The organism is Neptunomonas concharum, from assembly GCF_008630635.1.
Classification (GTDB): Bacteria; Pseudomonadota; Gammaproteobacteria; order Pseudomonadales; family Balneatricaceae; genus Neptunomonas; species Neptunomonas concharum.
In genome coordinates this window covers 1845490-1902145 of sequence record NZ_CP043869.1, presented here as the reverse complement: position 1 = coordinate 1902145, position 56656 = coordinate 1845490, and the positions used below count along the sequence as shown (strand labels likewise).

Annotated in this window: 59 protein-coding genes and 2 pseudogenes (2 of these 61 running past the window's edge); 34 read left to right on the top strand and 27 right to left on the bottom strand. The window is 46.1% G+C overall.

The window, feature by feature from the left end; genetic code table 11:
• Nucleotides 1–2870, top strand: partial view of a D-2-hydroxyglutarate dehydrogenase YdiJ gene (gene ydiJ / locus F0U83_RS08880; protein WP_138987434.1) — the 3' portion only. It extends 190 nt beyond the left edge of the window; the window shows 2870 of its 3060 coding nt (coding positions 191–3060); the start codon falls outside the window, past its left edge; it ends in the stop codon at nt 2868–2870.
• Nucleotides 2871–2931: 61 nt separating this feature from the next.
• Here ydiJ and F0U83_RS08875 read toward each other — a convergent pair whose 3' ends face one another.
• Entirely contained in the window at nt 2932–4077 is a 1146-nt protein-coding gene (locus tag F0U83_RS08875) for a DUF5610 domain-containing protein (protein WP_138987433.1), read from the bottom strand.
• Nucleotides 4078–4217: 140 nt separating this feature from the next.
• Nucleotides 4218–6221, bottom strand: coding sequence for a TonB-dependent receptor plug domain-containing protein (locus F0U83_RS08870; RefSeq protein WP_138987432.1), 2004 nt, complete (start codon nt 6219–6221; stop codon nt 4218–4220).
• A 159-nt stretch (nt 6222–6380) separates the two neighbouring features.
• On the opposite strand from F0U83_RS08870, the gene rraA reads away from it, so the two are divergent.
• Nucleotides 6381–6869 (top strand): ribonuclease E activity regulator RraA, encoded by a 489-nt coding sequence (gene rraA / locus F0U83_RS08865; protein ID WP_138987431.1) that lies wholly within the window; start codon nt 6381–6383, stop codon nt 6867–6869.
• Nucleotides 6870–6913: 44 nt separating this feature from the next.
• Here rraA and F0U83_RS08860 read toward each other — a convergent pair whose 3' ends face one another.
• Nucleotides 6914–7114, bottom strand: a complete 201-nt coding sequence (locus tag F0U83_RS08860) for a hypothetical protein (RefSeq protein WP_138987430.1) — start codon at nt 7112–7114, stop codon at nt 6914–6916.
• Nucleotides 7115–7202: 88 nt separating this feature from the next.
• Between F0U83_RS08860 and F0U83_RS08855 the strand changes: the two genes are divergently transcribed.
• Together F0U83_RS08855 and F0U83_RS08850 are read left to right on the top strand one after the other, a co-directional pair.
• On the top strand, nt 7203–7382 hold the full coding sequence (locus F0U83_RS08855; RefSeq protein ID WP_138987429.1) for a hypothetical protein: 180 nt from the start codon (nt 7203–7205) through the stop codon (nt 7380–7382).
• Entirely contained in the window at nt 7366–7752 is a 387-nt protein-coding gene (locus F0U83_RS08850) for a hypothetical protein (protein WP_138987428.1), read from the top strand. Before F0U83_RS08855 ends, F0U83_RS08850 begins: the two co-directional genes overlap by 17 nt.
• 7 nt (nt 7753–7759) lie before the next feature.
• Here F0U83_RS08850 and F0U83_RS08845 read toward each other — a convergent pair whose 3' ends face one another.
• From F0U83_RS08845 to paaF, 7 genes are all read right to left on the bottom strand, one after another.
• Nucleotides 7760–8185: an RrF2 family transcriptional regulator gene (locus tag F0U83_RS08845; RefSeq protein WP_138987427.1), complete on the bottom strand. Its 426-nt coding sequence runs from the start codon at nt 8183–8185 to the stop codon at nt 7760–7762.
• A gap of 121 nt (nt 8186–8306) precedes the next feature.
• Entirely contained in the window at nt 8307–9611 is a 1305-nt protein-coding gene (paaK, locus tag F0U83_RS08840) for a phenylacetate--CoA ligase PaaK (protein ID WP_138987426.1), read from the bottom strand.
• An 80-nt stretch (nt 9612–9691) separates the two neighbouring features.
• Nucleotides 9692–10900, bottom strand: coding sequence for a 3-oxoadipyl-CoA thiolase (gene pcaF / locus F0U83_RS08835; RefSeq protein ID WP_138987425.1), 1209 nt, complete (start codon nt 10898–10900; stop codon nt 9692–9694).
• A 3-nt stretch (nt 10901–10903) separates the two neighbouring features.
• Entirely contained in the window at nt 10904–11362 is a 459-nt protein-coding gene (gene paaI / locus F0U83_RS08830; RefSeq protein WP_138987424.1) for a hydroxyphenylacetyl-CoA thioesterase PaaI, read from the bottom strand.
• Entirely contained in the window at nt 11362–12870 is a 1509-nt protein-coding gene (paaH, locus tag F0U83_RS08825; protein WP_138987423.1) for a 3-hydroxyacyl-CoA dehydrogenase PaaH, read from the bottom strand. The genes paaI and paaH overlap by 1 nt, the downstream gene beginning before the upstream one ends.
• 2 nt (nt 12871–12872) lie before the next feature.
• Nucleotides 12873–13664 carry a 2-(1,2-epoxy-1,2-dihydrophenyl)acetyl-CoA isomerase PaaG gene (paaG, locus tag F0U83_RS08820; RefSeq protein WP_138987422.1) on the bottom strand — a complete coding sequence of 264 codons (792 nt, stop codon included), beginning with the start codon at nt 13662–13664 and terminating at the stop codon, nt 12873–12875.
• A 4-nt stretch (nt 13665–13668) separates the two neighbouring features.
• Nucleotides 13669–14448, bottom strand: coding sequence for a 2,3-dehydroadipyl-CoA hydratase PaaF (paaF, locus tag F0U83_RS08815; RefSeq protein WP_138987421.1), 780 nt, complete (start codon nt 14446–14448; stop codon nt 13669–13671).
• A 172-nt stretch (nt 14449–14620) separates the two neighbouring features.
• Between paaF and paaN the strand changes: the two genes are divergently transcribed.
• Nucleotides 14621–16300, top strand: a complete 1680-nt coding sequence (gene paaN / locus F0U83_RS08810; RefSeq protein WP_138987420.1) for a phenylacetic acid degradation protein PaaN — start codon at nt 14621–14623, stop codon at nt 16298–16300.
• 96 nt (nt 16301–16396) lie between these two features.
• Nucleotides 16397–17005 (top strand): phenylacetic acid degradation protein PaaY, encoded by a 609-nt coding sequence (paaY, locus tag F0U83_RS08805; protein ID WP_138987419.1) that lies wholly within the window; start codon nt 16397–16399, stop codon nt 17003–17005.
• Between the two features lie 155 nt (nt 17006–17160).
• Here paaY and F0U83_RS17440 read toward each other — a convergent pair.
• Nucleotides 17161–17537 (bottom strand): annotated as a pseudogene (locus F0U83_RS17440) (phage integrase N-terminal SAM-like domain-containing protein).
• A gap of 233 nt (nt 17538–17770) precedes the next feature.
• On the opposite strand from F0U83_RS17440, the gene F0U83_RS08785 reads away from it, so the two are divergent.
• The gene (locus tag F0U83_RS08785; RefSeq protein ID WP_138987416.1) at nt 17771–18148 is read left to right on the top strand and encodes a hypothetical protein; all 378 of its coding nucleotides are present in this window, start codon (nt 17771–17773) and stop codon (nt 18146–18148) included.
• 154 nt (nt 18149–18302) lie between these two features.
• Here F0U83_RS08785 and F0U83_RS08780 read toward each other — a convergent pair whose 3' ends face one another.
• Complete coding sequence (locus F0U83_RS08780) at nt 18303–18533, bottom strand: DUF2188 domain-containing protein (RefSeq protein WP_138987415.1); 231 nt, start codon at nt 18531–18533, stop codon at nt 18303–18305.
• Nucleotides 18534–19113: 580 nt separating this feature from the next.
• Entirely contained in the window at nt 19114–20121 is a 1008-nt protein-coding gene (locus tag F0U83_RS08775) for an IS110 family RNA-guided transposase (protein WP_138987414.1), read from the bottom strand.
• A 164-nt stretch (nt 20122–20285) separates the two neighbouring features.
• Here F0U83_RS08775 and F0U83_RS08770 point away from each other — a divergent pair, with 164 nt between their 5' ends.
• The 4 genes from F0U83_RS08770 (at nt 20286) to F0U83_RS08755 (ending at nt 22677) form a co-directional block, all read left to right on the top strand.
• The gene (locus tag F0U83_RS08770) at nt 20286–21089 is read left to right on the top strand and encodes a hypothetical protein (protein ID WP_138987413.1); all 804 of its coding nucleotides are present in this window, start codon (nt 20286–20288) and stop codon (nt 21087–21089) included.
• A gap of 80 nt (nt 21090–21169) precedes the next feature.
• Nucleotides 21170–21928: a hypothetical protein gene (locus F0U83_RS08765; RefSeq protein WP_138987412.1), complete on the top strand. Its 759-nt coding sequence runs from the start codon at nt 21170–21172 to the stop codon at nt 21926–21928.
• Complete coding sequence (locus F0U83_RS08760; RefSeq protein WP_138987411.1) at nt 21925–22230, top strand: DUF945 family protein; 306 nt, start codon at nt 21925–21927, stop codon at nt 22228–22230. The genes F0U83_RS08765 and F0U83_RS08760 overlap by 4 nt, the downstream gene beginning before the upstream one ends.
• Nucleotides 22231–22314: 84 nt before the next feature.
• Nucleotides 22315–22677 (top strand): MmcQ/YjbR family DNA-binding protein, encoded by a 363-nt coding sequence (locus F0U83_RS08755; protein ID WP_138987410.1) that lies wholly within the window; start codon nt 22315–22317, stop codon nt 22675–22677.
• A 144-nt stretch (nt 22678–22821) separates the two neighbouring features.
• Here F0U83_RS08755 and F0U83_RS08745 read toward each other — a convergent pair whose 3' ends face one another.
• From F0U83_RS08745 to F0U83_RS08720, 6 genes are all read right to left on the bottom strand, one after another.
• Nucleotides 22822–23181 carry a cation transporter gene (locus F0U83_RS08745; RefSeq protein ID WP_138987409.1) on the bottom strand — a complete coding sequence of 120 codons (360 nt, stop codon included), beginning with the start codon at nt 23179–23181 and terminating at the stop codon, nt 22822–22824.
• On the bottom strand, nt 23178–23855 hold the full coding sequence (locus F0U83_RS08740; protein WP_138987408.1) for a methyltransferase family protein: 678 nt from the start codon (nt 23853–23855) through the stop codon (nt 23178–23180). The genes F0U83_RS08745 and F0U83_RS08740 overlap by 4 nt, the downstream gene beginning before the upstream one ends.
• Nucleotides 23852–24127, bottom strand: a complete 276-nt coding sequence (locus F0U83_RS08735; protein WP_138987407.1) for a DUF2933 domain-containing protein — start codon at nt 24125–24127, stop codon at nt 23852–23854. Before F0U83_RS08735 ends, F0U83_RS08740 begins: the two co-directional genes overlap by 4 nt.
• An 11-nt stretch (nt 24128–24138) precedes the next feature.
• A complete protein-coding gene (locus tag F0U83_RS08730) occupies nt 24139–24492 on the bottom strand; it encodes a cupredoxin domain-containing protein (protein WP_138987406.1) in 354 nt (117 codons plus the stop codon).
• 12 nt (nt 24493–24504) lie between these two features.
• On the bottom strand, nt 24505–26790 hold the full coding sequence (locus F0U83_RS08725) for a heavy metal translocating P-type ATPase (RefSeq protein ID WP_138987405.1): 2286 nt from the start codon (nt 26788–26790) through the stop codon (nt 24505–24507).
• A 117-nt stretch (nt 26791–26907) separates the two neighbouring features.
• Nucleotides 26908–27330 carry a hypothetical protein gene (locus tag F0U83_RS08720; RefSeq protein WP_127696247.1) on the bottom strand — a complete coding sequence of 141 codons (423 nt, stop codon included), beginning with the start codon at nt 27328–27330 and terminating at the stop codon, nt 26908–26910.
• A gap of 161 nt (nt 27331–27491) precedes the next feature.
• Between F0U83_RS08720 and F0U83_RS08715 the strand changes: the two genes are divergently transcribed.
• The 6 genes from F0U83_RS08715 (at nt 27492) to F0U83_RS08690 (ending at nt 33615) form a co-directional block, all read left to right on the top strand.
• Complete coding sequence (locus tag F0U83_RS08715; protein WP_127696245.1) at nt 27492–28181, top strand: heavy metal response regulator transcription factor; 690 nt, start codon at nt 27492–27494, stop codon at nt 28179–28181.
• Nucleotides 28178–29587 carry a heavy metal sensor histidine kinase gene (locus F0U83_RS08710; RefSeq protein ID WP_138987404.1) on the top strand — a complete coding sequence of 470 codons (1410 nt, stop codon included), beginning with the start codon at nt 28178–28180 and terminating at the stop codon, nt 29585–29587. The genes F0U83_RS08715 and F0U83_RS08710 overlap by 4 nt, the downstream gene beginning before the upstream one ends.
• Before the next feature lie 369 nt (nt 29588–29956).
• Nucleotides 29957–31774, top strand: coding sequence for a copper resistance system multicopper oxidase (locus F0U83_RS08705; protein ID WP_138987403.1), 1818 nt, complete (start codon nt 29957–29959; stop codon nt 31772–31774).
• Nucleotides 31771–32625 (top strand): copper resistance protein B, encoded by an 855-nt coding sequence (locus tag F0U83_RS08700; RefSeq protein ID WP_138987402.1) that lies wholly within the window; start codon nt 31771–31773, stop codon nt 32623–32625. The genes F0U83_RS08705 and F0U83_RS08700 overlap by 4 nt, the downstream gene beginning before the upstream one ends.
• A 41-nt stretch (nt 32626–32666) precedes the next feature.
• Nucleotides 32667–32963, top strand: coding sequence for a hypothetical protein (locus F0U83_RS08695; RefSeq protein ID WP_127696237.1), 297 nt, complete (start codon nt 32667–32669; stop codon nt 32961–32963).
• Between the two features lie 91 nt (nt 32964–33054).
• Nucleotides 33055–33615 carry a c-type cytochrome gene (locus F0U83_RS08690; protein WP_138987401.1) on the top strand — a complete coding sequence of 187 codons (561 nt, stop codon included), beginning with the start codon at nt 33055–33057 and terminating at the stop codon, nt 33613–33615.
• A gap of 166 nt (nt 33616–33781) precedes the next feature.
• Here the strand turns inward: F0U83_RS08690 and F0U83_RS17250 are convergent.
• From F0U83_RS17250 to F0U83_RS08675, 3 genes and pseudogenes are all read right to left on the bottom strand, one after another.
• Nucleotides 33782–34176: pseudogene (locus F0U83_RS17250) on the bottom strand (IS110 family transposase); the annotation flags it as partial.
• A 116-nt stretch (nt 34177–34292) separates the two neighbouring features.
• The gene (locus tag F0U83_RS08680) at nt 34293–34604 is read right to left on the bottom strand and encodes a type II toxin-antitoxin system RelE/ParE family toxin (protein WP_138987400.1); all 312 of its coding nucleotides are present in this window, start codon (nt 34602–34604) and stop codon (nt 34293–34295) included.
• The gene (locus tag F0U83_RS08675; protein ID WP_138987399.1) at nt 34601–34843 is read right to left on the bottom strand and encodes a type II toxin-antitoxin system ParD family antitoxin; all 243 of its coding nucleotides are present in this window, start codon (nt 34841–34843) and stop codon (nt 34601–34603) included. The genes F0U83_RS08680 and F0U83_RS08675 overlap by 4 nt, the downstream gene beginning before the upstream one ends.
• A gap of 349 nt (nt 34844–35192) precedes the next feature.
• Here F0U83_RS08675 and F0U83_RS08670 point away from each other — a divergent pair, with 349 nt between their 5' ends.
• The 8 genes from F0U83_RS08670 (at nt 35193) to F0U83_RS08635 (ending at nt 41744) form a co-directional block, all read left to right on the top strand.
• Nucleotides 35193–35786: a TetR/AcrR family transcriptional regulator gene (locus F0U83_RS08670; protein WP_138987398.1), complete on the top strand. Its 594-nt coding sequence runs from the start codon at nt 35193–35195 to the stop codon at nt 35784–35786.
• Nucleotides 35786–36076, top strand: coding sequence for a YciI family protein (locus F0U83_RS08665; RefSeq protein WP_138987397.1), 291 nt, complete (start codon nt 35786–35788; stop codon nt 36074–36076). The genes F0U83_RS08670 and F0U83_RS08665 overlap by 1 nt, the downstream gene beginning before the upstream one ends.
• A 10-nt stretch (nt 36077–36086) precedes the next feature.
• On the top strand, nt 36087–36701 hold the full coding sequence (locus F0U83_RS08660; RefSeq protein ID WP_138987396.1) for a DNA-3-methyladenine glycosylase I: 615 nt from the start codon (nt 36087–36089) through the stop codon (nt 36699–36701).
• 15 nt (nt 36702–36716) lie between these two features.
• Complete coding sequence (locus tag F0U83_RS08655; RefSeq protein WP_276469556.1) at nt 36717–37028, top strand: helix-turn-helix domain-containing protein; 312 nt, start codon at nt 36717–36719, stop codon at nt 37026–37028.
• 65 nt (nt 37029–37093) lie between these two features.
• Nucleotides 37094–37561, top strand: coding sequence for a LysR substrate-binding domain-containing protein (locus F0U83_RS08650; protein WP_138987394.1), 468 nt, complete (start codon nt 37094–37096; stop codon nt 37559–37561).
• 399 nt (nt 37562–37960) lie between these two features.
• Nucleotides 37961–38539 (top strand): NAD(P)H-dependent oxidoreductase, encoded by a 579-nt coding sequence (locus tag F0U83_RS08645; protein WP_138987393.1) that lies wholly within the window; start codon nt 37961–37963, stop codon nt 38537–38539.
• 116 nt (nt 38540–38655) lie between these two features.
• Nucleotides 38656–39480 (top strand): DUF6544 family protein, encoded by an 825-nt coding sequence (locus F0U83_RS08640; RefSeq protein WP_138987466.1) that lies wholly within the window; start codon nt 38656–38658, stop codon nt 39478–39480.
• Between the two features lie 77 nt (nt 39481–39557).
• Nucleotides 39558–41744 carry an OsmC domain/YcaO domain-containing protein gene (locus F0U83_RS08635; RefSeq protein ID WP_138987392.1) on the top strand — a complete coding sequence of 729 codons (2187 nt, stop codon included), beginning with the start codon at nt 39558–39560 and terminating at the stop codon, nt 41742–41744.
• A gap of 56 nt (nt 41745–41800) precedes the next feature.
• Here F0U83_RS08635 and F0U83_RS08630 read toward each other — a convergent pair whose 3' ends face one another.
• Both F0U83_RS08630 and F0U83_RS08625 read right to left on the bottom strand, forming a co-directional pair.
• Nucleotides 41801–42343 (bottom strand): hypothetical protein, encoded by a 543-nt coding sequence (locus F0U83_RS08630; protein WP_138987391.1) that lies wholly within the window; start codon nt 42341–42343, stop codon nt 41801–41803.
• Nucleotides 42344–42391: 48 nt separating this feature from the next.
• A complete protein-coding gene (locus F0U83_RS08625) occupies nt 42392–42871 on the bottom strand; it encodes a 2-thiouracil desulfurase family protein (protein WP_138987390.1) in 480 nt (159 codons plus the stop codon).
• Between the two features lie 297 nt (nt 42872–43168).
• Between F0U83_RS08625 and F0U83_RS08620 the strand changes: the two genes are divergently transcribed.
• Genes F0U83_RS08620 through F0U83_RS08600 form a run of 5 tightly spaced genes read left to right on the top strand, consistent with a single transcriptional unit; the run spans nt 43169 to nt 47655 of the window.
• A complete protein-coding gene (locus F0U83_RS08620) occupies nt 43169–44308 on the top strand; it encodes a CaiB/BaiF CoA transferase family protein (protein WP_138987389.1) in 1140 nt (379 codons plus the stop codon).
• Nucleotides 44309–44367: 59 nt separating this feature from the next.
• Complete coding sequence (locus F0U83_RS08615; protein ID WP_138987388.1) at nt 44368–45990, top strand: AMP-binding protein; 1623 nt, start codon at nt 44368–44370, stop codon at nt 45988–45990.
• Nucleotides 45991–45995: 5 nt separating this feature from the next.
• Nucleotides 45996–46433, top strand: coding sequence for a PaaI family thioesterase (locus F0U83_RS08610; RefSeq protein WP_138987387.1), 438 nt, complete (start codon nt 45996–45998; stop codon nt 46431–46433).
• Nucleotides 46433–46858: a PaaI family thioesterase gene (locus F0U83_RS08605; RefSeq protein ID WP_138987386.1), complete on the top strand. Its 426-nt coding sequence runs from the start codon at nt 46433–46435 to the stop codon at nt 46856–46858. Before F0U83_RS08610 ends, F0U83_RS08605 begins: the two co-directional genes overlap by 1 nt.
• Nucleotides 46855–47655, top strand: coding sequence for an alpha/beta fold hydrolase (locus F0U83_RS08600; RefSeq protein WP_138987385.1), 801 nt, complete (start codon nt 46855–46857; stop codon nt 47653–47655). The genes F0U83_RS08605 and F0U83_RS08600 overlap by 4 nt, the downstream gene beginning before the upstream one ends.
• On the opposite strand, the gene F0U83_RS08595 is transcribed toward F0U83_RS08600, so the two are convergent.
• The gene (locus F0U83_RS08595) at nt 47633–48247 is read right to left on the bottom strand and encodes a response regulator transcription factor (protein WP_138987384.1); all 615 of its coding nucleotides are present in this window, start codon (nt 48245–48247) and stop codon (nt 47633–47635) included. The genes F0U83_RS08600 and F0U83_RS08595 overlap by 23 nt on opposite strands.
• Complete coding sequence (locus tag F0U83_RS08590; protein WP_138987383.1) at nt 48247–49767, bottom strand: PAS domain-containing sensor histidine kinase; 1521 nt, start codon at nt 49765–49767, stop codon at nt 48247–48249. Before F0U83_RS08590 ends, F0U83_RS08595 begins: the two co-directional genes overlap by 1 nt.
• A gap of 183 nt (nt 49768–49950) precedes the next feature.
• On the opposite strand from F0U83_RS08590, the gene F0U83_RS08585 reads away from it, so the two are divergent.
• Both F0U83_RS08585 and F0U83_RS08580 read left to right on the top strand, forming a co-directional pair.
• A complete protein-coding gene (locus F0U83_RS08585; protein ID WP_138987382.1) occupies nt 49951–51585 on the top strand; it encodes an acyl-CoA synthetase in 1635 nt (544 codons plus the stop codon).
• Between the two features lie 174 nt (nt 51586–51759).
• Nucleotides 51760–53748 (top strand): bifunctional diguanylate cyclase/phosphodiesterase, encoded by a 1989-nt coding sequence (locus tag F0U83_RS08580; protein WP_138987381.1) that lies wholly within the window; start codon nt 51760–51762, stop codon nt 53746–53748.
• Here the strand turns inward: F0U83_RS08580 and F0U83_RS08575 are convergent.
• Nucleotides 53717–54154 (bottom strand): MaoC family dehydratase, encoded by a 438-nt coding sequence (locus F0U83_RS08575; protein ID WP_138987380.1) that lies wholly within the window; start codon nt 54152–54154, stop codon nt 53717–53719. The two genes, F0U83_RS08580 and F0U83_RS08575, sit on opposite strands and share 32 nt — an antisense overlap.
• Nucleotides 54155–54335: 181 nt before the next feature.
• On the opposite strand from F0U83_RS08575, the gene F0U83_RS08570 reads away from it, so the two are divergent.
• Nucleotides 54336–56129: an acyl-CoA dehydrogenase C-terminal domain-containing protein gene (locus F0U83_RS08570; RefSeq protein WP_138987379.1), complete on the top strand. Its 1794-nt coding sequence runs from the start codon at nt 54336–54338 to the stop codon at nt 56127–56129.
• Nucleotides 56130–56252: 123 nt separating this feature from the next.
• A protein-coding gene (gene fabV / locus F0U83_RS08565; protein WP_138987378.1) for an enoyl-ACP reductase FabV crosses the window boundary here: on the top strand, nt 56253–56656 show its start. The gene runs 793 nt beyond the window's last position; 404 of the gene's 1197 nt are visible here — the first part of the coding sequence; it begins with the start codon at nt 56253–56255; its stop codon lies beyond the right edge, outside the window.

Genomic DNA, 56656 nt, shown 5'->3' with positions numbered 1-56656 from the left:
TGGTTCTGATAGCTTCTTTATCTAGTGAGTCTGCCTTTAGTCAGGTTGTGCTCACGCCTCGTGGGGGTGGTACCGGAACGAATGGACAATCGCTTACGGATGGTTTAGTAGTTGATGTTTCAAAACATATGAACCATGTATTGGAGATCAATGCAGAGGAGCGCTGGGTACGGGTTCAAGGTGGTGTTGTTAAAGATCAATTGAATGCCGCCCTTAAGCCATATGGTTTGTTTTTTGCGCCTGAACTATCTACCAGTAACCGCGCCACCGTCGGCGGCATGATTAATACGGATGCCAGTGGTCAGGGCAGTTGTCTTTATGGAAAAACCCGTGATCATGTGTTGGAGCTAAAAAGTGTCTTGTTGGATGGGACTGTCTGGGAGTCCAAACCCATCAGTGATGACGAACTTGAAAGTTTAAAACAGCGCACCGATCGTGTTGGTGAGATCCATCGGGTTGTCGATGAAATTTTCACCGAAAAGCAATCACTGATTGAAGATAAATTCCCAAAACTGAATCGCTGTCTAACCGGTTACGACTTGGCACATATTCGTGATGAACAGGGACGTTTTAATCTGAACTCGGTTTTGTGCGGTGGTGAAGGCTCGTTGGCGCTTATCGCAGAGGCGAAACTTAACGTTTTACCCATTCCTAAGTTTGCGGCACTGGTTAATGTTAAATACGCAAGTTTTGAAGCATCACTCAGAGATGCAAAAGCACTCATGGATTGGGGCCCAACCTCTATTGAAACGATAGACTCAAAAGTCTTGAATTTAGCGATGGGGGATATCGTTTGGGATACCGTTCGCGAATATTTCCCAGTGAAGGACACAGACCCTGATATCAAAGGGATCAATCTTGTTGAATACACCGCTGATGATGAAGCGGAGTTACAAGCCAAAGTTGATAAACTGATCCAGCATCTTGAGCAGGTATGCGGGCAGGACAATAAAAGCTTTGGTTATTCTGTTGTATATGGCGCAGCTGAGATCAATAAAGTCTGGGCTATGCGCAAAAAGGCAGTAGGGCTACTGGGTAATGCTAAGGGTGAGGAGCGCCCGATTCCCTTTGTTGAAGATACCGCAGTACCGCCAGAAAACTTAGCCGACTTTATTATGGAGTTTAGAGCGGTATTGGATGCAAAGGGGCTGGCTTACGGTATGTTCGGTCACGTAGATGCAGGCGTGCTACATGTACGTCCTGCTATTGATATGAAGGATGAACATCAAGAGAAGATGATCCGTGAGGTGACTGACCAAGTGGTTGCTTTGACCCAGAAGTATCACGGTTTGCTCTGGGGAGAGCATGGTAAGGGGGTCCGTTCTGAATATGCGCCTGCTTTTTTTGGTGAGCTTTATCCTGAGCTGCAACGTATTAAAGGCATTTTCGACCCGAATAACCAACTAAACCCTGGGAAAATAGCGACCCCTCTGATCGACGAGGCTGAACTGCTTAAAATAGATGAAGTGCCTACCCGTGGGCAGCAGGATCGTCAGATCCCTGCCAATACTCGTGCTCAGTATGATTCAGCTATGTTCTGTAATGGTAATGGTGCTTGTTATAACTATGATCCCAACGATGCGATGTGCCCATCCTGGAAGGGTACGCGAGAGCGTATACATTCCCCTAAAGGACGTGCCTCTCTGATTCGTGAATGGCTGCGTTTAATGTCGGTACAGGGAGTTAATCTTGAAGAGGTGAGTCGTTCGGTAAAACAGCAGGGGTTCCTAACCTCGCTACCGGCTCGTATTCGTAATACATTCAGTAAAAAGAAGGGTGAGTACGACTACTCTCATGAAGTGCATGAGGCGATGATGGGTTGTCTGGCGTGTAAATCCTGTGTGGGGCAGTGCCCTATCAAAGTCAATGTGCCTGACTTTAGATCGCGGTTCTTGGAAGTTTACTACAGTCGCTATCTGCGCCCTGCAAAAGATTATATGGTGGGTGGTTTGGAGTATATGATCCCCTATCTGGCCCGCTTTCCGGCCCCTTATAACTGGATGATGCAAAATCGGTTGCTCAAACGCATGTTTCGCCAATATGCCGGTATGGTGGATAGTCCATCCATATGTAAACATACCCTAGTTCAAGGGATGAAAGAGCGCAATATACCCTTTGCGTCAGTTGATGTGATACACCAGTTATCCCCGGAGCAAAAAGAGCGAAGTGTCGTCATCGTTCAGGATGCGTTTACCTCTTTCTTTGAAACGCAACTGGTACTCGATTTAGCTGAGCTGCTGCAAGCATTGGGTTTTCATGTGCTTGTTGCGCCGTACCTGCCCAATGGTAAGCCGCTACATGTTCATGGCTTCATGAAGGCATTTGAGAAAGCCGCCACCAAGAATGCCGCTATGCTCAAAGCATTGAGTACATCGGGTGTTGCGTTGGTCGGTGTGGATCCTTCCATGACACTGACCTACCGTCAGGAGTATGAAAAAGTGGGGGTGCCTGTCAATGAAGTACTATTGGTGCAGGAGTGGTTAGCTAAAAATCTGGACCTAATCAATCTTAACCCTGAAGCACTGCCGGCACACACGTATAAATTAATGGCGCACTGTACGGAGAAAACATCAGCAGCACCATCACTTAAACAGTGGCAGGAGATTTTTAAAGCATTAGGACAACGGCTAGAGATAATAGCAACAGGGTGTTGTGGCATGTCCGGGACTTATGGTCATGAATCAGAGAATCTAGCTACCTCTAAAAAGATCTATGAACTCAGTTGGAGGCCTGTTGTAAACAATCCTGAAAACAAAGGTCAATTAGTGGCAACGGGCTACTCCTGCCGTAGCCAGGTAAAGCGTTTGGATGAAAAACAGCTACCACACCCAGCTCAGGCGCTGCTTGATTTAATTCGAGCAAACCGCTAATTAACATCCATAAAAAAGGGCTCCTTAAGGAGCCCAACGAAAGGGAGGACTGTGAGATGAATTACAAGTCCTCTTGTACAAACGCAGTTGCTTGGCTAGATAGCAAATTATTCATGCTATCCAAGTTGGCATTTAGCTTCTCTTTTTCAGGCTCATCGCTATTACGATAACGTATGTCCTGAGTCACTAATGTTGCAAGTAGCTCGCGGCTGAAACTGGCAGCATCTTTCATAAAGCCAAGCTTCGGGTTACCAGCGGCTTCTTGCATATTATGCATCATATGGCCCAAACGCTTACCCGGTGCAATAGCAGGGGAGTCCATCTCTTCTACACCTCGGTATTTCGCTACGGATGTGTACTGCTCTGATTGCGTCAACTGCAAATTCATAGAGGATAATTCGGTCTTATCCATACGGTATTCGCTGGCAAGATCAAACGCTTTTTGCACGTCGCCATCAAAAAACTCGTTAGCGATTTCGTTCACATCTTTGATCAGATTTTGTAAGGCATCGATCTCATCGTTATCTAAATTGCCCTCTACGCTGAAACGATAACTACTGCTTTCGCTACGGCTGATATTGAACTCGGCAGCATTTATGCCATTACTGTCCTTTTCGATGCCAAATGAGCCTTCATATTGGCTACTGCGAGCAAAATTGATGGTAACCTCATCGCCATCCTGCGTTTTTACTTTTAACGACAGCGTTTCGGCTTCCTGGTAGCGTTCGGCGGCCATAAGTCTCGATACACGAGCGTTAGTGGATTCTGCCACTTGAGATGGATTGATAGCATTAAGGGCATCCATCGTTTTCTCTTCGGTTAAATCGACATTCTTAGCGATACTGCCAGAGAGTGCGCCTAAGCCATCCAAAATCTCGCGGGCTTCTTCAAACCCTTTTTGTACACCGGCCACCGCAGCGTTATACATCTTTTGAATATCTTCTTCAGAGCGGCCGTTACGCCGTGCTGCTTCTAAACCCTGAGCAACAAAGTCGCCAATACGGTTTGCAACTTTTTCAGGTGTAAAATCATCTTCTTTCAGTGACTTAAGGTCATCCGTGCTCATGCCTGGGATATTGCTTGCCAGCCGATTTAAAACGGTATCATTGCTGGCAGCTTCTGGGCTTTTTCCTTTAGCCGTTGCATCCTGAAAGCTAGATTGTAAGGTTTGGGTGTAACTGGTATTGGAATACAGAGTGCCAATCATGTTGGGCCTCCGGTTATTAACGTCAGTCGTAGTACTTTTATCGACTAAGCCTAGTCCAACTTGAGGAGGAATTTCGCTACGTGAAAAAGTTTCACGTTAAAAGAAAAGCTGAGTCGAGGTGACTCAGCTTTAGATCAGTATTAGAACTTCCAAATAGCCTGCGCCGTAACAGAACGGGGAACTTCACTTGAGGAGACTCCACCGGCATAGTTAGTAGGCGAAGGCACGTATTCTGCGTGTTGGGTATCAAATAGGTTTTTACCCATCAAGCTTAGCTCCAGATTGGGGTAAGGCATCCAACCTAGGCGCAGATCGAATCGCGTGTAAGCATCGACACTAGATTCTTTGAGTTCGTCTACGTAGTAAAGCGTTGCATCTAACTCTAGATTGTCTCTCAAGTCCCAAGCTGAATTTAAGTACAACTGTTGTTTTGGCAGGTTGTTAAACGCGATAGCCGACTCTTGAGTTGACGTAATATCATCAGATTGAACTTTCATCCAGCTGTAAGACAGCTTTAAGCGCCAGTCATCAGAGACATTCCATCTTGCATCTATTTCGGTACCATAGCTTTGCGCTTCTATGCTGTTTCCTAACGTGTAGGCTATGTATTTGCTGGGTATAAACCCACCCATGCCATCAGGAAGGAATATTGGCTCCACACGACCCACTTCATTTAGGCTGGCAAGGTCTTTATAGCGGTTGTAGAAGAGTGTTCCGTTAAAGGAGAAGTCACTTCTTGGGCGTAGTCTGATACCTAGCTCTGTGCTGGTAAGGCTTTCAGCAAGTAGCTGTTGGTTAGACACTAAACTTACAACCGGCGTACTTACCTGAAGATGGCTTTCGTAACGTGACGGTGTACGAACGGCACGGGAAACGGCAGCCCAAAGCTCAGCTTCAGGTGATACTTTCCAAAGCGCTCTTAATGTCGGCTGCGCTTCCCAGCCGATAAAATCATGATTGTCGAAACGAACACCAGCAAGCAGCTTGAATTGATCGTTAACCCAATACTCTTCCTGGAAAGAGATGCCGGTAGATTTATAACTAGCAGATTGTGGGTTAAACCCAAATGATGCTGGTACTGGAATAGGGACTGGGGGAGTAGATGTTGCATCACTTACATAACGATGGTTTAGGCCCCAAGTGAAGCTGCCTTGCTCACTGTGCTGAATGGTATGCTGCACGCTCGCATCTAATGTATTAACGCGCTGGTTTATACGTAGATCATTTCTGATCATATGATCAACATAAAATTGTGCGCTAAAAGACTGGTTATCTAACTGTCTCTGCCAACGTGTATTAAGGTGCGCACCTGATAATTCTTGCGTGTCATCATTCTCCACAAGATTTGAAATCAAGACTAAGTTGTGATCGGATTGTCCTTGATAGGCACCACCATCAACCGATAACGTATCAGTGTCATTTAGGTAGCTGTCTGTTTTAAAACCGATGCGAGCTTGGTGCCACTCATCATGGGCATCTTCACCATTAGACTTCTTCTGGGCTTCATGATCCCTGAACTTACCCCAAAGGCGCAAAGAGGTATCGTCGGATAAAATAGACGTTTTACTAAAACTGGCAATGCTTTCAGTATTACCCGCAGTAACAGAAAGACGATTTCCGTCCGTATCAAATGAGGAACGTGTGATTATATTGATAACGCCGTTCATTGCGTTTGCGCCCCATACCGCAGCGCTTGGGCCGCGAATGATCTCAATGCGCTCAATATCTCTTAAATCTATATCATGGGCGTCCCAGTACATACCAGAAAATAGCGGTGTGTAGAGTGAGCGGCCATCCATCATGACCAAAAACTTATTAGAAAAGATATCATGAAAGCCTCGGGCACTGACTGCCGTGGTGCTCCCCGTTATGCTGGCTACATTCATGCCAGGTACTGAGCGGAGTAGCTCTGGTATCGTTGTGGCACCGCTGCGACGAATATCTTCTTGAGTTACCAGATAAACAGCGGCAGGGCTTTCAGAGACTTTTTGAGGTGTTTTGGATGCGATAGAAACTTTAACACTGGCTAGCTCATCCAGGCTCATCACTTTGAGCTCATCAAGCGTCAACCCAAAAGCACTCGTGGGGGTTAACGGGAGAGAGAGCGCCATTAGAGACAGAATACTACGAACTCGAAATGTCACGTTTTGAATTTCCTTTATTTTGAGAGGGTAACGTCGTACTAGGAGAAGTTAACGAACAACGTTTATATATCCACCCATTGTGCTAGTGCAATTAACTAAAACAATAATAGAATAGGTTTCAGAAATTGCAGCTATTTTTTTATTTTTTAGGAGAAAAAAGTGGAAGATTTACTCCCTGAATTGTGTGATCAATTCCCTGAACTTGTCCAAGTTGTAGAGCCGATGTTCGGAAACTTTGGTGGGCGAGAGACGTTTGGTGGTGAAATTGTCACCCTCAAAGCCTTCGAAGACAATTCACTCGTGCGTGAGCAAGTGGCGTTACCCGGTGAAGGTAAGGTGCTAGTGGTCGACGGCGGTGGTTCTATGCGTCGTGCCATGTTGGGGGATATGCTTGCTGAGAAAGCAGAAAAAAATGGTTGGGAAGGGATTATCATTTATGGCTGTATTCGTGATGTAAACGCGATAGGGGGATTGGACCTTGGTGTTCAGGCACTAGGTACTCACCCAATGAAAACCGATAAACGTGGTTTAGGCGACCTAAATGTTGAGGTTACCTTTGGTGGCGTCACGTTCCGTCCAGGTGAATACGTTTATGCTGATAATAACGGTGTATTAGTTTCACCTAAAAAACTAGAAGTGACGGAATAAATCGTTAAGTGTTAAGGGCCTATGGAGATGTCCAAAAGCCCTTTCTATCCCATCATCATGCTGATATAGCTTTTAGCAAACAAACCAAACAGTGTTAAACCACTAATTAATCCTAGAAAAATCAGCTTTCCGGTTCTGTCTGCTTTTGCTTTAAGCGAAACATGCCAGACACTCCAAAGTTTGAAAGCGATCATTAACAAGAGCGCGGAAAAGACCCAGATCTCGGTAGTACTCCAAATAACCATTAATTAATCCTTAAGATGTATTTGAAATATATTATTAAATTAAATAACATGTAATGCAAATACATTTTAATAGTCCAGGTAAATAAAGATGAACGCAAAAAAACGAGCCCTAGATGAGCTTCACAAAAATTGGATGGATGTGACAGCCACAGCAGTGAATAGAGTCCATAGAGCCGATGGTTACAAAAGTGCGATTGCTGATTCACATCGTGAGGAGAGCTGGATATCTGTTCAACATTCAGGCACAAAAAATGAAAAGAAGTCATGAATTAACACCGCTTAGTAAGGAGCATCATCAGGCGTTGGTCATCAGTCATAAACTCCTAAAGCTTGGCTTAGAAAAAAATAGAGAGTTGGAGGCATATTGGTTGAGTGTGAGGGATGGCTTGGCAAAAGAGCTGGACTTGCACTTTAAAGAGGAGGAACAGTGGTTCGGAAGTGTATTGAAAGGTGTGATCGCGGAGCGCTTTTTTGAAGACCATGATGTACTCCGAAAGCTGCTGCTATCTGAAAACAGGGATGACATTATACTTTTTGCCAGTAGGTTAAAGGCCCATGTGCGCTTTGAAGAGCGGGAGCTTTTTAACTGGTTAGAAATGCATCACATGGCGCTACTCCAAAAACGTTGTCATCCCTAATAGATGGTTATGTTTTGGCGATTAGCTGGGAGGACAATTGCGGGTTATCTAGCATTTGAGCAAGGGAATACTGGCGTAAGCTATCAAAGAAAGCCATTTGTGCCTCGTGAAAAACAGATTGAAGAGAGCAGCATGCCATTAATCGACAATTCTGGGATAAACAATCGACGAGTGGGGTTGCCCCTTCGGATAGTGCCACTACTTCGCCAACATTAATCTCCAGAGGCGGTTTTGCGAGTTGGATACCACCGTTTTTGCCCCTAAATGTTTTCAGATAGCCCGATTTAGATAAGGCATGAACCACCTTTCTTAAATGCTCAATAGAGATATCGTAAAACTGCGCTATTTCAGAGAGTGTTGTGAGTCGGTCATTGTTACTGGCGACAAAAAATAGGACTCGTAGGGTGTAATCTGTAAATCGACTAAGTTGCATAGAAAGTACTTTTAAAAATGTTTTTTAAATATACGTATAAGTGCCGTGATCTGCAATGAAAGCCGAGGTCTGAACAATAAAAAAGGCCGCAACATGCGGCCCTTGGGGTAAAACTTAATATTTAGCGAGGACGCTGATCAAAAACACGCTTCGCCTTACCTTCGGAGCGTGGGATTGATCCTGGGTCTTGTACAGAAACACGCGTGCTAATGCCGACAACCCCTTTAATATGATGCTGAAGCTCTTTTGCTGTAGCAGGACGATCAGCATCACGACCTTCTGTTGTTAATTCGACTTTAACCTCTACGTTATCTAGGTTTCCATCCTTAGTTACATAGATTTCGTAATGAGGCGCTAGCTGAGCAACCTTCAAAATTTGTTCTTCGATCTGTGTCGGGAACACGTTGACACCACGAATGATCATCATATCGTCGGAGCGGCCCGTAATCTTGTCGATACGGCGCATAGGTCGTGCGGTGCCAGGTAACAAACGGGTTAGATCGCGCGTGCGGTAACGAATAATTGGCAGTGCCTCTTTCGTCAGTGAAGTGAACACCAGTTCGCCATACTCGCCATCCGGTAGTACTTCACCGGTATTTGGATCAATGATCTCTGGGTAGAAATGATCTTCCCAAATGGTTGGGCCATCTTTGGTTTCTAAACACTCCTGAGCGACACCTGGCCCCATAACTTCAGATAGGCCATAAATGTCGAGAGCATCAATACCTAGGCGGCCTTCGATGTTCTTGCGCATTTCGTCCGTCCACGGTTCTGCACCAAAAATACCTAAACGCAGAGCAAGCTTCTGTGGGTCAACATTTTGGCGTTCCATTTCATCGATCAGGTTCAGCATGTAAGAAGGTGTCACCATGATGATATCAGGGTCGAAGTCCTGCAAAAGCTGAACCTGCTTCTCAGTCTGGCCGCCAGACATCGGGATAACGGTACAGCCCAAGCGCTCAGCACCGTAATGTGCCCCCATACCACCGGTAAACAAACCATAGCCATAAGAGATATGAACTTTATCGCCAGAGTGGCCGCCAGCGGCACGAATAGAGCGGGCTACGACATTGGCCCACGTGTCGATATCGTTTTGCGTGTAGCCTACAACCGTTGGTTTACCGGTTGTTCCGCTGGATGCGTGGATACGAACTACATCGCGGTTAGGCACAGCAAAAGTACCGAAAGGGTAGTTCAGGCGTAGATAATCTTTCGTTGTGAACGGGAAGTGTTTTAGGTCTTCCAGCTTTTTAAGATCAAAGGGATGAACACCTTTTTCTTGGCACATAGCGCGATAAGCAGGCACGTTATTATAGCAATGGGCAATACTCCAGCGCATACGTTTTAGCTGTAATGCGCGTAGCTCATCAATGCTTGCTGTTTCGATATCGTCTAATCCGCCGCTTAATGTTCTTTCATTGTACATTTTTATTATCCTATTCATTCATCTGCCAAATGGGAGGGTAGAGCGATGCTCAATACCACCCCCCTCGTGCTTATATTGGGCTACACTCGCTCAATGATCAGAGCGATACCTTGGCCAACACCAATACACATGGTGCAGAGCGCGTAGCGTCCGCCAGTACGGTGTAACTGATACATCGCCGTTGTTACCAAGCGCGCACCACTGGCCCCCAGTGGATGACCTAGAGAAATAGCACCGCCGTTCGGATTCACCTGCGGTGCATCATCGGGTAAACCTAAGTCACGCATAACCGCCAAACCTTGAGAGGCGAACGCTTCATTGAGTTCAATAACATCCATCTGATCTAAGGTAAGGCCTGCTTTTTCAAGCACTTTTCGTGCAGCAGGGGCAGGGCCAAAGCCCATAATGCGAGGTTCAAGGCCCGCCGTTGCCATCGCCACAATACGAGCCTTAGGTGTCAAACCATTAGCTTTAGCGGCTTCTGCAGAAGCGATCAACAAGGCGCAAGCGCCATCGTTAACGCCAGATGCATTGCCCGCAGTGACGGAACCGCCAGCACGAAACGGTGCTTTCAGTTTTGCTAGGTCTTCTAATGTTGTGGATGCACGTGGGTGTTCATCGGTATCAACAACGATGGGGTCGCCTTTGCGTTGTGGGATAACGACAGGGACGATCTCTTCTTTAAAGAGACCTTTTTCCATGGCTGCAGCGGTTTTCTGCTGGCTGCGGAAAGCGAAAAGATCTTGATCTTCCCGTGAGATATTAAAATCTTCGGCAACGTTTTCAGCGGTTTCTGGCATAGAGTCTACGCCATACTGCTCTTTCATCTTCTTGTTGATGAAACGCCAGCCGATGGTTGTGTCATAAAGGCCATTAGGGTTACGGCTGAAGGCAGATTCTGCTTTGCCCATGACAAAAGGCGCACGGGACATTGACTCACAACCGCCAGCTATCATCAGGTCGGTCTCTCCCGATTTAATCGCGCGCGCTGCCATGCCAATGGCGTCCATACCTGAACCACACAGGCGGTTAATGGTGGTGCCCGGCACCGAGACAGGTAAACCAGCTAATAGAGCAGACATGCGTGCGACGTTACGGTTATCTTCGCCTGCCTGGTTAGCATTGCCGTAAATGATGTCTTCAACAGATGCCCAATCCACGTCGGGATTACGCTCCATCAATGCTTTGAGGGGAACCGCTCCCAGATCATCAGCGCGTACAGGAGATAAACTACCGCCATAACGACCAAACGGGGTACGGACAGCATCGCAAATAAAAGCATCTTTCATAAACTATTCTCCTGATTTTGCAGATTCGCCGTTCTCATCGACTAGAACACCATTGATTTGGTGTGACTTGCCGCGGAAGAAAGCGAGAGCTTCATTATTCTGGTTATAAACCGTGATGTCGTAGACACCAGTACGGCCTTTACGGTGACGCTCCTCGGCGATAGCGCGTAAGCGATCACCCTCGAAAGCGGGTGCTGCAAAGTCAATCGTACAGCCGCTAGCCACGGTAACTTTGTTATACGTGTTACACGAGTGAGCAAAGGCTGTATCGGCTAACGTAAAGATCATGCCACCATGACAGATATCATGACCGTTAAGCATATCTTTGCGTACGGTCATTTCTAAGTGAGCATAACCTGGACGAACTTCGACAATCGACATATCCAGCATTTGCGCGGCTTTGTCATTGGCGTGCATTGCTTGGCTACAAGCATTGGCCATCTGCTCTGAAGATAGACTCATTACATACCTCCAGCGACTTTTCGGCGTATCAGAGGCGAGGTGCGGTAACGATCTTCGCCATACATAGCCGCTAAGTTGTCTAAGACGTTTTGAATCACCGTTAAACTGACTTTGTTTGCCCATTCGATAGGGCCAAACGGATAGTTCACACCGCCTTTCATTGCGATATCAACATCGGCTTCAGAACAGACTTGCTGATTGACCGCATCGAAGCCTTCGTTAGCGAGCATAGCGACGGTTCGCATTACAATCATGCCCGGTACGTCATCAATTACCGTGACGGCTTTACCAATAGCTTGGAACAAACCGATGGCTTTAAGTAATGACTCGTTGTCGGCCTGATCTGCCGCAGAGATAGCAATGCGTGTTGACGTTGTATAATCCAATGCCAGATCAAAATGGATCAAATTGCTGTTACGAGCCTCAGCAGAGCGCACCGTTGTCATCTGACCATTCGTTAATTTGAGGGTGGTATCGCCAATCAAGATGGCACCGTGTCCCTCTTTCGCACGGCTAACCGAAATCCCTGCTTGTTCAATCAGAGCGACCAGAGGCTCGGCAACACCTAAATCACCCTCAATGGTGACATGATGAGGCGCAGGTGCCGTGTCAGCCGTTGCTGGGGTTGGTTTTTCAGCATCAGCGCTGTAGTTGTAAAATCCGCGGCCAGACTTACGTCCCAAATGGCCAGCATTCACAAGATCCTGCTGGATTAAGGATGGCAAGAAACGCTGGTCGTTAAAGTAAGCAGCAAACACTGAAGAGGTAACCGCGAAGTTAACGTCATGGCCGATCAGGTCCATTAACTCAAACGGCCCCATACGGAAGTTACCGGCTTCACGGATAACGGCATCAATTGTCGCTTCATCCGCGCCGCCTTCTTGCAAAACACGTAAGCCTTCAGCATAGAAAGGCCGCGCAACACGATTAACGATAAAGCCCGGTGTGGATTTAGCGCGTACCGGTTTTTTACCCCAACGGGCAGATAGCTCATAAATGGCATCGGCAACGTTGGGATCGGTATCCAAACCACTAATCACTTCAACCAGCTTCATGATCGGTGCTGGATTAAAGAAGTGCATACCCACTAGATTGTTAGCACGTTTTAGCTGACTACCAATGGCTGTTACAGAGATGGAAGAGGTGTTCGTTGCAAGAATGGTATCGTCTGCACAAATCTCTTCAAGCTGGCTAAAAACAGACTGTTTGACATCAAGCCGTTCGACGATGACCTCAATCACCACACGAGCAGGGGCGAACGCTTCTAACCCATTAACCAGTGTAATACGGCTAAGCAGAGCATCGACATCGGCCTGTGCCATTTTGCCGCGTTCAACGAGCTTGTTCAGACCTTTTTTGATACCGTCAAAGCCTTTTTGAGCGGCACCTTCAAAGGCATCGTAAAGTAAAACCGGATGGCCTGCTTTGGCTGCAACTTGTGCAATGCCTGCACCCATCGTGCCGGCACCAATAACACCAATGACCGCATCAGGTGAAATAGGGGTCATGTTTATTGTCCTTTGAATGCTGGTTGACGTTTTTCCATAAAGGCAGCGACACCTTCACGGTAGTCTTCGGTGCGGCCTGCGAGTGTTTGCAGGTCACGCTCCAGATCAAGTTGCTCATCAAATGTGTTGGTTGCCGATGCCTGAATCGCACGTTTAATCAATGCCAAGCCCTTAGTGGGTTGGGTTGCAAAATGTTTAGCCATGGACAGCGCTTCATCCATGAGGGACTCGTTTTCAACGCTTTTCCAGATCATGCCCCATTGTTCAGCCTGCTCAGCAGATACCTTGTCGCCAAGCATAGACAGCGCCATCGCGCGTGCCGGGCCAACTAAGCGTGGTAAAGACCAGGTTCCGCCACAGTCAGGCACAAGCCCGATTTTGCAGAATGCCTGAATAAAAGAAGCTGATTTCGCTGCTAAAACAATGTCACAAGCAAAGGCGATGTTTGCGCCAGCACCGGCTGCTACACCGTTAACCGCGCAGATAACCGGCATCTCTAACGAACGGATAGTACGTAGCAACGGACTGTAATTCTTCTCGATCGACTCACCTAAGTTAGGAGCCTCTGCACCGGGTGCGACATTACGATCGCTCAAATCCTGACCTGCACAAAAACCACGGCCATTACCCGTTAGTAATAGACAACGAACGCTGCTGTCCTTTTTAACCTCTTTTAACGCACTGCGAACTTCAGCGTGCATCTGGGTATTGAAACTGTTCAGGCTATCAGGACGATTAAGCGTCAGTACGGCAACGCCTTCAGTAATAGAAAACTCGATTGTTTCGTAAGACATTTTATTATTTTCCTGTGAAGTTCGGTTTACGTTTTTCCATAAAAGCAGCAATCCCTTCGTTACGGTCTTCCGTAGCCGCCAGTAGGGTAAAGGCTTTACGTTCGAGATTCAGGCCGCTATCCAGTGTTGTTTCGTAGGCTTTTAATAACGCCTCTTTTGCTAGACGTACCGCAATAGGGGGCTTGGTTGCAATCTTTTTAGCGAGCTGAGTGGCGCGCTCTAGCGAGCGTTCAGGGATAGTCACTTCGCTTACCAACCCAAACGAGCGTGCTTGCTGAGCGCTGATGAACTCACCCGACAGCACTAGCTGCATCGCCATGGATTTACCAATGGTACGGATCAGTCGTTGGGTGCCGCCTGCGCCCGGGATAATCCCAAGATTGATTTCAGGCTGACCGAACTGTGCATTATCACCGGCAATAACGATGTCACAATGCATCATCAACTCACATCCTCCCCCCAACGCAAAGCCATTGACGGCAGCAACAATCGGTTTAGGGAAGAGAGCGATGCGACGCCAGAAAGTAGGGCGAGGGTCATTCATCACGCCAACGACATCCAGTGATGCCATCTCTTTAATATCAGCACCCGCTGCGAACACGGTATCACTGCCAGTAAGCACCACGGCTTTTACCTGATCATCCGCTGCAGCTGTATCCAACGCATCGGCTAACTCGCGAAGCAGTTGTGTACGCAGCGCGTTGTAAGCATCGGGGCGATTAAGACGAATAGTCAGAACGCCAGATTCAACGCCACTGACAAGAATATCTTCATAATTTTGCATTAAACCCTGCCTTTATCAGGTTATCAGTCAAGCTACTAATGACTAGGTTACCCCAAAACACAAAAGGGATACAATATTAATGATTCAAATCAATCTTTATGTATCATAAACTTTGGTGTATGGTTGTTACATATAGCATGCCACTCCTACAGATTAACGACAGAGAATCATCATGAGCGAAGCATTGAATACCCTGTTTGCCAAACATCAGGACACCCTGAACGCCGCTACCCACGCTATCAAAACTCGTGACTACTGGAGCCCATACCCAGAAAACCCCAGCCCACGAGCCTATGGTGAAACCGCCAATGCCGATGGCGAAGCCGCGTTTAAAGGCTACCTGAACCAATCCTTCGCACTGGAGATGCCCGGAATCATCGGCGAAGCGGGCAGTGAAGTCTCTCCTTACGGTATTGACCTGAATATCAAATACCCGCTGGTAGACTTGGATGTACTATTACCGGCCATGAACGATGCTCGCAAAGCTTGGCGTGACGTGGGCCCGCAAGGACGTGCCGCGATCTGCTTAGAGATACTAGAACGCATCAACCAACGTAGCTTTGAAATTGGCTATGCGGTGATGCACACCTCCGGCCAAGGCTTCATGATGGCTTTCCAAGCGGGTGGCCCCCATGCACAAGACCGTGGCCTAGAAGCCGTTGCCTACGGCTACGAAGCGATGATGCACACCCCCGCGAATACCGTCTGGACCAAGCCGCAGGGTAAACATGACCCACTGGTACTCAACAAAACCTACACCGCTGTCGGCCGCGGTATCGGCTTAGTGATTGGTTGTTCCACCTTCCCAACATGGAACACCTACCCAGGACTGTTCGCTGACCTGATTACGGGCAACCCGGTGATTGTCAAACCCCATCCGGCCGCCATACTTCCTGCCGCGATCAGCGTCAAAATCGCACAGGACGTACTCACCGAAAACGGCTTACCAGCGCACATCGTCTCCATGGTGATTGATGCAGACCCCGCCAAGCCTTGCACCGCCGACCTTGCAAAACGTGACGAGATCAAACTGATCGACTTCACCGGCAACACACCGTTTGGTAACTGGCTAGAAGCGAACTGCACCCAAGCACAGGTCTACACCGAAAAAGCCGGAGTAAACACCATCATCATCGACTCCAGTGATGACTACAAAGGGATGCTCCGCAACCTATCGTTCACCCTCAGCCTCTACTCTGGGCAGATGTGTACCACCCCTCAGGATATCTTCGTACCTAAAGGCGGTATCGATACAGACCAAGGCCACAAAACCTTTGATGACGTTGCCAACGACATCGCCACCGCCGTCAGCAAATTCTTATCTGATCCAGAACGTGCTGCTATGGTCTTGGGTGCTATCCAAGCCCCGGTCACCGCTGACCGTATCGAAAACAGCAAAACACTGGGTAACGTTCTGCGGGAATCCGAAGCACTTACACACCCGCACTTCCCGAACGCACGCGTACGTTCACCGCTGTTGATGAGCATCGATGCTGACCAAGCAGACACCTACATGCAAGAACTGTTTGGCCCCATCAGTTTTGTGGTAAAAACCGACAGCACCGCACACTCCATCCAATTGGCCAGTGAAGCGATCAAAACCCACGGCGCTATCACTCTAGGATGCTACAGCAACAACGACAGCGTACTGGACAGCATTGAAGAAACCGCCTTGGATGCCGGCGTTGCCCTAAGCTGCAACCTGACCGGTGGCGTGTTCGTCAACCAAAGCGCGGCTTACAGTGACTTCCATGCCACGGGCAGCAACCCAGCGGCGAATGCGTGTTTATCCGACTTGGCGTACGTAGCGAACCGCTTCCGAGTGGTGCAGAGCCGTCGTCATCCAAAATAAGCAAAAGTTAATATAAATACTGGAATTCCTGTATCGAGTTCCGTTATAAAAGGGAGGCGGAAGCCTCCCTTTTGCTTAAGAACCAGGAGAATAATAATGAAAGTGTATCAAATTGATGGTGTCACCCCGGTCATTGATCCAACGGCTTATGTGCATCCAACAGCGGTGCTGATTGGTGATGTCATCATCGGCCCTCGTTGCTATGTTGGGCCTGCTGCCTGTTTACGAGGGGATTTTGGCCGCCTGATTCTAAAAGAGGGTGCAAACATCCAAGACACCTGCGTGATGCACGGCTTCCCCAACAGTGACACCGTTGTCGAAGAGGATGGTCATATCGGCCATGGTGCTGTACTGCACGGCTGCACAGTCAAGAAAAACGCACTGGTAGGTATGAATGCAGTGGTCATGGATGGCGCTGTAGTCGGCGAATCAGCCATCGTAGCGGCCATGGCATTCGTCAAAGCAAAGTTTGAAGTACCTGATCGTACATTAGTTGCAGGCTCGCCAGCGCGTATTATCCGCGAGCTAAGCGACAAAGAGATCGAATGGAAATCCCAAGGTACAGCGCAATACCAAGACCTTGCCGTACGTAGCCTCAGCACCATGAAAGAAGTGGATGCGCTGACATCCGTTGAACCCGACCGTAAGCGCCTCGTGATTGACGAAAACGTTAAGCCGCTTTACCAAATGAAAGAAGAAAACTAATCGAGAATAGCAGAGAGCGGGCTGCGCACACCGCCAGCCCCGCGCTCTACTGAGCGAACAGTAATCGCGCGGTAATTAAAATCCAAATCTTTAACTCTTAACCTAACATACTCCATTAGCCTAAGCCCCGAGCCGTAGAGTAGAGCGGCCATCAATCAATGAGTATCTTTGAGCTGAGCTAATACGGACTTAACTTCATGACGAGAGAGGACAACCGGAATCTTTTTAGGTTTTGTTGAACGAATGGCATCAACTTGGTACTCGAAAGGTTGTTTGAGAACCTCCCGGTACAAAAAAACCAATGCATTTAAAGCTTGATTCTGAGTACTTGAGGCGACTTTTTTATCAACCGCCAACGAAGTTAAGAAATCCTCAACTTCTTTAGCCCACAGGTACTAGGATGTTGTTTATTAATAAAGAAGATATATCTGCGAATCCAGTGGATATAAGCCTGTTCAGTACGGATACTATAATGCCTGACCATGATTGCCCGACGGACAGACTCTAATAAATCTGACTTATACTTTCGCATACAATGCAACTCCGTTTGCTGTTTTTATATCCAGTATTTTTCCGTTTATTAAACATTATCCTGCACTTATTTGCAAATTGGCCATGTATTGTGTCCACCTATTGGTAAAAATCGGTTTGCATAAAAATGAAAATTGATATAAATCATTAAGTTATTATTTAGGGAGAAGTCTTTGAAGTGCTAATAGGTGGCCCCAATAGATGGAATCCGTATACTAAACTGTTAGGCATCATATGGAAATAATCACCGAGCAAGATGCTTTCTTCCTTGTCGCTCTAAGCGCATCAGAAGAGTCGTCCCTGATAGAACTTAGATGGGAGTTCGAGAAGTGGGATCATAACTCTATTGAAGTAACCACCATCATAGAAAGCCTTATTAAGGACGGTACCATTTTACTAAGTGAGCGCGAAGGTGAGAGCTTTAATGACTACTCCGTTAACGACTCCCTGGCTATAGCGGTAACTTGGAGTAAATCTGAGTCTTGGAATACCATCCTATTTCTAACCGAGGCTGGTGATCAGCGGTGGAAATCCGAGGATTGGGGCATTACCACTATGCGAGCAAAACATTTAATGTTTTCAAACAAAGGGAGCGTTACCCATGTTCAGTAGCTGCGTAGAGAGCATGCCTAACAAAGCGCTCAACTACACTCCGGCCGCAAACGGCCTCCGTCGGACAGCCAAAAGCGTGCTTCGCACTGGCTGCCGGTTAGCTCAGCGTTAGGCATCAAGGGAGCTTGATATTAGCTCCCCCTTGTTTGCGAATTTATCCTTTGGTGCTCTTCGGATCATTTCCGTAACTGTGTTTAGCTCGGATTTTACCGTTATCACCACGATGAATTGAAATTTCAGATTGAGCTTTTTGCGCTAACTCTCTAGTTCTTTCAAAAACTTCTTTTTGAGTTGAACCCGTTACGCTGGCACGGCTCGCATCTTCGCGTTTTCCTTTCCATGTTCCATCGCTATCTTGGTATACGTTGTAGTCGTCTTTAGACATAAATTACCTCATAATGAATAAGTACTAAGTTGGATCACCATGTGCTCTAAGCACATCTATTACATGGGTATCTATACAGTATTATTCAAGGGTAGAGTCAAAAAAATGCCTAACACATATGAGCCTCTCCGGAGTCAATAGATAAAACCGCTCTTCTGGCCGCGTTAGCGGCCAGTCTGTTATCCATCAGCAAGATAGACTGCTTCATCTGTCATCATGGTTGCCAAGCGATAGCCTGCAACAAACACATATCGGGGCTCTCTTATCTCATGCTCAATGAGCGCCTGCTGATTTCAGCTTCCGTACTGATAGCAGGGGCACCAGACATTCATCGGTTAACCCGTTACTGGCACTATTCAAGGCGTCGGGCTTAAAGCCAGTTAGTTTCAGGCTCAGCACAGGTGCAAACCATCTTGCTGATGGTAGTGCGCGGCGGCAAGGTGTCTAATCAAAGCGCTCAGGCTACGACAGTGTGCTAGAAGATAGGTGATTCAGCTTATGTGCAAAGGGTAACCCAATCTTCATTTGAGCATCAGCCAGGGTGTTCCAGTTAGACGTTCAGCTCACCTTGCCCCGCGACTTAACTGGCTAGGAAACGTTTTTCATCAAACACCTTTTGATTTTTCAGCATGTAGTACACGCAGCGACCAATTTTATGCGCCAGGGCGGAGAGCGCTTTGGCTTTGCTCATGCGTTTTTGTAGTTTTAACAGGTAGTTTTTTGCTTTGTCGTTACCACGTAGGTACAGCACCGCAATTTCGCCAAAGGCCCATTTTAGGTGGGCATTTCCAATTTTATTGCCTTGGGTGCCGTAGCTCTTGCCTGCTGATTCCGCTTTACACTTGATAAGCCGACTGTACGACGCAAAGTCCTGTACCGTGCTAAAACGGCCAATGTCACCGACTTCGTAAAGGATCGTTAGCGCTAAAAAACGGCCAATGCCGGGAAAGCTGGTCAGGATGTGGTAATCTCGGCCGTTGTGATGCTTGGCATGTTTTTCAATAAAGCACTCGATTGAGCTGAGTTCATGGCGGTAAAACGCGATGATGTCTAAGTCCAGATCAATACTGCGTTGCACGAACTCATCATCAAAGCAGTTTCGCATCGCTTCCCGAGCGCAAGGGTATTTTAGATCTAGATTATTCGGTGGAAAATTGTATTGGCTGGTGGTGTTTTTTGCATGCGCTTTTAAATTGGCACCATGACGAACGATACGTGTACGACGACGGAGTAAGTCACGAGCAGCACGCATCTCGGGTGGATACACATAGGCCAATGGGAAATTGCCGCCACGGATAAGGTGAGCGATTTTATAGGAGTCAATGCGGTCATTTTTGGCTTTACCGCCATGGATAGCCTTCATGTAAAGCGCGTGACCCAGAATAAAGTCGATGTTATGTTTAGTACAGAAATCGCTAACCCAGTACCAGCAATGCATGCATTCAACACCGACAACAATATTGCCGATATAGGGCGTTAATAAGTCCAGCAAGGGTTCATCGGTATCATCCAGAATGCAGACGTACAAGGATCGTGCATGTAAATCTATTCCACAATAGTACGGATGTTGTGTAGTATAAAATCTCATTGGGTCTTCTCCTTTTTGGTTTCGTCGCCTTTCAACTTAGTCAATCTGTCTAAGCTGAGGGAGAAGGCTCAATGAGTATCAAGTTGCTGCTCACCGATAAATTACTCGCTGCGCTCGTAATTTATCGGTGAGCAAAGCGTTAGAACCCCAAGGAAGTTATGAGCATGAAAAAAGTACCGTGGGGACCAATAAGGTCTGCGCTCACTGAAAATTTTTCCTTCGGTGATATCAAGCAAATAGTCGGTTATGCAAATATCGATATGTCTCAATTAGCGCATTTGGAGCAAAAATCTCAAGGTGGAGCGTCCAAATCACAATTATTGAGCGCGATTGACGCGCAAATTGAAACAATGAATGCTGATGCAGCCGGAGACGTTGCATCGATTTTCTGTGAAGAAATGCTTCGCAGAAAATCTGATTTAATCTCTGAATTAGAACGGGTCTTGTCAAGAGTAGGCTGGAAGTTCGAAGGTTCGGTAATATTGCCGATTGAAATATTTGATGTTTCAGAGTTACAAGACATACCTGAAAATGCTCACGCAGATATTTTAAAAGCTGCAAGCAGGTTGAGGGATGGCGATCTGAGTGGTTCGCTCTCTGCTTCGTGTGGGGCATTGGATTCTGTCACGGGCTCTATATATCTAGAGTATGGGCTTGGCGATCCAAACAAAGCATCATTTCAAGAAAGATTAAGAAAATCAATTGGTGCAATCGGGGCGAAAGAAAAGCTAATTAAAGAGCTTCAAGAAATTGGTTGGAGTGAGCCAGATTTTAAGCCCTTATCTTCAAATTTAGAGGGTTCGTTAAATCAGGCAGCATTCGTCATGCAAAAGCTCAGGTCAAATATGGGTGATGTACATGGTACGAAACCCGTCTTATCGGCTTTGGTTTATGACTCCATAAAGTGGTCCCTATTGCTGTTAAGAGTTTTGGTAACTCGCAATGGCATTCTAACAAAATGCTGCTAGGGACAATCCTACGCTGTGCTTTGGTTTGCTCCAGAGCACGGCGTTAGGTGGCCGAGTGCCCCAAGTCTAAGGTGAAAATCGTGCTAGATTTTAAGCGTAAATTCTTCGTGGCAAGCGGCTGTATACTATTTATCGTGTTTGCTCGTCTGGACATGGGGCGCTCGGGAACCGTGCTCATTGCAATAGCAATCGCTGCGTTAATTTTTCTGGAATTATTCTTTATACGGAAAACATTATTCGACGTATATGCGGATGCCCTAACTGAACACAAGGTAGTTATGTTCTTCTTGAAACACCGGGTGATAAATGCAGTGCTGAGTGCTATCGTAGCCTCTTGGTTGGCACTCTATCTACTTATTCATGTGAACTTGGCCGCACCTGCGAATCTAGGGTTCTTCGTCCTCCTTGGAATTCTCTTGATGGTGCTTTTGCCATCTGCCGACAAGCTAGCGAAGAGTGTTGTGAAAGAGAAACCTTCAATTGCATTTTCCCGTATCGGCCTAGTTTTTATTGCAGTCCTGATGACTGTTCTACTCGATGGTGCTTCCAACGCATTTTTGCCGATTGATTCTCGGATTAAAGAAGCATTTGATGAAGATATCCCTTTATACGTCATCGATGATGTAAAGCATTCCTTCTTGTATTTACAGCACTTTCTAAGAACGCTGGCGTTCCTTAATTACAACGTCCAGTCTATCGGTCTTTCAGATCAGGTCGGTTCTTGGTTCCAAGTAGTTAAATTTTTGTTATTGCTTTCCCCAACTCCTTACGTCGCATTTTCGCTTTTATACCTGTCGTTGTCGTCGATTGGGAAGCGTAGAGTGGTGGCAGAGCCATGAAAAAAAAAACGATATTGATTGTTTTGGTTATTGCTTCTGTGCTGGTAATTTTAGGGATTTCAAAGTGCGGCTCATTGCAGGCAGGAGCCAAGGCCCTTGAAACTATAGCGGAACTGAAGGAGGCGAATTTAGTGATGAAAAATAAGGTTGCAGATCTTGAAAGGGGCCTCACAAGTACAAAGGCTGCACTAGAGATATCGGAAGCACAAACTAAGGAGCTTTCCACCGAGAATGCACTGCTCAAAAAGCTAAACGAGGAGCGCCTTCGTAAAGTTTGGTCTATGTATGAGCCCGGCACCTAACAAGTTATTGTAGTCGCCCGCAAGCGGGCTGGGACCTCCGCTGCGCCCCTAAATTAGGCGTTATGTGCCTGTAAGAGTAAGCAGATGAAATACGAAGAATTCAACTCGTTTTGCAAATCTCTTCCCGCGACTACTCATGTAGTTCAGTGGGGTAATTCAGATGTTTGGAAAGTAGGTGGAAAAGTATTTGCCATTGGTGGTTGGGAAAAAACGGGAAAGGCGGCTTTTACATTTAAAACATCCGAACAAAATTATTATTTTTTAGAAGTAAAACCCGGATACCGACCAGCGCCCTACCTTGCATCAAGAGGCATGAAATGGATTCAATTATATGATGCCGGCATTGCCGAAGAAGATGAGCTCAAATATTATCTCTCAGAATCATATAGGATTGTGTCGTTGGGGCTAACAAAGAAAAAACAAAAAGAGCTTGGGTTAAATCAGTAACGGCGGTCGGGCACATAACAAAGCGCTTAAGCATAGGGCAATAGCGATTGTATTAAGCCCCTTACCCCGCGCTCCTGTTGCTTTGGCAGCAGGGGCTATATACGGGCATGACGAAGGAGCTGTTTACGTTTTTTATTCTGAACGCTATTTTTTACCCGGCGGGAGCTTATGGCAACTCCAGGGTTCATGGACTGAATTATCTTTTACGTTCTGATCAACATACCGGTAGTAGCCTTCTTTAAAGTGTGTCCACCAATCATGCGCGACATCAGCGCCATGTTGTCTGATTACCTCTTCAATTCCGTCTAAGTTGCAACGTGATGCATCATAAGCAATGTTCAATATCGCTGCTTTATCATCAAATGAAACATTGTCGATACCATAAATCGCATCGATTTCTGTCAGTATTAAATCCCTATTCTCCACTGTTATGTTTTCTAACCGTAAATGCCTGACAACTAAGTTGACCTCGCTAACGCCGAGTCTATGTTGTGAATTATTCATGATTTTTCTCCTTGATTATCTGTTTCACTTATAGATGGGTTTGGTATGTGGAGTAGTGGAAACCAACCTGGCGTAACGCGCATATACTGTAGGTACTCATCACCAAATTCTGATAATGCTACTTGCTCCTCACGTTTAGCTAAACGGACATATACAACGACTAGAATGGGGAACATCACCAGTGTTATGACTGTGGGCCACTGTAGTAAAAAACCAAACATGATTAAGATAAAAGCAACATATTGTGGGTGGCGGCAGCGTGCATAAAGCCCTGTAAACGCCAGCACTTTATTTTTTTGTGCCTGATGCAATACGTTCCATGCGGAAGAGAGCGTAAAGAAACCAACAACGATGAAAATATTACTCGCTATATGTAAAGGGTCCCAATGTGGATTCCCGTCAAATCCTAATAGGTTATGCAGCAGGTGGCCATTGTCATGTGCAAAAAAATTAACAGCCGGATAGTTGTCAGTTAACCAGCCGGAAAGCAGGTAAATCGTTAATGGGAACCCATACATCTCTGTAAACAGGGCGACGACGAAGGCAGAGAACGCCCCAAGGCTTCGCCAATCTGTTTTAGTTTTGGGCTTAATAAAGCTAAAAGCAAAAAAGATAAATATGGCTGAATTTACAATCACCAGCCACCAAAGGCCATATGAAGCTTCTTCGGTCACCGTGATTCTCCTTCATTGTTACTATTAAGTGACTGACGTTTGCCTTCTTCAATGCCTTGCTGAAAACTGTCTTTGCTCTCTTCATTTTCTTCATGCTTGCTGTGTCCATGTTTACCATGCATAAACAGGTGCATTAATGGACACGCTAGAAAAATCAAGAAAGGTAAAAAGGCAAAAATATGCTGTTGATGTTCAATGACTAAAAAGTAAGTGGCTGCACCAATTAAGCCTAATGCTGCTAATCCTGAAGGTGTTTTCCAAAAACTAAACATACAATCACTCCTTATTCAGACTTAATAACACCACGATACATTTGCATCGAGCAGTGGAATGGGTACTCTCCAGTCGTTAAAGGTGGCAAAGTAATTACAGTCTCTTTGTTGAGTGGAATTTCCTCGCTGATCTCTAACCCAGGAATCAGCACAGTAGCTGCGCAGGGTGAGTTGTCAGTTCTGATGAATGCCAGAAGAGTACTTTGATTTGCTTTCACCTTTATATGAGCGGGGGTGTAAACGCCGTTTTCGATTCTGATAACCATCTTATTGTTGGTGACTTCGACCTCTTGCGGCTTATAAAGCCAGAACCACCAAACGATAAGAGCTATCAGCAGAATGCCACTAATATTAATCCACAACATCGCATCGACTCCTTAATGTTCTTTGGCTTTAAAAAGACGTAGGCGGTTAGCATTCATGACAACAGTCAGAGATGAAAAGGCCATGGCAGCCCCAGCAATCACTGGGCTTAAGAGCAACCCGAAGAAGGGGTAAAGTACGCCTGCCGCGAAAGGTACACCCGCTACGTTATAGATAAAGGCGCCAAAGAGATTTTGTTTGATGTTACGTAATGTTGCTTTGCTGACAGCTATCGCATCAGCTAGGCCGTGTAATGAACCGCGCATTAACGTAATATCCGCACTTTCTATGGCGACATCGGTGCCGGTTCCTATCGCAAATCCGACGTTGGCCAGTGCCAGTGCAGGGGCATCATTAATCCCGTCCCCAGTCATGCCGACTACTTCACCTTGTTGTTGTAATTCAGCTACTTTTTGTGCTTTCTCTTCGGGTAAAACTTCAGCGAAAAACTCCGTTATCCCTACTTTTTCGGCAACCGCTTTAGCTGTCAGTCTGTTATCGCCCGTGAGCATAACAACACGAATACCATTAGATTGGAGGCGGTTAATGGCGGTAATTGAATCCTGTTTGATTGGATCTGATACCGCAATAACAGCGGCAAGTTGTTCATCAACAGCAAAGTAAATAGGGGTTTTAGCTTCACTGGCCAGCTGCTGAGCCGTCTCGATATAACCACTGATATCAACTTTACGGTCACGCATTAATTTTTCATTACCCAGTAGCAATCGTTGGTTCTGAATAGTCGCTGTCGCACCATGACCGGCAATTGCATTGAAATTTTCTGCTCGATTGAGTGTTAAACCTTTGGCTGTTGCTGATTCAACAATTGCCATCGCTAATGGGTGCTCTGAGCTTGACTCCATACTAGCGGCTAACTGCAGGATACTGTCTTCATGTGATCCATTAGTCACAATAATATCGGTCACCTTTGGAGCGCCTTCAGTAATCGTGCCGGTTTTATCAAGAATCATGGCGGTAATTTTAGAGGCTGTTTGTAATGCGGCTCCATTTCTAATCAAGACACCCGCTTCTGCAGCTTTACCTACGCCGACCATGACTGACATCGGTGTGGCTAAACCTAACGCGCAGGGGCAGGCGATAATCAGTACGGTTGTTGCGGAAACAATGGCAAAGGCTAAGGCCGGTTCTGGTCCGAAGTTCAACCACGCCAGTGCACTGAGCACTGCAATAATCATAACAACAGGCACAAAGTAGGCGGATATAATATCGGCTAGGCGGCCAATGGGAGGTTTAGAGTTCTGAGCGACTTTAACCATCTTGATGATTTGCGCTAACGCAGTATCTTTGCCGACGCGAGTGGCTTTAAAGACGATAGAGCCTGTTTTATTTAAAGTGCCGGTGACCACTTCATCACCTGCGTTTTTGACAACCGGCATTGGTTCACCAGTCAGCATCGACTCATCAATGGCTGTTTGGCCCTCTTGAATGACGCCATCTACCGGGATCTTTTCACCGGGTCTGACACGGACAATATCATGAAGTAGTACCTGTTCGATCGGGATATCTACCTCAATACCGTCTCTCAGTACTCGGGCTGTTTTCGGCTGTAAGCCGATGAGTCGTTTGATCGCTTCAGATGTTCGGCCTCGTGCTTTTACTTCAAGGGCTAACCCGAGGTTGATCAACCCGATAATCATTGCAGTCGCTTCGAAGTATACGTGCCTTGCCATGTCAGGTATCAGCTCAGGAACCGCGATGACCGCCATCGAGTAAACCCAGGCGGTACCTGTACCCAAAGCAATTAACGTGTCCATGTTCGCTGAGTGGTTTTTAAATGATTGCCACGCGCCAACAAAAAAATGTTTTCCGGCAAAATACATGACGCTAAAGGTTAACGCTCCCACGAATAGCCAAGCGAGTCGCTCGGTTGGTGTGGTCACAGTCATTTCACCGCCAACAATGCTGTAAATCATCAATGGTAGGCCTAAAGCAATGCCTATCCACATTTTCCTCATGAGTGTTTTGTAATAGGCTAGGTCGACTTGTTCTTTTTCATCAAGCAATGCTTCTTCTGAGCTGCTTTGTACCACCTTGGCGCTATATCCTGCCTGCTTAACCGCCTGAATTAATGCTGAAGGTTCGGCCTGACCTGATACTGAAACTGTACGAGCTGCAAAATTCATTTCTGCTTGCTGAACACCTTTTACTGATGTCAGCGCACCCTCAATTTTGCCGACACAACTGGCACAACCTGCGCCATCAATGATTAAGTCAATAGAACCCGACGGTTGCTTTAATGACGTTTTTTCCTGAGTGCTATCAGTATCCGAATAGCCCATGATTTTCTCCTGAATGGTAGTTGAAACGTGTAAATAAAATCATTGCGGTAAACTCGGAATAACATTGGAATTCAGCACGCCACTCATGATTGTTATTGACCATGAGTGGCCGTAAAGTTAATAGGTAGGGTGATCCTTGCCTTCCATCCAGTAGCCCTGAGGACCGTCACCGGAGTTCATCATATAGTGCTTGTTTTTAGGGCTACTTGTTGGCGAATTAGTGGCTAGTTGTGTTTGGTGCACTGTTGCTTGGTTGCTTGCATGTTTGGCCCCCTCCATTAAATGCCCCTGTTCACCTTGACCTCCATGCATCATGTAATGCGTGTTTGTAGCAGATGCTTTATCTGTATGAGGAGTGATCACTTTGTGTTCTTGACTCTGGTCTGCACTGTGTTTGCTACCTTCCATCTGGTGTCCTTGTGGGCCGTCCCCACCATGCATCATGTAATGTGTCTTGGCATCCTGATCGGCAGCGGCAGGTAAGGCAGCGCTGATAATTAATACACTGCTTAAGCTGATAATAATTTTTTTAACTTTCATGGTGGTTGTACTCCAGACTCATGTGAGAAAGTGTTTTTACTCTTTGGAAGTTATAATAAACACTGCTCCTTTCATGAGGCTGACATGAAGATTACATTTTTGTAATTTCGATTGAATACTGCCTATATGCTTTATACTCACCCAAAACATCTAGGAGTCTTATGAAAATACTGGTTGTGGAAGATGAAGATAAAACAGGAATGTTTCTTCAGCAGGGGCTAAATGAAGCCGGGTTTAATACGGATCTTGCGTGTAACGGGATAGATGGTCTTCATTTGGCGCTTACACAAGTTGACGCTTATGATTTGATTATCCTTGATGTCATGTTGCCCGGACTTGATGGTTGGAAAGTTTTAGAAACATTACGCCTGAGTGGCAGGGATATGCCTGTATTATTTTTAACCGCACGCGATCAGGTAGAGGACCGGGTAAAGGGCTTTGAACTCGGTGCTGATGATTATTTAGTAAAGCCTTTTGCTTTTTCAGAGCTCCTGGCACGTATACGTTCTTTATTAAAACGCACTCGCATCACGCCAGAAGCGACCGTGTTGACTGTTGCCGATTTAGAACTTGATCTGTTACGCCGACGGGTTAGCAGAGCGGGTATACGAATAGAGCTCACGGCTAAAGAGTTTTCGTTATTGGAATTACTCATGAGACGAGAGGGTGAGGTGTTGTCACGGTCTTTGATTGCATCTCAGGTATGGGATATGAATTTTGACAGTGATACTAATGTGATAGAAGTCGCTATTAGGCGTCTTCGTAGAAAAGTAGATGAGCCTTATGGTCTTAAACTCATACATACGCTTCGGGGAATGGGTTACGTGTTAGAGGTTTCTGACAAAATATGAAACGTAAATTATCTTTAATTTGGCGGCTGACGGGCTTATATGCATTGGTATCAGGTTTTGTTTTACTAGGGCTTAGTGTCGTGATTGTCTTCTCTATAAAGCAGCACTTCTTTGAGCAGGATAAAGAAACACTGCAAGGGAAAATACAGCTAGTCAGTAGTATTGTTTCTGAGGGTGTTGGTGCGGGTACATTGCCTGTGTTCGCAGACAAGCTAAAATCAGGGTTAATTGGGCATAAAGAGCTGTTGGTTTTAGTGATGAATGAGCAGGGTGTGCCACTGTATAGCTCTGGAGGAGTAACATTTCCTCTTAATCTCATAAAAGGAAAATCAAGTGTGTCTTCTCCTCACGCTATAACCTGGAGTGCTGAGGGGCAATCTTATCGAGGGCTTGTTGTCACTAAAAGTACAATAGCTCAGCCGAAACAGCCGATTAGTATATTGGTAGCGTTGAATATTAATCATCATGAGCTTTTTATGTCACGCTTTCAGGGTGCCCTGTTACTCTATGTTGTTATCGCTGCATTAATCAGTGGTCTTCTCGGTTGGTTAGCGGCAAAGAAAGGTTTGCTGCCTCTATACCAAATGAGAAATCGTGCATTAGCGGTTACAGCGAACCAGTTAGATAAGCGCATGCCTGTTGAAAATGTTCCGGCAGAAATCTCAGAGTTGGCTAATGCTCTCAATCAAATGTTAGAGCGATTAGAAGATGCGTTCAGGCGTATATCTGAGTTTTCCTCAGATATAGCTCATGAGCTTAGAACACCCATCAGCAATCTGATGACGCAAACACATGTGGCTCTGAGTTTTCCCAGAGATGTCCGAACATATCAATCTATTCTCGCTTCTAATGCAGAAGAGTATGAGCGGCTTTCACGTATGATTTCAGACATGCTTTTTCTTGCCAAAGCGGATCATGGATTAGAGTTACCCTCTAAGGAAACTATTGAGCTTGATAAAGAAGTAGCTGATTTGTTTGAATTTTATGATGCGTTGGCAGAAGACCATAACATATTGCTGAGACTAAAAGGGAAAGGTGAAATACAAGGTGATCGTTTAATGATTCGTCGGGTTATCAATAACTTACTATCTAATGCTATACGTTATACGCCCACTCATAGTACCGTCGAAGTTCAAATTGAAGCGAGTGATAAGTCAACTCTTCTTACAGTAAATAATGTAGGTACGCCAATATCAGCAGAGTATATTCCTCATCTTTTTGAACGTTTTTACAGGGTTGATAAAAATCGAGTGAAAGGAAATTCTGAAGGGGTAGGTTTAGGTTTAGCAATAACACGTGCAATCGTAGTAGCTCATAATGGCGAAATATCAGTATCTTCAACGGTAGAGCGCACGAGCTTTAAAGTGACATTTTTTAAAAATGATTCGTTGATTACTAAAACGTAACGGGCTCCAGTCTCTATTGGTATTAATTTCCCCTGGGAAAGATGCGATTAAGTTAATACCTGCCCGCCTTTCAACTAATAAAGGTTGAGTTGCTCCTTTCTTCCGTGTGCTGTTTTTAATTCCTTTTTTGACTTCACCTCTTTGATAAATGGGGTAATCATGCTGCGATCTTAAGTCCTTCATGACTGAGGACTTAATCACTTTTTCCTACAACCTGAAGATTACAATTTTGTCATCTTCAGGTCATGCCGCTGTCAGGGAGGTCGCGCTAGAGTGTGACACATGACAAGTGAAAATAGCTATTTTTTAACACGTTAGCAGTCACTTAATAACAGCATGGTAAGCAGTAACAGCGGAGCACCAGAAAGTATGAAACAAGACGAATCTGCGTTAATTTCTCGCCCTCGTTTGTCACGACGGCTTTTTGTAAAAGGCCTGGCAGCGGGTGGTGTCTTATCCGCAATGCCAAGGCTACTTTCTGCCAACACAAATGATACCCGCTTAGGATCAGCGCCGGTGTTGAGTGGCAAGGTCATCACGTTGGTTATCGCTGAAACACCGGTCAATTTTACGGGTGTTACGCGAATGGCAACCACTATTAATGGATCTATTCCTGCACCGACACTGCGTTTACGCGAAGGCGATGAGGTGACTATTCGTGTGATTAATCGTCTATCTGTTTCTACTTCGATTCATTGGCATGGAATTATCCTTCCTTATCAGATGGATGGCGTACCAGGCATTAGCTTTCGCGGTATAGCGCCAGGAGAGACTTTTGAGTATCGCTTTACGTTAAAACAAAGTGGGACTTACTGGTATCACTCGCATACTGGCTTCCAGGAGATGACCGGGATGTATGGCGCACTCATAGTAGAGCCGCTCGAAGGTGAGTCGATTCAGGCAGATCAAGATCATGTAATACAGCTCTCAGACTGGACAGATGAAAGTCCTATGTCTGCCTTTTCCAAATTGAAGGTGCAAAGTGATGTGTATAACTTCAATCAGCCAGTAGTCGGTGATTTTTTACGAGATGCATCAACGATAGGGCTTAAAGGAGCGTTTGAAAAGCGCAAGATGTGGAATCAGATGCGGATGAATCCTACTGATTTAGCGGATCTTTCAGCAACAACCTTTACGTATCTGATGAACGGTATGACGCCTGCGGGCAACTGGAGCGGGTTGTTTAATAAAGGTGAGCGTGTGCGCCTGCGCTTTATCAATGGCTCCAGTAATAGCTTTTATGATGTGCGAATACCCGGCTTGAGCCTGAGTGTTGTGCAGGCCGATGGGCAAAATGTGAAACCGGTTAGCGTGGATGAGTTCCGCTTTGGTCCCGGTGAAACGTACGATGTTATTGTCGAGCCTGAAGGGGATGCGTACACCATTTTCGCACAAAGCATGGATCGATCCGGTTACGCGAGTGGCACCTTATCAGTCCGTCCGGGGCTTGTTGCTCCTGTGCCGGAGCTTGATTCCGTTGAATGGCTGACAATGACTGACATGATGGGCGCAATGGATCACGGCACCATGAAAGGTATGGACCAGAGCAACATGAAAGGGATGGACCATAGCGCCATGAAAGGTATGGATCACAGCACCATGAAAGGTATGGATCACAGCACCATGAAAGGTATGCAGACGAACCCTCTGGAGGTGCCTTCGCAAACCGCTCGGCATGCGAGTACAGAATATGGCCCGTCTGTCGATATGCGTGTGGATACGCCACGTACTAATCTGGATGACCCGGGTATCGGGCTGCGTAACAATGGTCGGCGTGTATTAACACAGGCTGATTTACGTTCAATTCATGGTGTACTAGATGATGACCGAGTACCTACCCGGGAGATAGAGCTGCATCTGACGGGCAATATGGAACGTTATAGCTGGTCAATTGATGGGCTTGAGTTTGGTAAGAGCACACCGGTTTCGATGCGCCAGGGCGAACGGATACGCATCATTTTACAAAATGACACGATGATGACTCACCCCATGCACTTGCATGGTATGTGGAGTGATTTGGAATCTGCGGAGGGCGAATTGTTAGTGCGTCGTCACACACTCTCTGTGCAGCCCGCTCAGCGGGTTAGTTTCTTAACAACGCCGCATGATGTAGGCCGCTGGGCTTGGCATTGTCATCTTCTTTTTCATATGGATGCGGGCATGTTCCGTGAAGTGGTGGTTTCATGAAACAATTAATTAATGTTGATGTGATAAAGCCGCTGGCAGTTGTCGCTGTGTTCGCAATGAGTACGAGCTCTTTGCTGGCTCGTGCTGAAATGGATCACTCTAAAATGGCCCAGACTAAAACGGATCAACCTGAAATTCGTGATCCCCATGCCTACTCAGATGGCTATACCTTAGAAAAAGGGCCCTATGCGTTAGGAGGGCCGCGTCAGATAAAGCTTGCGGACGAGCATAAATTTTGGGCGATTCAGGGCGATCGTGTCGAATACGATTCTGATAATGATACTGGCGTATTTGATGTTCGAGGCTGGTATGGCTCCACATATGACCGCCTGTATGTCAAATTTGAAGGTGATGTCGCTAGCGGGCGTTTGGAAGAAAGTCAGGCAGATATTCTGTGGAGTCATGCATACAGTGCTTATTTCGATACGCAGTTGGGCATACGACTTGATCAATATGATGAGGGTGTGGACCGACAATGGCTTGCTATTGGGTTGCAGGGGCTGGCTCCGTACTGGTTTGAGTTAGATATGACTGCTTATATTGGAGAAAGTGGACGAACGGCCCTTTCACTTGAAGCTGAGTACGAGATATTGCTTAGCCAACAATGGGTACTGCAACCGCGTGCTGAGGTGAGCCTGTATGGCCAGGATGATATTGAGAACGGATTGGGCGATGGCTTTTCGGATGTCGCGTTTGGATTAAGGGTACGCTACGAGATGACGCGGCAGTTCGCCCCCTATGTCGGGGTCGAGTGGACAAGTAAGCTGGGCCAAACGGCAGATATTGCCCGGGCTGCCAACGAGTCTGTTCGTGATACACGTTATGTCGCAGGGATTAAATTTTGGTTCTAATGCCATTCAAATACAAAAATAACATATTTCAGGAGTTAAAAATGAAGAGTAAACAACTTAGCGCTTTAGTTGCTGTACCTGCACTCATGTTGTCGTTTTCGGCACTGGCACATGGCGAAAAAGAGCATATGAAGACAGCAGAGAGCCCGGATTGTGCGGCTATGAGCACGATGGATCATAGTAAAATGGATATGAACGACCCTATCGTGATGGCGATGATGCAGCAATGCATGAGCACCATGCAGCATGGTACGGCAGAAACAGAGGGGCATGACTCAGCAGAAGCAGACAGTGCATCTCATGGGGATGGTCATCAGATGAAAGCTCCCTCGCAGTAATAAGTAGCAATCAAAGAAAAATAGAAACAAATAATCTGCATGCCCCTTGCCGAGAGATCGGTAAGGGATGTGCTCGGGGGGGGATTATCTGATGACAGCTTTTAAAAAAGGCGCTTGTTTAAAGCGATTGATAGCAATAACGGGTGCTATTGGGATAGGAGGCGTGGCGTTTCTGTACTCGGGCTTATATTCGATGGGGGCTGACGATCCTCACTATGATATTACCACGTGGGCCTTAGAGACATTACGCGAGAATTCGATCTCACGCTCCTCGAAAAACATTGAAGTGCCGTCGGATCTTGATTCGGTTGATCGTTTACTCAAAGGTGGTGCTGACTACAATGATATGTGTGCTGGTTGCCATCTTAAGCCGGGTAAAACTGAAAGCGATTTTACATTAGGTTTGTATCCATCTCCGCCAAACTTGGCAGATATCTCTCGAGCGGGTGAAGATGCACAAGCCGCTGATCAGCGAAATTTCTGGATTATCAAACACGGAATTAAAGCATCGGGAATGCCCGCTTGGGCGCCGGGGCATGATGATGTACGTATCTGGAATATGGTGGCATTTCTTAAGCGTCTGCCTGACCTGACAGAGGCGCAATATCAGATCCTTACTGCACGTGGCAAAAGTGATGAAGGGCATCATTAATCCGGAGGTTATTAATAAAGCGACTGGCTATATTCGCTAAAGAAGGCTAAGGAAAGTGCGAACAAGCCCCTGATTCGGTTTTGCAGCTTCCTAACTAACGGAGATAAGTACTTATTCGCAGGTTCCCCTAGTACAGGTACTCGCATTTATTTCATCTTTCATCATGAAGCAGATCACGCGTAGCTCGCATGCTTTTGGGATACACATAAGCCAAAGGAAAGTTACCGCCCCTGATCAATGCCGCTATTTTGTGGGAATCTATCCGGTCATTCTTGGTTTTACCGCCGTGAATTGCTTTCATGTATAAGGCGTGACCGAGAATAAAAGTAATGCCTTGCTCTTCACAGAAGTCAGCTACCTAGTACCAGCAATGCATGCATTCAACACCCACGATCAGGTCATCCAGATAGGGTTGGATCAGGCGATGAGAGCATCAGGACTGGTAGGAATTTCCTTGTGCAACAAGGTTTCACTCTGCTGATTGAGGATACAGACATACAAGCTACGAGCATGCAAATCGACTCCACAATAATGACGATGAGTGCTATTGTAAAAGTTCATTGGGTCTTCTCCTTTTTGGTTTGGTTGCCTTTCAGCTTAGTCAATCTGGCTAGGCTGGGGAGAAGGCTCAATGAGTATCAAACGCGTCAATTAGGATGCTCGCAATCTCGCACCTATTACGCGGTCGTTACAGCGCCAAAAATTGGATTCACATCCATGCTTTTGTGGAGGATACGGATAATCTCAATATTTTGACTGCCGGTCTGACGATAAAATATTAGGTGGCTTCCTTGTGGGAATTTTCTGTATCCATCGCGAATCTCGTCACAGGCTTTACCAATGTCAGGGTTTTCGGCTAATAGCCAAAATGAGTCATCAAACTGTTTTAGGTAAATATTTCGCTGTTCACGACCCCAGCGTCTAAAGGTAAACAAGGCTATATCTCTTAAATCAGACTTCGCCTTGTTAGTTAATTGAAATGGTGTCATTTTCTCTCTTCGCTATCTAACTCATTGATAAACGAGTCAAGGTCATAATCCGTAATTCCACTTTCTTCACCCTCAACAAGCAATTGGCGTAAGGTGTTCATTTTAGTTTCTTGGATTTCAAGTAAACGTAAAGCGGAACGAATGACTTCACTTGCAGAGCTATAGCGACCGCTTTGGATTTGATTAGTAACAAAACCGTCAAAATGGTCACCCAAGGTAATACTAGTGTTCTTAGCCATAATATAGCTCCCAATACCAAAATATACCTAATTGTGGTACTATTTAGGCCTAGATACAAGGCGCATAACATATGAGCCTTCAATAATATCAGGGGCACTAGACTTCATCGGCTGTCCTATTCAAAGTTAGACGTTCACCTCACCTCGTTGCGTGACTAACTCGCTAAAAACTTGCTCTTATCGAACACCTTCTCCTGCTTAAGCATAAAATACACAGCATGCCCCAACTTATGGGCCAGTGCGACAACGCTTTGGCTTTAGTAACCTCTTGACCCATTAGGTCAGTTGTCCTAAGGTGTAAATAGGACGGTCGTCCTATTTGTATGGTTTGTTTTCGGGAGGCGCTTCAGTGGTCAATAAATTAACGAGAGATCGCATTGTCGATAAAGCGGATCAGTTGTTCTATGAGCAGGGGTTTGAGCACACATCTTTTGCGCAGATTGCAGAAGCATTAGGTATTTCCCGAGGGAATTTCTATTACCACTTCAAGACCAAGGATGAAATTCTAGATGCCGTTATCAGCCATCGCCTTGTTCGCACAAACTCAATGCTGGAAAGTTGGGAAGTAGAGGGTGCCACGCCGATCGATCGTATCCGTAGTTTCATCAATATTTTGGTAATGAATCGCACTAAAATTAAGCGTTATGGCTGTCCGGTAGGAACGCTCTGTACGGAGCTTGCCAAGTTAGAACACCCCGCAAGAAGCCACGCAAACGAGTTGTTTACCTTATTTAGAATATGGCTGCGTCGCCAATTCGAGCAACTTGGCCGCTCTGATGACGCCGATGAGTTAGCAATGCATCTACTCGCTTTTAGCCAAGGCGTGGCGACACTTTCTAGTGCATTTCAGGATGAGAAGTTCATCCACACGGAGGTTCGTCGTTTGGACGACTGGTTATCTTCTTTTGCAACGTCAACCAACAATCTATCGGAGGCGCTTTAATGTTTGTCGTACTTTTGCGGTTTTCAGAAAATAGGAGTAAGGCCAGTGATTTTATGGAAGGTCACAATCAATGGATCAAAAAGGGGTTTGAGGATAAGGTTTTCTTGGTTGTTGGTAGCCTCCAACCCGGTCTTGGAGGGTCTGTTCTTGCGCATGGCGAGTCAAGAGAAGCTCTTGAAAACCGAGTGAATCAAGACCCATTTGTGGCCGAAAATGTTGTGACGGCAGAAATACTTGAAATTGAACCCAAAAAAGCAGATGAACGTCTGGGCTTTTTATTGACCAAATGAGGGGTGAGCGATGAGTGCTACTGTTCTAGGCCCTGATGGGGAGTTACGTTGCGGCTGGTGTTCGGCTGCTCCGGAATTTTTCGATTACCACGATAATGAATGGGGCTATCCCGTTGATAACGATATCCGGCTGTTTGAAAAACTATGCCTTGAAAGCTTTCAATCTGGCTTGAGCTGGCGAACGATTCTCGCTAAACGCGAGAATTTTCGTGCTGCCTTTTCAAACTTCGATTTTAATGTGGTGGCAAAGTATAACGACGCTGATATTGATCGATTACTGAAGGATGAAGGGATTGTCAGGCATCGCGGAAAGATAGAAGCGGTGATCAACAACGCAAACAAGGCGATAGAGCTTGTGGAGCGTGAAGGATCACTGGCCGCTTACTTTTGGCGCTTCGAACCGGATGAGAAAAGTTTGCCTGAGCCACAGACGGCATCAACGTCAGAGGAATCCACTGCACTGTCGAAGGCGCTGAAAAAGCAGGGTTGGAAGTTCGTTGGCCCGACAACCGTCTATGCCTTTATGCAGGCAATGGGGCTTATAAATGATCATGCTGAGGGATGTGTGTTCAGGAAAAAGATCGAACATGCACGCAGTCATTTCAGGCGTCCTGGGCGCGTATAATGCCCTACAAGCGTTATAAGAGGGCGCAAAACACTTTGCTTCTGCGCCTTTAAATTTTACGAACAGTTAAAGTTTGTCATGGCGGTGGTTGAAAACGAATCTTTCAGTCTTGTAGCGAAGCAGTGCTTTGTTTCTCAATCTACACTTTCTAATTCTATACAAGCTTTAGAAAATGAATTTGGTCGTGCCTTATTTAATAGAACCACACGATGTGTACAACTTTATTTTTTTGGGATAGAAATGTTACCTTTCATTACTTCAATATTAATTGCTGAAAAAAACTTGTTTGATTATATAGAAAAATTAATTCTAGCTGTGAAATTTTAATGAACGAAAACAATCTAAGTGACTTGTAGAAACAATTAAATGATAAGTTACTTTATATTATTTTTGTGCCTGATGTACCGGATGTAAAAAATAAAAATAGCAATGAAGGCGTATTCCTTTATGAAGAGACGCTTCATGTAATTATGAAAAACACCTTGCCTAACGAAGAAAAAATTACCTTAGATGGTCTTCGGGATAAAATTATATTGATGGTACCAGATTCCTGTGGGCTGTCAGTCATTACTCGTGGCTTGTTTGGAACAACAGAGAAAAGCTTCCTCGAATATGGAGGCAAAGCTAATAGTTATCATGTTCTGGCAGATTGGGCATACAGTGGTTTAGGAGTTGCTTTATTGCCTAAAAGCAAAATACCAGAATATATAAAAGACTCTGTAATATTATCCAAGAATGGAAATTATGTGAAAGTAAAATATGAGGCACGATGGAGTGATAGCTCATCTATTACTCAAAGCTTTCTTGATTTTTCACAACAATATTTAAATAACTTAAGCAATGGGTTGGCTAAAAACTAGTTTGAAATGCTGGCTTTAGTATAAAATATTTACCCTAGAGGAGAGAGTTTGTTTTTATAAATAAATCATAAATTTTTATCAAACTATAGATTTATTTCCGATTTCTATTTTTCCAACTTTTTGTACCTATGTTTGTTCAGATATTCGCTCCTAAACCCTTTCCGAAAAAGCATTCTATTTAAGCTTGTCGGCTGGGCAAAGGTAAGCTTCACGCTGTATTCTTTGCTTCCAAAATACATCGCTTTTACTCGTAAACTAAGACTCGTTGTCACATACATACGATAAGATCTATGTTATAAGAAGTCGACCAAGCACTAATAATGAACAAGGAAGGGCTGTAAGGGTGGGCGTTTTTATGAAGAAATGTTTAATCCGACAGGCTCGTTGGGTATTTACACCATGAGCAAGCGTATTCTAGTAATCCTTGGCCACCCATCAAAGGAAAGCTTTTGTGGCGCCCTTGCCAATTCGTATGTAGAGGGAGCTAAAGCAGCTGGGCATGAAGTTAAACTAATCTCCATTGGCAATCAGTCTTTTGATCCTATACTTCACAACGGTTACGCTTCGATCCAAGAACTCGAACCTGATTTGGTGTCCGGGCAGGCCGCAATTACTTGGGCACAACACATCGTTTTCGTATATCCGATCTGGTGGGGCGCAATGCCTGCTTTACTCAAGGGCTATATTGACCGTATTTTTCTACCGGGTTTTGCCTTTAAGTATCGCGAAGGCTCTTTATTCTGGGATCGTCTGCTTTCGGGACGCTCCGCTCACCTTCTCGTCACAATGGACACTCCGCCTTGGTACTTTCGCTGGGTATATCGTATGCCTGGTCACAATCAGATGAAGCGTACTATCCTCGAATTTAGTGGCATAAAACCCGTTACGGTTTCGAGCTTTGGTCCCATTAAAGATAGCAGCCTGCAAAAAAGGGAAAAGTGGCTTGCCCAAGCTAATGCATATGGGCGAAATACTTAGAAAGAGCGAAAATTACAGATCCATTTTTAAACATAATTTTATTTTATGAACAAAAAGCACATAACCGCGAATTCGATTACGGCAAGAGCAAAAACAAAGGCAGAACCGGCGTGAATATGCTCTTGGCAATACTGGGGTTTCTAATTCTTTCCCTTGTAGCTCTTAGGTTGTGGGATGAGCGTGCGGAACGGTTAGAGTGGGCGCGATTGGCTGCGCTACAACCTGCAACCCCGGCTTTTTATGCGCTTGAAATGGTGGCCGATTTGCCTGAACCCGCGCAGCGTTTCTTCAATTTTGCTATCAAAGTGGGCACGCCGCTGTTAACCGTGGCGGAAATAGAGATGGAGGGCGAGTTTAGCCTAGGCACGCGGGATAAGCCAAATTACCGCCCTATGAAGGCCAAGCAAATTCTTGCTGCACCGGTGGGCTTTATCTGGAAGTTAAGGCTGCCAGGTCTTATGTCGGTTTCTGGCTCAGATTCTGGCATGTGGACACGCTTCTACATTCTTGGGCTGATACCCGTAGCTCGCACAGGGCGAAATACAAATCATGCGCGAGCGGCCTATGGGCGCTATATTTCTGAGGCTATATTTTGGACACCGGCTGTGCTGCTTCCAAGAGAGGACGTTGTTTGGGAGCCGTTGGGGCAGAATACCGCCCGCGTGACCATTACGCATAATCAGCTAACGGAGGCAGTTGATATACAAGTAGACAGCGAAGGCCGGTTAGTTAGCGTATCTTTTATGCGATGGAGTGATGCGAATCCCGAGAAGGTATATCGATTACAACCTTTTGGGGGTTATTTCTCCGATTTTCGAGAAGTGCAGGGCTTTCGTTTACCTTTCAAAATTGAGGCAGGTAATATGTTTGGCACGGATGAGTATTTTGCTTTTTTTAAGTCACGCGTCGTTACTGTGCGCTTCCCTGTGGCTGGGGTGTAGCTCCCGATTGTTTTCGTTTTCACTCGGCTAATCATGTTAAAATGCCGTTCACATTCTCCGGCCTATAGACTCTCTCCATGGAAATCAAAGTTAATTTTTTAGAAAACCTCAGGCTTGAAGCCAAGTTTGACGATTTTACGGTGACTGCCGATCAACCGATTCGCTACAAAGGCGATGGTTCTGCGCCTAGCCCGTTTGATTATTTTTTGGCTTCATCAGCTTTATGTGCGGCTTATTTTGTGCGGGTTTACTGCTTGGCACGAGATATCCCAACGGATGATATCCGACTCTCGCAGAATAATATTGTTGATCCAGAGAATCGCTATCATCAGATCTTTCAGATTCAGGTAGAGCTTCCGGAGAGTATTTCAGAGCGTGATCGCGAGGGTATTTTACGCTCTATTGATCGTTGTACCGTTAAAAAGGTCGTGCAGCAGGGCCCTGAGTTCAAAATAGAAACGGTCGAAAATCTGGATGAAGATGCGCAGGCGATGCTGATGGCGCCGCCTGTGAGCGAATCGAATACTTATATCTTAGGTAAAGATCTTCCACTGGAAGAGACCATTGCTAATATGACTGCCATTCTAGCGAAGCTCGGTATGAAAATTGAGATCGCTTCTTGGCGTAATATAGTGCCCAATGTGTGGTCGCTGCATATCCGTGATGCGGCGTCGCCGATGTGCTTTACTAACGGTAAAGGGGCGACTAAAGAGAGTGCCTTATGCTCGGCGCTGGGTGAGTTTATTGAGCGCTTGAACTGTAACTTTTTCTACAATGATCAGTATTTTGGTGAAGAGATTGCTAACAGCGAGTTTGTTCATTATCCCAACGAAAAGTGGTTTCAGCCCGGTCCGGAAGATGAGCTCCCAGAAGGGATTTTAGATGAATATTGTCTGTCGATTTATAATCCCGATGGTGAGCTTTTCGGCTCCAATTTGATTGATACTAACTCCGGTAGAGCTGATCGGGGGATTTGTTCACTGCCGTTTGTACGCCAGTCAGATGATGAGGTGGTGTATTTCCCATCTAATCTCATTGAAAACTTATTTTTAAGTAATGGCATGAGTGCAGGCAATACCCTTTGCGAAGCGCAAGTACAGTGCTTATCAGAAATTTTCGAGCGCGCTGTTAAAAAGCAAATTCTCGAAGAGGAGATTGCACTACCAGACGTACCTTTAGCCGTTCTAGAGAAATACCCCAGTATTCTTGATGGTATTAAAAGCTTAGAAGCGAACGGTTTTCCCGTACTGGTGAAAGATGCTTCATTGGGTGGTCAATTTCCAGTGATGTGCGTTACATTGATGAATCCGAGAACAGGCGGTGTGTTTGCTTCGTTTGGTGCGCATCCTAGTTTTGAGGTGGCATTGGAGCGCAGCCTTACCGAGTTACTGCAAGGGCGTAGCTTTGAAGGCCTAAATGACCTGCCGCAGCCGACCTTTAACAGCCTTGCGGTAACTGAGCCAAACAACTTTGTAGAGCACTTTATTGATTCTACGGGCGTAGTATCTTGGCGCTTCTTTAGTGATAAGCATGATTATGCATTCTGTGAATGGGACTTCACTGGCACCAACGAAGAGGAAGCCGCTTATTTAATGGGTATTCTTGAAGCGTTGGATAAAGAAGTTTATATGGCGGTGTATACCGATCTTGGTGCAACTGCCTGTCGAATTCTGGTGCCGGGGTATTCAGAAGTGTACCCTGTTGATGATCTTATCTGGGATAACACTAATAAAGCGCTGGATTACCGAGAGGATATTCTCAATATTCACTCATTGGATGATGAGGCGCTGGCAGACTTGGCCGAACGCCTTGAAGAAAGCCAGTTGGATAACTATACGGATATCAAGACACTAATTGGTATCGAGTTTGATGAGAACACCGTATGGGGACAGCTAACGATTCTAGAACTTAAGCTCCTTATCTATCTGGCTTTGCAGCAGTACGACGAGGCGCTGGAGTTGGTTGAAAACTTCCTACAATATAATGATAACACTGTTGAACGTGGTTTATTCTACAGCGCTGTCAATGCAGTCTTAGAGATCACTTTGGATGATGAGTTAGCATTGGAAGATTACCTCCCGAATTTGCAGCGCATGTTTGGTGTTGAAACCATGAAGCATGTGGTGGGCTCAGTGTCTGGGCAGGTTCGCTTTTATGGTCTTTCACAAACCAGTATGAAGCTGGAAGGTTTGGATCGTCATTTGCGCTTGATTGATAGCTATAAAAAGTTACATAAAGCAAGAGAGCTTGCCGCGCAATCGTAATATCTGGTCATAAAAAAGCCCAGCATAACGAGCTGGGCTTCGATCGGTTGCGGTCTTTATTGGCCGCTTAGTTTGTCAAGCGGGAGCGCTTTAGCAAACTCCGTTAACGTTTCAGTGTCTACACCATCGCCTTGTAGTGTTAACAGACGACCGCCATCAAAGGAGATGGCCAGTTCGTTTTCGGATGTGAAAATACCTTTGTGTTTGCCCAGGCGCACACGTTTAACGCCTTGCATCATTCCCATTTGCGCCATCACGTTACCAATAGCACCTGTACCAGTATTGAGAGAAACTTGGATATGTGATCCCTCTTTAGTGTAAGAGGTTTCTGTTAAGGTCATGCCCATGGCTTTGTTGGTAGTTACTTCACCACGATTCCAGCCGTTGATCTCTTTTGTGAACAGGTCTGCATCCATACTTTGCAAGGTTTGTTCAATACCTTCCAAGCACCAGCGCGCCTCTTCAACAGCGGCTTTAAGGTCATCACCTTTAGCAAGTTCAGCGGCTGCTTCACAGGCCGCTTGGGTGTCTTTATCGACAGAAGCAAACAGGTTAGGGGATAGCAACGTAACAGATAAGGCAAGAGGTAGCATTTTCATACGATCACTCCTTTAACATATGAGAGGCTTGATTACTGAGCTTGATGATTATGCAACATCAGCTTCTTGCATGGTCATAAATTCAACCAATTGGTCCAGTTCTCGCTCATTGAAAACGGGGATGCCATGGCGCTGAAGCTCTGCTGCAGTCACACCACTTCCGGGTACGAGAGTACCGTCGAAGTTACCATTATAGGTTTCGCGGTTTCCGCAAGAAGGGCTGCGGCTTTTTAACAAGGCACAGCATGCACCGACTTCTTTCGCTTTTTCTACGGCAAGCTCAGCGCCTTGTAGGAATTGGGGCGTTACATCTTCACCAATCAGGTTAACAACCATAACAGGGTGGCGGGTTGTGATCTCTGCAGGATGGCGAGGGGTAGGGAGTCCACCGGCAACTTCGGGGCAAAAGGGAACAATGTGTCCCTCTTCTTTCCATTGTTGGATGAGCGGGTGCTCCAACAGACTATCCTGTCCGTCATATCTAACTTTTTGGCCTAAAAAGCAGGCACTCATGAGTATTTTTTTCATTCTTATAGGCTCTGAGATGTCTGGTCGGGCATTGTACAGACCGAGACTCAGAGTTCAATGTCATATCTGTAATAAATTGAGCTTTATCAAAAAAAGCAGATAAAAAAAATCATCTGAATAATTTTTATATGATCTAAAAATTATAATTCGTTGATTTTTAAGTACTTTGTGGGTGCTATTATAGCTGTATAAGGGAATATATTAATTGTTCTTTACGTTTACGTAAAATGAAGATATAAAATTAGGGGTATATACTAATAACCCCTACAGTTAGGTATGGGGGTAGGAGATAGGTAGATGCAACCACTGAGCGGCCTTAAGATCCTCGATTTTTCAACGCTATTACCAGGGCCGTATGCCACGATGTTGATGGCTGATATGGGAGCGGATGTGCTTCGCGTAGAATCGCCATCTCGCCCCGATTTGGTTAGGGAGATGCCGCCCAAAGTTGCTGGTCAGTCGGCAGCGTTTCAATATCTCAATCGAGGCAAGCGCTCGATCGGTTTAAATTTGAAACACGCTTCAGCCCTAGAGATTATCAATGAACTGGTAAAAACATTCGATATTGTTGTTGAGCAATTCAGGCCCGGAGTGATGGCCCGTTTAGGCTTGGGGTATGAGCAGCTCAGGGCAATCAATCCTCGATTAGTTTATTGCTCTATTACGGGGTATGGGCAAAGTGGCCCCTATCGGGATCGTGCAGGCCACGATATTAACTATTTGGCGTTGAGTGGCATCAGTGGTTCCTCTGGTCGGCAAAATGAGCTGGCATTAAATAGCGTGCAAATTGCGGATGTCGCAGCAGGGTCTCAGCCGGCGGTCATGGCTATTTTAGCTGCGGTTATTCAGCGCCAATCAACGGGTGAGGGGCAGTACATCGATATAGCGATGTCGGATCAATGTTTGGCGCTGCAGCCTTTGATGATGCCCGGTGTGCTCAATGGTGAGCCCTCTATATCACCTGAAGGCCATTTTCTAAATGGCTCGGGGCTTTATGATTATTATGAAACCGCCGATGGGCGTTACATGGCGGTGGGTAGTTTGGAGCCCCAATTCCGTCAGCAATTGGTTGATGTGATCGGGCATCCAGAGTGGTTCGATAAGAGCGATGCGGAGATTAAGCCTGCTATAAAGGCCGTTTTTATGAGCCAACCGCAAGACTACTGGATTGATAAGTTTTCACAGGTAGATGCCTGTGTGGAGCCTGTTTTAACCATGGCTGAAGCGGCAGAGATGCCCCATGCTAGGCAGAGACGTATGGTTGTTGATATTGAGGGTGGCAAACAGGTTCGCCCTGCACCTTTACTTAAGGGTATGAGCGCAGCCTCACTGTCCAAGGCCCCTTTGTGTGGAGAGGATACACAAAACGTACTTAAAACGCTTGGGTATAGCCAGAAAGAGGTTGATGCTTTTGCACAAGAGGGGGTTTTCTCCTAACCCGCCATTAAAGAAGAGCAATATACGTTAAACGATAATAATAAGAAGAGATGATGTTAATGCGCGAAGCGGACTATCAAACGTTCTATGATCGTTTCACTCCTAGCCAAGTTGAGCAGCAACTCGTAGGTAACCTGAATGATGGGTTCAATGTCTGCGAGGAGATTTGTGATCGTTGGGCGGATTCTGGCCGGATCGGCTTAGTGTACGAGGGTATAGAGCGGCCTGCTCAAGAGATGACCTTTGCTGAGTTAAAAGAGGCTTCCGCACGATTTGCAAATTATCTAACGTCAAAAGGTATTGGTAGGGGCGATCGTGTTGCCGCCCTTTTGCCTAGAACACCCGAGTTGATGGTTGTGATTTTAGGTACCTTCAAGGCGGGAGCCGTTTATCAGCCATTATTTACCGCCTATGGCTCAGGAGCTATAGAGTACCGGTTAGTGACGGCAAGCACGCGGTTAGTTGTCACAGATCATGTATATCGGAGCAAACTCAGCGGTGTGAAGCGTTGCCCTCCGGTTCTGGCGGTGAGTGGTGCGTTGGCTGGGGATGATGATTTCTCATCAGTACTAGCGGCCCAATCGCCCAGCTTTGATCCTGTTCGTCTTACAGCGGATGAGCCCTTTATACAGATGTTTACCTCGGGCACAGTAGGAAAGGCGAAAGGGGTTGCTGTTCCGACCCGCGCAATTCTCTCGTTCTATGTTTATATGCGCTATGCCATTGATTTACGAGTAGATGATAACTATTGGAATGTGGCCGATCCCGGTTGGGCCTATGGGCTTTACTATGCGGTGGTAGGCCCCATGTTATTAGGTAATAAAACACACTTTAATGAACATAGCTTTACCCCAGAATCGACTTATCAGATGATTCGAAAATATAACATTACCAACCTTGCCGCTGCCCCGACGGCGTACCGTTTGTTGATGGCCCATGACCAAGCACTAGATGACTCTGAATCACTTGGATTGCGAGTGGCGAACAGTGCAGGGGAGCCATTAAGCCCTGAAGTCATTCATTGGGCAAAACGGCGTTTAGGGTGTCCGGTCATTGATCAGTATGGGCAAACTGAAACCGCTATGACCTGTTGTAATCATCATGCGTTAGCGCATGACAGTGTGGGGTCAATGGGGTTGCCCTTGCCCGGGCATCGTGTAGTTGCCTTAAACCGAGACTTTGAAGAGGTCTCGGAAGGTGGGATAGGGCAGTTGGCCGTTGATATGGATGCTTCTCCGTTATTTTTCTTTCAAGGGTATACCTGGGGTGAGAAGAATCCTTTTAAAGGGAAGTATTACTTAACCGGTGATGTGGCTGTTAGTCATGGTGATGGCAGCTTCTCTTTTGTGGGTCGTAATGACGATATTATCTCCACAGCAGGCTATCGTGTGGGTCCTGCAGACGTCGAGAGCGCGTTGTTAGAGCACCCTGCGGTGGCTGAGTCTGGAGTGGTTGGTAAGCCGGACTCTTCCCGCGGGGCTATCATTAAAGCCTACGTTGTTATCAAGCCTGAATATGACCCCACGATTGAGTTGGCGGAAGCACTGAAGCAGCTCGTACGAGAGCGCTTGTCTGCACATGCATTCCCTCGGGAAATCGCCTTTGTCGATGAATTGCCCAAAACACAGAGTGGCAAAATTCAACGATTTATTCTTCGTAACCAAGCACGTGAAGAGGTTTGACCTGCATGCAAAAGTCTATCACAGAGGCGCGGCGTGTTTTTGATGTTGCCCCTTTTATTGCCGATTTAGGATGTAAGCTGGAGCAACTGGAATCAGGGATCTGCCATGCATCGATAGAATTAACCGAGAAACATCAGCAGCAAGATGGTTTTGTGCATGCGGGTGTTCAAGCGACATTAGCGGACCATTGTGCAGGTACGGCGGCCGTCACTCTTATCGGCGATCATCAAATGGTGTTAACTGCTGAGTTTAAGATCAACTTGTTACGGGCTGCAAAAGGTAAGCGGCTAGTATGTAAAAGCTCTGTTCTTAAACCCGGCAGGGTTCTGACTGTGGCTGAATCCGAGGTCTTTGCGGAAGATGAAAATAAGAAACAGCGGCTAGTGGCCAAAGCGACAGTTACGCTTGCGGTCATGAATAAGCCTCAAATAGAGGATCAATAATGTCACAAGTAATGAGTTTTGAAGCGATGCGCGATTTCCTTGCAGAGCAGTTTCCGCAAGGTGAGAAGTATGGCGTGTTAGAGGCTTTAGGAGATGGATGGGCGGAGATGCGTCTTCCCGTTGATGAGCAACATCTGCGCCCTGGTGGAACTGTTTCAGGGCCTGCGATGATGGCGCTGGCGGATGTCGCTATGTATGCTGCACTTTTGAGCCGCATAGGCCCTGTGGCGTTAGCTGTCACGATTAATTTAAATATTAACTTTCTTCGCAAGCCCAGTGCTAGTGCTGACATTATCGCAAGAGCTGAAACCCTTAAAGTGGGTAAGCGTTTGGGGGTGGGCGAAGTATATATCCTATCGAGAGGAGAGGAGGACCCTGTCGCTCATGTTACTTTGACTTATTCAATTCCTGAGGCAAAAGCATGAGCGTACAGTGGACAGATAGCTTGGTTGATTTGGGCCATAATATGCAGATATCTATCCGTATGGGGCGCCACAACAGCCAAGTGGAAGGCAAGCCCACATTGGTTCTGTTACACGAAGCGCTGGGCACCATCCGTATGTGGAAAGATGTTCCAGAGGAGCTGGCTGAAAAGACGGGCTGTGATGTTTTGGTATATGAGCGCCAAGGCTACGGTTTATCGACGCCCATTGAGCTGCCTCGGGATGATGATTACCTGATCGAGGAGGGTGAGGTATGGTTACCGCGACTGCTTAATCGCCTAGGTCTTAATCAAGTGATTTTACTGGGGCATAGTGATGGTGGCTCTATTGCACTGATTGGCGCTGCAACGATTCCCGATCAAGTGTGCGGCATCATCACTGAAGCTGCTCACATCTATATTGACCACCTCACGACAGCAGGAATCATCGAGGCTGTTGAACGTTATAAAACAACAAATCTTAAGGAACGCCTTGCCCGCTATTTAGGCGATCGAACGGATACCATGTTTCGCGCATGGCATGAAACATGGTTACGAGAGCGAAAGCACCCAATGGATTTTCGGCCTTGGTTGCCTGCGATCCAGTGCCCAGCTTTGATTATACAAGGTGAGGATGACCAGTATGGAGTCAAAGAGCAAGTGACCGATATTTGTTCCGGTATTGGGGCGAACGCCGAACCGCTATTCCTGCCTGACTGCGGACATGTGCCACATTTCGAAGCAAGAGATAAGCTGGTATCGGCGGTTGCTGATTTTATCAAGCTACGTGTAATCGATTAGCCTGTTGTACTAGATCGGGTAGGCTATCTGCCCGCATCTTACTCATAACACGCGCACGATGAACTTCGACAGTTTTGGGACTAATTCCTAGCTCGTGAGCAATTTCGCGATTTGAATTACCACCGACGACCAGCGACATAACCTCTTTTTCTCGTTTACTCAACGAATCATAATTGCTGCGTGTTTGCGCAAGTGCACTGTTGTCTTTGAACATCTCTGTAGCGCGTTGCAACCCTTGCTCGACCAAACGTAGAAGGACTTCATCATCAAAAGGTTTTTCAATAAAATCCAGCGCGCCATTTTTCATGGCATTTACCGCCATAGGAATATCACCATGGCCGCTGACAACGATAATCGGCACTTTTATGCCGCGCTCGTTCATAATTTGTTGAAGCGCTAAGCCGTTAATCTCAGGCATACGCACGTCCAGTAACATACAGCCCATTTCACCGTTATAGCGCTCCAGAAAGTCATGAGCAGATCCAAAGCCTGAGACATGAAAATTATCTGATTCCAGAAGCCATTTCATTGAGTCACGAAAATCATTATCGTCGTCAACGATAAATACAGTACCACTTGCTCTTTGTGTCATTAGTTTGCCCTTACCGGAACCTTAAAGTGAAATTGTGTACCGGAGCTGCCATCGCTTTCAGCCCAAAGCTGTCCACCATGGGTTTCGATTATTGTTTGTGAAATCGCAAGACCCATTCCAAGGCCGGTTGATTTTGAAGTAACAAAGGGCTCAAATAATGTATCAAGCCCCTCCTTAGAGATACCGTTCCCCTCATCTTTGACCGAGATGTCAATATAGCCATTTGCATGCTTGGTTGAGATGGTAACGGGCCTCTTGGTTTTTTTGCATTCGCTATAAGCCTCGATTGCATTGCGAACCAGATTTAAAAGCACCTGCTCAATCTGTATTTTGTCGGCGAGCAAACGTGGCTCTGTTGGATCTAATTCAAATTGAAAACTGATGTTATGATCGACGGCTTCTTGATTCAAGAAACCCGCTACGTCGACACAGGATTCGTTGACTGAAAACTCTATTCGTTGATAATCCGTGCGCTTCACAAAGCTGCGCATTCGCTTGACGATATCAGCTGCTCGTTTTGCCTGGCGAGTGATCAGTTGCATAGAGTGGCTGATTTGCGCGAAGTTTTCTTCACTGGAACCTTCTTCCAGTCTTCTCAGGCTGCCGCGACAATAATTTAAAATAGCGGCTAAGGGCTGGTTGATTTCATGAGCCAGCCCTGTCGCCATTTCTCCCACTGACAGCAGGCGCGACATGTGAGCCATCTCTAACTGTTGGCGTTTAGCTTGCTCTTCGGCTTTGCGCTTTAACGTGATATCCCTGCCGATGATGGAGTAGTATTCAACCTTCATGTTTTCTGTACGATTACGGTGTGCAATGACTTCTCGAATCTCTGCGATTCTATGATGGTTGGCAGGCATTTTGAGGGGTACGCTGCCGTACCATATACCGTGTTCCGCTGCATGGCTGAGTGCGTCTTGTACGAGAGTGCTGAAAATGTGTTCTTCAAATATTTGATCCAAATAAAAGACGACCGGGTTCTCTTTTTCGGTGCCTAAAGTGCGATAAGCTGACTCATTCATGTAGGTTAGCTGCATCGATTCATGGTTGCAGAACATGATCATATCACTGGAGGCTTCGACTACGCGCGCTAAGCGCCGGATTGCTTGCTGAGCCATTTCTCGCTCGGTGACATCCCTTGATACGCAGATGATTTCAACCGGATCGCCGTGACTGTCACGTATCGTTCTACTGGTCGTTTCTAGCCAAATATAATGCCCATCTTTATGCCGATAGCGATAGGTGTTGGTGTACATTCCACGGCGGTATCTGACGGTTTCGGCCCGCTTAAGTAAATTATCGGCGTCCTCTGGGTGGAATAAGTCGTAACCCTTTGCGCCTATGATTTCTTCAACGCTGTATCCTAAAACCCTTTCGACAGCAGGGTTGACGTCAATATAAGTCCAATCGGATGTAGCGGCGTGGCGAGAGATCATATCGGTAGACTGCTCTGCTAGCAGTCGATACCTATCCGCTTCTTCGCGGCATTTTTCAAAGTCCAATTCTAGGTGTTCTGGCATGGGTGATCTCTGGCGCATTTCTTTATACAGTTCTGGTAAATATAGTATGACTTTAGGCTAGCTTGTGTAATAAGGGAAATTGCGTATCATAATTACCTGAGTAAGGGTTTTTGCTTATTTTTGTGTTTGGATGTCGGCAAAGACCTATCGCTTTAACAACTCAACAGTGAGTAAGGGAACAGAATGACAAATAATAACCACAATCCTTATGTTATGGGTTTGGATAAAAACGCTGCTAACTATGCGGCACTCAGCCCATTATCTTTTATTCAGCGCGCTGCAAGTGTATATCCAGATCATTTAGCCGTTGTACATCAAGATACGCGACGTACGTGGTCTGAAACTTACAAACGAACGCTTAAACTAGCCAGTGCGCTAGCCAAAAATGGTGTGGGTAAAGGCGATACGATTGCATTTATGGCGCCTAATATACCAGAAATTTTTGAAGCGCACTTTGGTGTGCCTATGGTTGGGGCTGTGCTGAACGCGTTAAATACTCGCCTTGATGCAGAAGCGTTAGCTTTTATTTTGCAGCATGGTGAAGCAAAGATTCTCTTTGTGGATCGAGAGTTTTCTGAAGTGATTTCTCGTGCAGTTAAAATGGTGCAAAACAAGCCGCTGGTTATCGATATCGATGATCTCTATTACGAAGGCGGTGAGCTGATCGGCACGATGGATTACGAAGCTTTTATCGCTCAGGGCGATGAAGATTTCCAGTGGTCTTTACCTGAAGATGAGTGGGATGCGATCACTCTGAACTATACTTCTGGTACGACAGGTAATCCAAAAGGTGTGGTTTATCACCACCGAGGTGCTTATCTAAATGCGGTAAGCAACCTGATTTCTTGGAATATGGGTGCGCACCCGTCATACCTATGGACATTGCCTATGTTCCATTGTAACGGCTGGTGTTTCCCTTGGAGCATTGCTGCGAGCGCAGGCGTTAGTGTGTGCTTAAGGCATGTACGCGCAGATGAAATTTATGATGCTATTCGCAAAGAGAAGGTTAATCACTTCTGTGGCGCTCCGATCGTTCTAAACATGTTGAACAACTCCCCTGATGAACTGAAGGCTGATATTAACCACGAAGTCAAAGTGATGACTGCCGGCGCTGCGCCACCTGCTTCTGTTATCCAGGGAATGGAAGAGATGGGCTTTAAAGTAACTCATGTCTACGGTCTAACCGAAACTTACGGCCCGTCTGTCGTGTGTGCATGGCATGATGAGTGGGATGAAAAGTCCATCGAAGAAAAAGCGCGTCTGAAATCTCGTCAAGGGGTTAAAGTGCCGATGCAGGAAGGCTTGATGATTGCTAATCCTGAAACCCTTGAGCCTGTCCCTCAGGACGGTACTACGATTGGTGAGATCTTCATGCGTGGTAACTTGGTGATGAAGGGGTATTTGAAAAATCCATCGACCACCGATGAAACCTTTGAAGGGGGCTGGTTGCATTCTGGTGATTTGGCGGTGTGGCATCCAGATGGTTACATTGAGATCAAAGACCGTTCAAAAGACATCATCATCTCGGGGGGTGAGAACATCTCCAGTATCGAAGTTGAGGATGTTTTGTATCGCCATCACTCTATTATGGAAGCTGCTGTTGTTGCTAAGCAGGATGAAAAGTGGGGTGAGGTGCCTTGTGCCTTTGTTAAGGTAAAAGATGGTGAGGCCATCACCGCTGAAGAAGTGATCGCTTTCTGTAGAGAGAATATGGCCCACTTCAAAGCACCTAAGAAGATCGTCTTTGGTGATTTGCCAAAAACGTCTACAGGGAAGATCCAAAAATTCTTGCTGAGAGATCAAGCGAACGAAGATTAATTCTTCTAACCGGAAGTTTAAACGCTTACGAAAGCAGCCTTTTGGCTGCTTTTTTTGTCTGCAAAATAAAACACTTGTGTGCTTTTTTGAACATTTAGTTCAGCCGCCCGTTTGTGAGTGTTATAGTCCTACTTACGGCGAAGTTCTTTATGGAGAAGGAGAGGGAAGTACGCTGTGTTAAAAGAAGAAGAACTAGACACACTCAAGGCCTTACAAAACCCCATTTGGGTATATGATGTAGAACGGTTTCGTATTCATTGGGCAAATGAACAGGCCATGAGCTTCTGGGAAGCTGAGTCCGCTGCAGAGTTATATAGCCGTGATTTCAGTGAGAATATGTCTGAAGCGATCTACACCCTATTAAAAAATGATTTAAAGGGGTTTCGTAACGGCAAAGAGCATACACAGTGGTGGACACTTTTCCCTAAGCAAAAAAGAAAAGAGGTCTATTGTCACTACTCAGGTATCTTGCTTAATGATGGCAGGGTAGCGATGTTGGCGCAGGTCGTGGTCACCAAAGAACTTCTTGAAACTGAGCTCTCCATCCACTCTTCAACAACTATTGCCTCGCTTTGGGATAACGATGGTTATCTTAAAAGTGCAAATCCCATGTTTATTGAAATTTATGGAAAGAAGAAGATGCGCTTTGCGGATCTGTTCTTTTCTGAGCATCAAGCGCATGAGGTTTGGTCGACCGCTCTGGAAGTTCGCGAGCACGAAGTAGAGCTCTACTTGCCGACGGTGCACGGTAGTCGTTGGTACGGTTTACAGATTCGCGTTAACCAAACTAAGGATGGAAATCAGTTTGTCCTGCGCCAATATGATGTGACAGAGCGAAAGCAGCGTGAGCTGGAGCATCGGCAGCTGGCTGTGATCGACCCCTTAACTAAGCTTTCTAATCGTTATGGATTAATGAAGCGCCTTGAGGAGATGATTGATCGGGGTGCGGCGTTTAGCCTTTTCTTTATTGATTTGGATAACTTCAAGACAATTAATGATTACTATGGGCACAATCAGGGAGATCGGCTCCTCAATATTTTAGCGGAACGTCTATCTTTTCGATTTAGTGAGGCCAGTTGTATTGCACGGCTGGGAGGCGATGAGTTTTTGATTGCTGATTTGGTTGTCGATCATGCTGACTTGGACGGTATGGCTAAAAATCTGATGCAGGCTATATGCGAGCCCTTTATGCTAGAAGAGCTTGGCGAGCTGCAAATCAGTGCTAGCGTCGGTATTGTTCGCTTTCCTGAAGACGGATTCATTATTGATGACCTATTGAGACACGCAGATGCCGCAATGTACAGTGCAAAAGGGCGTGGTAAGTCGCAATATATTTACTTCTCTAAGCAGATGTCTGATGAGGTTAACCGGCGCCATCGGATGAGGCAGCTGCTTTCAAAGGCTATTTGTGATGAAGAGTTTTCGGCCAACTTTTCACCAGTGGTCGATACCTATCAGCAGGGTATTGTTGCTTATGAATCAGCACTTACATGGACGAATGCAGAGCTTGGCGTTATCAGTGCTGATGAGTTCTATCCGGTAGCAAAGGAGTGCGGAATGGCAGCCTTGATCGGTTTTATGGGGCTGGAGCAATCCTGCCAAGGTCTCATGAAATTTAACAGGAAAGGCCTTAATTACCAATTACTTATAAGTATATCTTCTAGTCAGTTATTTGGTGGAAACTTCGTTGCGTCACTGAAAAAACTACTAAATACCATTGAGTGCTCGCCGGAGTCGATCATTATCGCTCTAAATGAAGCACACTTGGCAGACCCTAAAGCCGACCTTTTTGTGTTACACCAGCTACGAGAGCTAGGTGTTAATCTATTGGCTGAGGGCTTTGGTGCAGGGCGGTCATCTTTGTCACTCTTGCAGCAAGTACCTGTTACACACATCAAGTTGGATCGGCAGCTAGTAGAAGATATCGAAACCAGTTCTCACTCTGTCGTCAGAGCTGCACTTTCTATGTCAACAAGTATGGGGTTGGTTGTTATCGCAGAAGGTGTTACCCGTGAAACGCAACTGCAAAAACTCCAAGGGTTGGGTTGTTATATTTGTACGGGAAGTTTGTTTAAAGAGGCGCCGGAATCGAACCTATATAATCAGCTCGATCCCAGCGTAGGTGCTAGGTTTACTCTGCCGCTTCGCGACGATCTACCATAAACGTCGCGTTGCCGGTGGCTACCAGCGTTTCACCAACGTGTACATCTGTTTGGGCTTTGACACGACGACGTTTTTCGTCGATTTCTGTGACCGTTAACGTAGCTTTCGCTGTGTCGCCAATGTGCACGGGTGCTTTGAATTTGATCTGTTGGTCAATATAGATGGCACCAGGCCCAGGTAGGCGTGTGCCCGCAACTGTAGAAATAAGTGCTGCACTGAACATGCCGTGGACGATACGTTGCTTAAAGGGTGTGGTTTTAGCGTATTCATCGTTGATATGGACAGGGTTGTTGTCCCCTGAGATACCCGCAAACATATACACATCCGACTCGGAAATGGTTTTTGCATAGGTTGCGCTCATGCCGACTTCAAGGTCTTCAAGGTAATAGCCGTGCAATTCTTGCATATTTAATGTCTCCTACTGAAAGCAAGTTAGCTGGAATAAGTTTATATTCTATTCCAAAGTATTAGGGGAAAACCTTAGGTATTCCACATATTGTGATAGAATAAGTGAATTCCCTGATGGGAGCGAGGCTCTCGCACTCATCAATTGGTCACCTAATTAGACTATAGAGAGATGATGACATATGGCTGATTATAAAGCGCCTCTTAAAGATATGCAGTTTGTTCTGAATAACGTATCTCGCATGCCGCAGCTCGCTGAGCTGTCTACCTTCGAAGATGCTACGCCAGACATGGTGTCAGCAATTCTCGAAGAGGCAGGTCGTGTTTCTGCAGAAGTCATTGCGCCGACAAATACCGTTGGCGATGAGCAGGGCGTTCGATTGGAAGATGGTAATGTCATTACGCCTGATGGGTTTGCAGAAGCTTATCAACAGTACATGGAAGGCGGCTGGGGATCACTACAGTTTGATCCTGAGTTTGGTGGCCAAGGCTTACCTTATTCTCTCTCTATTCCTGTCATGGAGATGTGGCAGTCAGCCAATATGTCGTGGGGATTATGCCCACTTTTAAGCCAAGGTGCTGTTGAGGCCCTGTACCTGAACGGCAGTGATGAGCTGAAGAAGACCTATCTCGAAAAAATGATCAGTGGCGAATGGACAGGCACAATGAACCTGACTGAGCCTGGTGCAGGCTCCGACCTGTCCGTTGTACGCAGTAAAGCTGAGCTTGAAGGTGATCACTATCGTATATCTGGGCAGAAGATCTTCATTACATGGGGGGATCACCAGATGGCAGAAAACATCATCCACTTGGTGTTGGCTCGTCTTCCTGATGCACCTCCAGGTGTGCGAGGTATCTCGCTGTTCTTGGTCCCTAAATTCCTTGTCAATGAGAATGGTGAACTGGGTGAGCGTAATGATGTTCAGGTTGCCTCTTTGGAGCATAAGCTAGGTATCCATGCTAGCGCTACCTGTGTGATGGCATTTGGCGAGAAAGAGGGTGCTGTAGGCTATCTTGTCGGTGAGCCAGGCAAAGGATTAGCTTGCATGTTTACGATGATGAATAACGCTCGTCTGGCGGTTGGCTTGCAAGGTGTTGCAATCTCTGAGCGCGCTTATCAGCAGGCATTTTGGTATGCCGGTGATCGTACTCAGGGCAAGGCGGTAGGCTTTAATGAAGAGGGGCCTATTCTGCGTCACGCTGATGTTCGCCGTATGCTAATGACCATGAAGTCCTTAACCGAGGCTGGTCGTGCTTTGGCCTACGATGCGTGTGCTAGTTTGGACTTTGCACATGCTCTGGATGATAAAGTGCAGGCCGCTGCAGAAAAAGCCCGTGCTGCTTACTTAACGCCTATCGTAAAAGGCTGGTGTACAGAAGTGGCGCAAGAAGTAACGTCTTTGGGTGTACAGGTTCATGGTGGCATGGGCTTTATCGAAGAAACCGGTGCTGCTCAGCACTTCCGTGATGCACGTATCTTACCTATCTATGAAGGTACAAACGGCATCCAGGCTCTGGACTTGGTAGGTCGTAAGACATTGATGGATCAGGGGCAAGCGGCTCAGGCTGTTATGGAAGAGATCTCACAGGTTATTGCGCAAGCAAGAGGTGTTGCGCGCTTTGTCACTGCAGCGGAACAGTTAGAAGCTGCATTGCAAGCGGCTAAAACGGCGACGACTCAATTGCTGGGTGACTCAGCAGAAAATCCTTATTTCTCAGGTGCGGTTGCTTACAACTATCTGATGATGATGGGTACATTATGTGGAGGATGGGAGTTGCTAAGAACGGCGCTTGCCGCGGCGGAAAGTCAAGCCGCAGGTGAAACGGATCCTTACCTTGAGTCCAAGCAGCTAACCACATTGTTCTATATGGATCAGATCCTGCCGCGCTATTTAAGCTATGCTCAAATGGTTTCTGCCGGAAGCACATCGATCATGGCATTTGCTGATGAGCATCTGGATAGTTCGTACAATTAATCAGTTCGTGTAACGCCTACTAAACACCCGCTTATGCGGGTGTTTTGCTATTAAAGGCATCGAAAATCGGGTAAGGTACAGGCCAGATTATTTCCAATAAATTGATAGAGATTGTTATCAACCATGATCATCACTCCGAAAATTCGTGGTTTTATTTGTACCACAACACACCCTACCGGTTGCGCTCAAAATGTTCGTGAGCAAATTAACTATGTTCAAAAAAATGGCCAGATTGAAAACGGCCCTAAAAAGGTTTTGGTGGTAGGAGCATCCAGTGGTTATGGCCTATCTTCACGTATTGCTGCTGCTTTTGGCTCAGAAGCGGCAACGATCGGGGTCTTCTTTGAAAAACCGGGTACTGAAAAGAAAACGGGTACGGCCGGTTGGTATAACTCAGCTGCGTTTGAGCAGGAGGCTCACAAAGCTGGTTTATATGCGAAAAGCATCAATGGCGATGCTTTTTCCCATGAAGCTAAACAGAAAGTAATTGATCTGATTAAGGAAGATTTAGGACAGGTTGATTTAGT

Excerpts from the sequence above, each read along its gene's own strand:
- F0U83_RS08775 (WP_138987414.1), bottom strand. The coding sequence starts at position 20,121 with ATGAGATTTTATACTACACAACATCCGTACTATTGTGGAATAGATTTA.
- F0U83_RS08700 (WP_138987402.1), top strand. The coding sequence starts at position 31,771 with ATGAAACAATTAATTAATGTTGATGTGATAAAGCCGCTGGCAGTTGTC.
- F0U83_RS08710 (WP_138987404.1), top strand. The coding sequence starts at position 28,178 with ATGAAACGTAAATTATCTTTAATTTGGCGGCTGACGGGCTTATATGCA.
- F0U83_RS08695 (WP_127696237.1), top strand. The coding sequence starts at position 32,667 with ATGAAGAGTAAACAACTTAGCGCTTTAGTTGCTGTACCTGCACTCATG.
- F0U83_RS08725 (WP_138987405.1), bottom strand. The coding sequence starts at position 26,790 with ATGGGCTATTCGGATACTGATAGCACTCAGGAAAAAACGTCATTAAAG.
- F0U83_RS08590 (WP_138987383.1), bottom strand. The coding sequence starts at position 49,767 with ATGCCAGAACACCTAGAATTGGACTTTGAAAAATGCCGCGAAGAAGCG.
- F0U83_RS08675 (WP_138987399.1), bottom strand. The coding sequence starts at position 34,843 with ATGGCTAAGAACACTAGTATTACCTTGGGTGACCATTTTGACGGTTTT.
- F0U83_RS08635 (WP_138987392.1), top strand. The coding sequence starts at position 39,558 with ATGGAAATCAAAGTTAATTTTTTAGAAAACCTCAGGCTTGAAGCCAAG.
- pcaF (WP_138987425.1), bottom strand. The coding sequence starts at position 10,900 with ATGAAAGATGCTTTTATTTGCGATGCTGTCCGTACCCCGTTTGGTCGT.
- F0U83_RS08780 (WP_138987415.1), bottom strand. The coding sequence starts at position 18,533 with ATGTCTAAAGACGACTACAACGTATACCAAGATAGCGATGGAACATGG.
- F0U83_RS08600 (WP_138987385.1), top strand. The coding sequence starts at position 46,855 with ATGAGCGTACAGTGGACAGATAGCTTGGTTGATTTGGGCCATAATATG.
- F0U83_RS08610 (WP_138987387.1), top strand. The coding sequence starts at position 45,996 with ATGCAAAAGTCTATCACAGAGGCGCGGCGTGTTTTTGATGTTGCCCCT.
- F0U83_RS08620 (WP_138987389.1), top strand. The coding sequence starts at position 43,169 with ATGCAACCACTGAGCGGCCTTAAGATCCTCGATTTTTCAACGCTATTA.
- F0U83_RS08660 (WP_138987396.1), top strand. The coding sequence starts at position 36,087 with ATGAGTGCTACTGTTCTAGGCCCTGATGGGGAGTTACGTTGCGGCTGG.
- paaY (WP_138987419.1), top strand. The coding sequence starts at position 16,397 with ATGAAAGTGTATCAAATTGATGGTGTCACCCCGGTCATTGATCCAACG.
- paaG (WP_138987422.1), bottom strand. The coding sequence starts at position 13,664 with ATGTCTTACGAAACAATCGAGTTTTCTATTACTGAAGGCGTTGCCGTA.
- F0U83_RS08720 (WP_127696247.1), bottom strand. The coding sequence starts at position 27,330 with ATGAAAGTTAAAAAAATTATTATCAGCTTAAGCAGTGTATTAATTATC.
- F0U83_RS08730 (WP_138987406.1), bottom strand. The coding sequence starts at position 24,492 with ATGTTGTGGATTAATATTAGTGGCATTCTGCTGATAGCTCTTATCGTT.
- F0U83_RS08850 (WP_138987428.1), top strand. The coding sequence starts at position 7,366 with ATGAAAAGAAGTCATGAATTAACACCGCTTAGTAAGGAGCATCATCAG.
- F0U83_RS08745 (WP_138987409.1), bottom strand. The coding sequence starts at position 23,181 with ATGAATAATTCACAACATAGACTCGGCGTTAGCGAGGTCAACTTAGTT.
- paaH (WP_138987423.1), bottom strand. The coding sequence starts at position 12,870 with ATGACCCCTATTTCACCTGATGCGGTCATTGGTGTTATTGGTGCCGGC.
- F0U83_RS08785 (WP_138987416.1), top strand. The coding sequence starts at position 17,771 with ATGGAAATAATCACCGAGCAAGATGCTTTCTTCCTTGTCGCTCTAAGC.
- F0U83_RS08615 (WP_138987388.1), top strand. The coding sequence starts at position 44,368 with ATGCGCGAAGCGGACTATCAAACGTTCTATGATCGTTTCACTCCTAGC.
- F0U83_RS08605 (WP_138987386.1), top strand. The coding sequence starts at position 46,433 with ATGTCACAAGTAATGAGTTTTGAAGCGATGCGCGATTTCCTTGCAGAG.
- F0U83_RS08665 (WP_138987397.1), top strand. The coding sequence starts at position 35,786 with ATGTTTGTCGTACTTTTGCGGTTTTCAGAAAATAGGAGTAAGGCCAGT.
- F0U83_RS08845 (WP_138987427.1), bottom strand. The coding sequence starts at position 8,185 with ATGCAACTTAGTCGATTTACAGATTACACCCTACGAGTCCTATTTTTT.
- F0U83_RS08770 (WP_138987413.1), top strand. The coding sequence starts at position 20,286 with ATGAAAAAAGTACCGTGGGGACCAATAAGGTCTGCGCTCACTGAAAAT.
- F0U83_RS08625 (WP_138987390.1), bottom strand. The coding sequence starts at position 42,871 with ATGAAAAAAATACTCATGAGTGCCTGCTTTTTAGGCCAAAAAGTTAGA.
- F0U83_RS08875 (WP_138987433.1), bottom strand. The coding sequence starts at position 4,077 with ATGATTGGCACTCTGTATTCCAATACCAGTTACACCCAAACCTTACAA.
- F0U83_RS08640 (WP_138987466.1), top strand. The coding sequence starts at position 38,656 with ATGCTCTTGGCAATACTGGGGTTTCTAATTCTTTCCCTTGTAGCTCTT.
- F0U83_RS08585 (WP_138987382.1), top strand. The coding sequence starts at position 49,951 with ATGACAAATAATAACCACAATCCTTATGTTATGGGTTTGGATAAAAAC.
- F0U83_RS08705 (WP_138987403.1), top strand. The coding sequence starts at position 29,957 with ATGAAACAAGACGAATCTGCGTTAATTTCTCGCCCTCGTTTGTCACGA.
- F0U83_RS08595 (WP_138987384.1), bottom strand. The coding sequence starts at position 48,247 with ATGACACAAAGAGCAAGTGGTACTGTATTTATCGTTGACGACGATAAT.
- F0U83_RS08860 (WP_138987430.1), bottom strand. The coding sequence starts at position 7,114 with ATGGTTATTTGGAGTACTACCGAGATCTGGGTCTTTTCCGCGCTCTTG.
- F0U83_RS08690 (WP_138987401.1), top strand. The coding sequence starts at position 33,055 with ATGACAGCTTTTAAAAAAGGCGCTTGTTTAAAGCGATTGATAGCAATA.
- F0U83_RS08855 (WP_138987429.1), top strand. The coding sequence starts at position 7,203 with ATGAACGCAAAAAAACGAGCCCTAGATGAGCTTCACAAAAATTGGATG.
- paaK (WP_138987426.1), bottom strand. The coding sequence starts at position 9,611 with ATGTACAATGAAAGAACATTAAGCGGCGGATTAGACGATATCGAAACA.
- F0U83_RS08570 (WP_138987379.1), top strand. The coding sequence starts at position 54,336 with ATGGCTGATTATAAAGCGCCTCTTAAAGATATGCAGTTTGTTCTGAAT.
- paaF (WP_138987421.1), bottom strand. The coding sequence starts at position 14,448 with ATGCAAAATTATGAAGATATTCTTGTCAGTGGCGTTGAATCTGGCGTT.
- F0U83_RS08630 (WP_138987391.1), bottom strand. The coding sequence starts at position 42,343 with ATGAAAATGCTACCTCTTGCCTTATCTGTTACGTTGCTATCCCCTAAC.
- F0U83_RS08760 (WP_138987411.1), top strand. The coding sequence starts at position 21,925 with ATGAAAAAAAAAACGATATTGATTGTTTTGGTTATTGCTTCTGTGCTG.
- F0U83_RS08575 (WP_138987380.1), bottom strand. The coding sequence starts at position 54,154 with ATGCAAGAATTGCACGGCTATTACCTTGAAGACCTTGAAGTCGGCATG.
- F0U83_RS08645 (WP_138987393.1), top strand. The coding sequence starts at position 37,961 with ATGAGCAAGCGTATTCTAGTAATCCTTGGCCACCCATCAAAGGAAAGC.
- F0U83_RS08680 (WP_138987400.1), bottom strand. The coding sequence starts at position 34,604 with ATGACACCATTTCAATTAACTAACAAGGCGAAGTCTGATTTAAGAGAT.
- F0U83_RS08735 (WP_138987407.1), bottom strand. The coding sequence starts at position 24,127 with ATGTTTAGTTTTTGGAAAACACCTTCAGGATTAGCAGCATTAGGCTTA.
- paaI (WP_138987424.1), bottom strand. The coding sequence starts at position 11,362 with ATGAGTCTATCTTCAGAGCAGATGGCCAATGCTTGTAGCCAAGCAATG.
- F0U83_RS08715 (WP_127696245.1), top strand. The coding sequence starts at position 27,492 with ATGAAAATACTGGTTGTGGAAGATGAAGATAAAACAGGAATGTTTCTT.
- paaN (WP_138987420.1), top strand. The coding sequence starts at position 14,621 with ATGAGCGAAGCATTGAATACCCTGTTTGCCAAACATCAGGACACCCTG.
- F0U83_RS08755 (WP_138987410.1), top strand. The coding sequence starts at position 22,315 with ATGAAATACGAAGAATTCAACTCGTTTTGCAAATCTCTTCCCGCGACT.